The organism is Sphingobacterium ginsenosidimutans (assembly GCF_039536865.1).
In the GTDB taxonomy this organism is placed as follows: domain Bacteria; phylum Bacteroidota; class Bacteroidia; order Sphingobacteriales; family Sphingobacteriaceae; genus Sphingobacterium; species Sphingobacterium detergens.
In genome coordinates this window covers 38,850-96,520 of sequence record NZ_BAAAZK010000005.1, presented here as the reverse complement: position 1 = coordinate 96,520, position 57,671 = coordinate 38,850, and the positions used below count along the sequence as shown (strand labels likewise).

The 57,671-nt window shown below is 40.0% G+C and carries 47 protein-coding genes (1 of these 47 only partly in view); 30 read left to right on the top strand and 17 right to left on the bottom strand.

Annotation, left to right across the window (positions count from 1 at the left end; all coding sequences use genetic code 11):
• A protein-coding gene (locus tag ABFX33_RS09425; RefSeq protein ID WP_346085707.1) for a hypothetical protein crosses the window boundary here: on the bottom strand, positions 1-1,324 show its 5' portion. It extends 458 nt beyond the left edge of the window; 1,324 of the gene's 1,782 nt are visible here — the first part of the coding sequence; its start codon is at positions 1,322-1,324; its stop codon lies beyond the left edge, outside the window.
• Positions 1,325-2,146: 822 nt separating this feature from the next.
• Here ABFX33_RS09425 and ABFX33_RS09420 point away from each other — a divergent pair.
• Together ABFX33_RS09420 and ABFX33_RS09415 are read left to right on the top strand one after the other, a co-directional pair.
• Positions 2,147-3,220, top strand: a complete 1,074-nt coding sequence (locus ABFX33_RS09420; RefSeq protein WP_346085705.1) for a S41 family peptidase — start codon at positions 2,147-2,149, stop codon at positions 3,218-3,220.
• Between the two features lie 45 nt (positions 3,221-3,265).
• A complete protein-coding gene (locus ABFX33_RS09415; RefSeq protein ID WP_346085703.1) occupies positions 3,266-4,360 on the top strand; it encodes a DKNYY domain-containing protein in 1,095 nt (364 codons plus the stop codon).
• Between the two features lie 37 nt (positions 4,361-4,397).
• Here the strand turns inward: ABFX33_RS09415 and ABFX33_RS09410 are convergent, their stop codons facing one another.
• The gene (locus tag ABFX33_RS09410) at positions 4,398-4,520 is read right to left on the bottom strand and encodes a DeoR family transcriptional regulator (protein ID WP_346085702.1); all 123 of its coding nucleotides are present in this window, start codon (positions 4,518-4,520) and stop codon (positions 4,398-4,400) included.
• Between the two features lie 333 nt (positions 4,521-4,853).
• On the opposite strand from ABFX33_RS09410, the gene ABFX33_RS09405 reads away from it, so the two are divergent.
• Entirely contained in the window at positions 4,854-6,317 is a 1,464-nt protein-coding gene (locus ABFX33_RS09405) for a hypothetical protein (protein ID WP_346085700.1), read from the top strand.
• A gap of 104 nt (positions 6,318-6,421) precedes the next feature.
• Here ABFX33_RS09405 and ABFX33_RS09400 read toward each other — a convergent pair whose 3' ends face one another.
• From ABFX33_RS09400 to ABFX33_RS09390, 3 genes are all read right to left on the bottom strand, one after another.
• Positions 6,422-8,314 (bottom strand): alkaline phosphatase, encoded by a 1,893-nt coding sequence (locus ABFX33_RS09400; RefSeq protein ID WP_346085698.1) that lies wholly within the window; start codon positions 8,312-8,314, stop codon positions 6,422-6,424.
• Positions 8,308-9,861: a RagB/SusD family nutrient uptake outer membrane protein gene (locus ABFX33_RS09395; RefSeq protein ID WP_346085697.1), complete on the bottom strand. Its 1,554-nt coding sequence runs from the start codon at positions 9,859-9,861 to the stop codon at positions 8,308-8,310. Before ABFX33_RS09395 ends, ABFX33_RS09400 begins: the two co-directional genes overlap by 7 nt.
• 84 nt (positions 9,862-9,945) lie before the next feature.
• On the bottom strand, positions 9,946-13,032 hold the full coding sequence (locus ABFX33_RS09390) for a SusC/RagA family TonB-linked outer membrane protein (protein WP_346085695.1): 3,087 nt from the start codon (positions 13,030-13,032) through the stop codon (positions 9,946-9,948).
• A 226-nt stretch (positions 13,033-13,258) separates the two neighbouring features.
• On the opposite strand from ABFX33_RS09390, the gene ABFX33_RS09385 reads away from it, so the two are divergent.
• The 3 genes from ABFX33_RS09385 to ABFX33_RS09375 all read left to right on the top strand — a co-directional run bounded on the left by ABFX33_RS09385 (position 13,259) and on the right by ABFX33_RS09375 (position 17,693).
• On the top strand, positions 13,259-15,052 hold the full coding sequence (locus ABFX33_RS09385; protein WP_346085693.1) for an alpha-L-fucosidase: 1,794 nt from the start codon (positions 13,259-13,261) through the stop codon (positions 15,050-15,052).
• Between the two features lie 359 nt (positions 15,053-15,411).
• The gene (locus tag ABFX33_RS09380; RefSeq protein WP_346085691.1) at positions 15,412-17,286 is read left to right on the top strand and encodes a PAS domain S-box protein; all 1,875 of its coding nucleotides are present in this window, start codon (positions 15,412-15,414) and stop codon (positions 17,284-17,286) included.
• Positions 17,286-17,693, top strand: a complete 408-nt coding sequence (locus ABFX33_RS09375; protein WP_346085689.1) for a response regulator — start codon at positions 17,286-17,288, stop codon at positions 17,691-17,693. Before ABFX33_RS09380 ends, ABFX33_RS09375 begins: the two co-directional genes overlap by 1 nt.
• A gap of 174 nt (positions 17,694-17,867) precedes the next feature.
• Here ABFX33_RS09375 and ABFX33_RS09370 read toward each other — a convergent pair whose 3' ends face one another.
• The gene (locus ABFX33_RS09370; protein WP_346085688.1) at positions 17,868-19,643 is read right to left on the bottom strand and encodes an aminopeptidase P family protein; all 1,776 of its coding nucleotides are present in this window, start codon (positions 19,641-19,643) and stop codon (positions 17,868-17,870) included.
• A gap of 176 nt (positions 19,644-19,819) precedes the next feature.
• Here ABFX33_RS09370 and dacB point away from each other — a divergent pair, with 176 nt between their 5' ends.
• The 5 genes from dacB to ABFX33_RS09345 all read left to right on the top strand — a co-directional run bounded on the left by dacB (position 19,820) and on the right by ABFX33_RS09345 (position 27,400).
• A complete protein-coding gene (gene dacB, locus ABFX33_RS09365; RefSeq protein WP_346085686.1) occupies positions 19,820-21,244 on the top strand; it encodes a D-alanyl-D-alanine carboxypeptidase/D-alanyl-D-alanine endopeptidase in 1,425 nt (474 codons plus the stop codon).
• A gap of 93 nt (positions 21,245-21,337) precedes the next feature.
• Complete coding sequence (locus tag ABFX33_RS09360) at positions 21,338-23,620, top strand: NADP-dependent malic enzyme (protein WP_346085684.1); 2,283 nt, start codon at positions 21,338-21,340, stop codon at positions 23,618-23,620.
• Between the two features lie 33 nt (positions 23,621-23,653).
• Entirely contained in the window at positions 23,654-24,235 is a 582-nt protein-coding gene (gene ruvA / locus ABFX33_RS09355; protein WP_259186247.1) for a Holliday junction branch migration protein RuvA, read from the top strand.
• 660 nt (positions 24,236-24,895) lie between these two features.
• On the top strand, positions 24,896-26,752 hold the full coding sequence (locus ABFX33_RS09350) for a beta-N-acetylhexosaminidase (RefSeq protein ID WP_346085682.1): 1,857 nt from the start codon (positions 24,896-24,898) through the stop codon (positions 26,750-26,752).
• A gap of 171 nt (positions 26,753-26,923) precedes the next feature.
• Positions 26,924-27,400 carry a GAF domain-containing protein gene (locus ABFX33_RS09345; protein WP_346085680.1) on the top strand — a complete coding sequence of 159 codons (477 nt, stop codon included), beginning with the start codon at positions 26,924-26,926 and terminating at the stop codon, positions 27,398-27,400.
• Positions 27,401-27,564: 164 nt separating this feature from the next.
• Here the strand turns inward: ABFX33_RS09345 and ABFX33_RS09340 are convergent, their stop codons facing one another.
• From ABFX33_RS09340 to ABFX33_RS09290, 11 genes are all read right to left on the bottom strand, one after another.
• Positions 27,565-28,467: a WD40 repeat domain-containing protein gene (locus tag ABFX33_RS09340; protein WP_346085678.1), complete on the bottom strand. Its 903-nt coding sequence runs from the start codon at positions 28,465-28,467 to the stop codon at positions 27,565-27,567.
• A gap of 476 nt (positions 28,468-28,943) precedes the next feature.
• Positions 28,944-29,528 (bottom strand): bifunctional phosphoribosyl-AMP cyclohydrolase/phosphoribosyl-ATP diphosphatase HisIE, encoded by a 585-nt coding sequence (gene hisIE / locus ABFX33_RS09335; protein ID WP_120261425.1) that lies wholly within the window; start codon positions 29,526-29,528, stop codon positions 28,944-28,946.
• 112 nt (positions 29,529-29,640) lie between these two features.
• On the bottom strand, positions 29,641-30,393 hold the full coding sequence (gene hisF, locus ABFX33_RS09330; protein ID WP_120261424.1) for an imidazole glycerol phosphate synthase subunit HisF: 753 nt from the start codon (positions 30,391-30,393) through the stop codon (positions 29,641-29,643).
• A 1-nt stretch (position 30,394) separates the two neighbouring features.
• Entirely contained in the window at positions 30,395-31,147 is a 753-nt protein-coding gene (locus tag ABFX33_RS09325) for a 1-(5-phosphoribosyl)-5-[(5-phosphoribosylamino)methylideneamino]imidazole-4-carboxamide isomerase (RefSeq protein WP_120261423.1), read from the bottom strand.
• A 12-nt stretch (positions 31,148-31,159) separates the two neighbouring features.
• Positions 31,160-31,759, bottom strand: coding sequence for an imidazole glycerol phosphate synthase subunit HisH (gene hisH / locus ABFX33_RS09320; RefSeq protein WP_346085675.1), 600 nt, complete (start codon positions 31,757-31,759; stop codon positions 31,160-31,162).
• A gap of 123 nt (positions 31,760-31,882) precedes the next feature.
• The gene (gene hisB / locus ABFX33_RS09315; RefSeq protein ID WP_259186237.1) at positions 31,883-33,022 is read right to left on the bottom strand and encodes a bifunctional histidinol-phosphatase/imidazoleglycerol-phosphate dehydratase HisB; all 1,140 of its coding nucleotides are present in this window, start codon (positions 33,020-33,022) and stop codon (positions 31,883-31,885) included.
• Between the two features lie 4 nt (positions 33,023-33,026).
• On the bottom strand, positions 33,027-34,085 hold the full coding sequence (gene hisC, locus ABFX33_RS09310; RefSeq protein WP_120261420.1) for a histidinol-phosphate transaminase: 1,059 nt from the start codon (positions 34,083-34,085) through the stop codon (positions 33,027-33,029).
• Positions 34,086-34,195: 110 nt separating this feature from the next.
• Positions 34,196-35,107, bottom strand: a complete 912-nt coding sequence (locus tag ABFX33_RS09305; protein WP_257096967.1) for a ribonuclease Z — start codon at positions 35,105-35,107, stop codon at positions 34,196-34,198.
• Between the two features lies 1 nt (position 35,108).
• Complete coding sequence (locus ABFX33_RS09300; RefSeq protein ID WP_104385068.1) at positions 35,109-35,489, bottom strand: STAS domain-containing protein; 381 nt, start codon at positions 35,487-35,489, stop codon at positions 35,109-35,111.
• A gap of 33 nt (positions 35,490-35,522) precedes the next feature.
• Positions 35,523-36,473, bottom strand: coding sequence for a phosphoribosylaminoimidazolesuccinocarboxamide synthase (locus ABFX33_RS09295; RefSeq protein WP_346085673.1), 951 nt, complete (start codon positions 36,471-36,473; stop codon positions 35,523-35,525).
• A gap of 35 nt (positions 36,474-36,508) precedes the next feature.
• Positions 36,509-37,474 carry a PhoH family protein gene (locus ABFX33_RS09290; protein WP_257094348.1) on the bottom strand — a complete coding sequence of 322 codons (966 nt, stop codon included), beginning with the start codon at positions 37,472-37,474 and terminating at the stop codon, positions 36,509-36,511.
• A 423-nt stretch (positions 37,475-37,897) separates the two neighbouring features.
• Here ABFX33_RS09290 and ABFX33_RS09285 point away from each other — a divergent pair, with 423 nt between their 5' ends.
• The 19 genes from ABFX33_RS09285 to ABFX33_RS09195 all read left to right on the top strand — a co-directional run.
• Positions 37,898-38,686 (top strand): SAM hydrolase/SAM-dependent halogenase family protein, encoded by a 789-nt coding sequence (locus tag ABFX33_RS09285; protein WP_120261416.1) that lies wholly within the window; start codon positions 37,898-37,900, stop codon positions 38,684-38,686.
• 176 nt (positions 38,687-38,862) lie between these two features.
• The gene (locus ABFX33_RS09280; RefSeq protein ID WP_346085670.1) at positions 38,863-39,414 is read left to right on the top strand and encodes a hypothetical protein; all 552 of its coding nucleotides are present in this window, start codon (positions 38,863-38,865) and stop codon (positions 39,412-39,414) included.
• 171 nt (positions 39,415-39,585) lie between these two features.
• The gene (locus ABFX33_RS09275) at positions 39,586-41,421 is read left to right on the top strand and encodes an ABC transporter ATP-binding protein (protein WP_346085668.1); all 1,836 of its coding nucleotides are present in this window, start codon (positions 39,586-39,588) and stop codon (positions 41,419-41,421) included.
• 103 nt (positions 41,422-41,524) lie between these two features.
• Entirely contained in the window at positions 41,525-41,920 is a 396-nt protein-coding gene (locus ABFX33_RS09270) for a hypothetical protein (protein WP_120261413.1), read from the top strand.
• A 77-nt stretch (positions 41,921-41,997) separates the two neighbouring features.
• Positions 41,998-42,657, top strand: coding sequence for a heme exporter protein CcmB (locus tag ABFX33_RS09265; RefSeq protein WP_120261412.1), 660 nt, complete (start codon positions 41,998-42,000; stop codon positions 42,655-42,657).
• Positions 42,658-42,693: 36 nt separating this feature from the next.
• Entirely contained in the window at positions 42,694-43,356 is a 663-nt protein-coding gene (gene ccsA / locus ABFX33_RS09260) for a cytochrome c biogenesis protein (protein WP_120261411.1), read from the top strand.
• Positions 43,357-43,623: 267 nt separating this feature from the next.
• Positions 43,624-43,833 carry a CcmD family protein gene (locus ABFX33_RS09255; RefSeq protein WP_077437990.1) on the top strand — a complete coding sequence of 70 codons (210 nt, stop codon included), beginning with the start codon at positions 43,624-43,626 and terminating at the stop codon, positions 43,831-43,833.
• A gap of 20 nt (positions 43,834-43,853) precedes the next feature.
• Entirely contained in the window at positions 43,854-44,837 is a 984-nt protein-coding gene (locus ABFX33_RS09250) for a DUF6427 family protein (protein ID WP_346085665.1), read from the top strand.
• Positions 44,838-45,013: 176 nt separating this feature from the next.
• Positions 45,014-46,342, top strand: coding sequence for a BamG family beta-barrel-assembly machinery protein (gene bamG / locus ABFX33_RS09245; RefSeq protein ID WP_346085664.1), 1,329 nt, complete (start codon positions 45,014-45,016; stop codon positions 46,340-46,342).
• A gap of 4 nt (positions 46,343-46,346) precedes the next feature.
• Positions 46,347-46,970: an LPS export ABC transporter periplasmic protein LptC gene (gene lptC, locus ABFX33_RS09240; protein ID WP_346085662.1), complete on the top strand. Its 624-nt coding sequence runs from the start codon at positions 46,347-46,349 to the stop codon at positions 46,968-46,970.
• Between the two features lie 305 nt (positions 46,971-47,275).
• Complete coding sequence (locus ABFX33_RS09235; protein ID WP_346085660.1) at positions 47,276-49,381, top strand: peptidylprolyl isomerase; 2,106 nt, start codon at positions 47,276-47,278, stop codon at positions 49,379-49,381.
• A 64-nt stretch (positions 49,382-49,445) separates the two neighbouring features.
• Positions 49,446-49,991 (top strand): DUF2480 family protein, encoded by a 546-nt coding sequence (locus tag ABFX33_RS09230; protein WP_167457340.1) that lies wholly within the window; start codon positions 49,446-49,448, stop codon positions 49,989-49,991.
• A gap of 96 nt (positions 49,992-50,087) precedes the next feature.
• Positions 50,088-50,873: a DUF3108 domain-containing protein gene (locus ABFX33_RS09225; protein ID WP_223583759.1), complete on the top strand. Its 786-nt coding sequence runs from the start codon at positions 50,088-50,090 to the stop codon at positions 50,871-50,873.
• A 5-nt stretch (positions 50,874-50,878) separates the two neighbouring features.
• On the top strand, positions 50,879-51,442 hold the full coding sequence (locus tag ABFX33_RS09220) for a DUF3109 family protein (RefSeq protein WP_120261404.1): 564 nt from the start codon (positions 50,879-50,881) through the stop codon (positions 51,440-51,442).
• Positions 51,443-51,491: 49 nt separating this feature from the next.
• Positions 51,492-52,463 (top strand): polyprenyl synthetase family protein, encoded by a 972-nt coding sequence (locus tag ABFX33_RS09215; RefSeq protein WP_346085658.1) that lies wholly within the window; start codon positions 51,492-51,494, stop codon positions 52,461-52,463.
• Positions 52,463-53,515: a TerC family protein gene (locus tag ABFX33_RS09210; RefSeq protein ID WP_346085656.1), complete on the top strand. Its 1,053-nt coding sequence runs from the start codon at positions 52,463-52,465 to the stop codon at positions 53,513-53,515. Before ABFX33_RS09215 ends, ABFX33_RS09210 begins: the two co-directional genes overlap by 1 nt.
• Before the next feature lie 197 nt (positions 53,516-53,712).
• Positions 53,713-54,900: a C1 family peptidase gene (locus ABFX33_RS09205; RefSeq protein ID WP_346085654.1), complete on the top strand. Its 1,188-nt coding sequence runs from the start codon at positions 53,713-53,715 to the stop codon at positions 54,898-54,900.
• Between the two features lie 113 nt (positions 54,901-55,013).
• Entirely contained in the window at positions 55,014-56,252 is a 1,239-nt protein-coding gene (locus ABFX33_RS09200; RefSeq protein WP_346085652.1) for a thioredoxin family protein, read from the top strand.
• Between the two features lie 235 nt (positions 56,253-56,487).
• Positions 56,488-57,671: thioredoxin family protein (locus tag ABFX33_RS09195; RefSeq protein ID WP_346085650.1), on the top strand; the 1,184-nt coding region annotated here is incomplete at its 3' end.

Genomic DNA, 57,671 nt, shown 5'->3' with positions numbered 1-57,671 from the left:
CAGACCAAGCTATCGGCTTGACAAAGTAGCAAGGTTTATAATTTGGATCACGGAAGAGGACGATAGAGTCATTCCAGATTGTATTCGAGAAGCGGCTCCCCTTGTTCAGTTTTGTTTCAATAAAACTGGTGTTTAAAAATGAAATAACGGCTGTAACCCGACCAAAAGAAACTTTACGAAAATGAGTCGATCCAATCCGTTTTTTAATGACAACCAAATAGAGTGTTGCGCTACCAATATCTTTTGGCGGATAGTCGAACAATCCGTTTCCATTGGCATTGCTCACATAATAGTTAAGCAACATAATTTGCTCAGGCTGATTGTCCCTATAAATTTTATTAAGCAGCTGTTGTATATCGGATTGATACCGCTCCGGCCAAGGGAAAGATTGGAAAATAGGATTATTTGAAACAGCCAGCTGTGCTGTGGTTACAGTCTTCTTGTCAGCGGGCGGAGTTGCCATCTTTTTGATTGTTTCCGGGCCGGTGGTAACTGCTGGCTCCTTCTCTGCTTGCGGAATATCGATCTGTGTGGCCGTGATCTGCTCATATTCAGCACGAAGAGCCCCTATAAAATAGTGAAATAATTGATCGATCGCATCCAACATTAACCTACTATGATCATATAGGCAGGAGGCATCAAAAGCCGAAATTTCCAATTCCTTATTTTGCTTTACTGCATCAAAGGCTCCATCTAACAATTTAAAGCGCTCTCTTGCCAGTTCATTATCGCCTATAAAATGCGCATCCAGTGTCGCAAAATGCTCGCTTAGATTTCTAATTCTATTATTTAACCGGTGTACATTATTCGCTCTCCCTTCGACCATAATCTGCAACAACTTTAAGTGATTTTCCAGCCCCTGATGCAGCATAAATGACGCCTTAAGGTAGTTTCCTGCAGCAGCAAAAGCTTCCGCTCCCTTTAGAAAATCGGCTGATAAAGGCAGTATTTTCTTATAATATTCCTCAGCGAGTTCCAATGCACTTCGCAATTCTTTATGTCCCTGCAGCTTATTATTTTTTCCATCAGCAAGAAAAATGATATGCTTAGGCAACGAAGCATAGGCATAATATATGCTACCGATCTTTATTTTATTCTTCAAATCCCCAATTAAAACAATCTCATAGGTAATATTCTCCTGATCCATCAGACATAACTCCACAATAGGCTTCAGCGTCTTGGTGGAAAGCCCACTCACAGGCTTAAGCGCTAAAAGTAAGTGATGGTGTTCCTGATTTAAAAACTGATATTTGAAGAAAGAAATACGATCGAGATCCATACGCAGGGATAAACGTTCAATAATCAACTGACTATTAATTTCCATAATAAATGATTTAAGGGTTATAAAATCCACAATGGATAGTCATCAGTACAACAAACAGTTAAAGACTATTATTGCAAATAATAAACAGTTATTTTGTAAAAAACATAGAAAGACAACCAAGATGATTAAAGATAAAATCAACAGGCAGCATGCATACACGTTTGCACCTTGGTTTATTAAGAAAAGGCCGGCAATGAAAACAATTGTATCGAAGTTTCAACTTGACCGCGAAAAAATACTTACCTGCTTGCCGACTAAGCTACAGGTAAGGCATCTGTGCTATATAAACAAAAACACCATTACGATACAAAAGTATAGTTTATACATACAAACGTAATAATTAATAATATAAAAAACAAATATTATTAAGAATAATAGTCTTTCAGTTATACAAAAAGATAACCACCCTTTATCACAGGTAATCATAGTAGACCAGCAGGCCAACTACAGCACCGAAATAACACTGGCTAGCTATCCAAAATCTATATTGTACAAATACTATAGCAATACTTAATCTATACTTTATCAATACTTAAACACTACTGTAAGGGTGCCTAATCCGACCTTAACAACTCTCATATTCCTTCCCCTTGGACAGGCAACTGTTTTCTAAATTATTACTAAATTTAAGTCCCAATTGCGCAGAACAAATCTGATAAATAGGATCAGTCCTTCCCGCCCAACAATCGGATGTAAACGAATTATAAATAACGCTAAGCGAATCGTAAACTTCTATCGCTTACATCGCCGATGTGTTGTATTTTTAAAATACAGTAAAATATTACTATTATTAAGAAGTACTAAAGTTTAATAAACCGACAAATGACCTTTAAAAAAATACTTTTATTCTGTTGTATTTCGTTTTTGATCTATCCGATATACGGTCAGACGAGCTGCAACTGTTCACAGGCACTCAAACAATTGATCAGTAAAATCGAAACAGAATATCCAGGCTTTCCAGAAAAAGTAAAACAGCACAACGATTTATACCAAGCCAAAAAGAGTATTCTGAATAAAAAAAGTCTCAACGCAAAAAATGAAGCATGCGTAACTCTTTTGCAGGAGTATCTCAACTTTTTTCAGGATGAGCACATTGTTTTAAGATCATTGACTGTAGCACGGAAGAAAGTCTCCGAAACTATGGCGAGTCCGGCTGAACCTGAAGAAGAAGTGATCGCCAAGGCAATTAATCCCGAGGTTTTCTATATTAAGATCGGCAGTTTTGCCTATGAAAATATCACTCCAGTAAAGGATTTAATAGTCAAACATAAGGAACAGATTGAAAATAGTAAGGGCTTGATTATTGACATCAGGAATAACGGCGGAGGAACGGATGATGTATACCAGCCCATTTTACCTTATGTCCTGACCAATCCGATACGGATTATGAGTGTTGAATTTTTTGCCACCCATACCCTGATTAATGGCCTACGGGACTATGCTCTTAAAAATATGAAACCGGGGACGGACTCTATTTCAGAAGCGAAAAAGATAGAGGACGATCTAAAAGAATACAAAGATAATATCGGAAAATTTGTGCTCTATGGTGACAAAAAAGTACTTATCGATACGATCGTACTCCATAAGAAAAGCCCGACCCAAGTTATTATTCTAGCTAACAGGAATGTAGCCAGTTCAGGTGAAAATTTCTTATTCAGCTGTCGTCAAAGCAAAAAAGTAAAGATCATGGGTACGCCCAGTATGGGTGCCCTGGATTATGGTTCCATACGGGAATTTAAATTCGGCTGCGATAATTATCAATTGCTGTTGCCAACATACAGATCAGCTCGCTTACCACAATATCCTATCGACAATATCGGTGTACAGCCCGACATCTATTTGGACGAGTCCATCCCCGACTGGATAGACTATGCTGTTCATTATATTCAAGAATAGTCACACCTAAATAATCAGAACCTAGTAGATCATTCAAAGGTAATTATGAAGCATATTTTTAAAATGGGAATTATCAGCACATGTATAGGTTTGTTCTTTTCCTGCAAAGAGCAGGTCAGTCCTTTGTCTGAAGACTACTATAAAAAAAGTGGAGCGATCTATTTTATCCCCGGAGGCAATGGTTTTGAACGTGGTTCAAGAAAGACGGATGCAGATGTAAATAGCTTTTCTGTGATCAGAGGAATCTATGCACGTGATAAAGACAATATCTATGTAATGGGCTGTCCACAACAATTCGTAGACACAAAAACTTTTCGATTGAAAGGAAATATTCCCGTTGATCAATCTCATGTATTCGTTTTCGATGGTTCGACGACTTCAACTACACGAAAATGTAGCGAGCAACAACTCATTGCTATTACGGATGCTGATCCCGAAACGTATATTACCTTGTACGATACGATCGCATCCCTAGCGAAAGATAAATCACATTATTTCTACAATTTCCAACAATTAGCGGTTGACTATGCTTCATTTAAAATTTTGAACGAAAATTTTGTAAAAGACAAAAATAGACTCTATGTGGTCACACAGAAAAGTATCAATCCGCTCAATTACACAACGGATAAGATTGATGTGCTCAACGACGAATACATCATTTTGGATGGAAAAAAATTACTTTATTACCAACCCTATAAGGGTATGGGTGTGCTCGAAACGGATTTACCTTCGACCAATAACATCAAATTACTTGATAGAAAAACGGTAATCATTGATCAACTGGTTCTCATTGAAGGAAAGAAATTTGAATTCATGGATGTCGATGCCGCCAGTTTTAAACTATTGGAAGGCATTGGTGGAAACTCTTTTTGGTCCGGTGACAAGAATCATATTTATTATAACCAACAGCTATTTGCGGAAGCGGACCCAAAAACTTTTGAAGTCCTTGAACGCGCTGTCGCCAAAGACGCCAGACATATTTTCGTCGGCAATAAAATCTTTGAAGGGCCCGATGTCAGAAGCTTCAGACCTGTAGATAAAGCAAAAGTAAACCACGATTTTGAAGATGATCTGGGCAACAAGTACTGGTACCGACCCAAAGAGGGAGGGGCAGAACTTATTCCGGTAGAGAAGAAATAAGGGTATCGCTTGAATCTATTATTTTAAAACCGGTCGTTTAACGAAGTACAAGTTCATAACGTACGGATCTTCCAAGCCCAATTTGTTCAACTATACCTTGCTCTTGCAGGTATTGCAGATCCCTTGTTGCAGTAGCTTTTGAGGTCTTCGCAATGGACATATACTTTTTTGCGGTCGTGCATTTGAGTCGTTCCTAAACTCTAATCGGCTCAAATATGAGCAAATTTTGAGCCGATTAACCAATTTAATCGGCTCATCAAAAAAATAATGCAGGGGCAAACGGGCTTAATATGGCTGTCCAGCAACCAATCAAGTCGCTTCATAATCACTGAATTCGGCTATTTTTCAAAAGGCAATTTTCGACTACTTTAGCCTCAGGATCCCTGTATTTAACATGAATCCTGTCATAAAGCGTTGCATTGGCATAATGAGTATATACGAAACTTTTCGTTGCTCTTTTAGCAGCAAACGCTTTCAATTAAAAAGAAAAAAGATGATCAAATCAATATTAGTAGGTTTAATAACCATTCTTTGTATGACAGCCTGTGCACAAGAGTCCACCATAAATTCATCGTTAAAATCTATCCATTGGATTCCGATGCAGACCCCGGACAAACAATTCGTCTATGTGGACAGTTCGCTCCGGAAGCAGCTGACACAAAAATTCTATGGAGCCGAACCTTTTACCCACACTGGCTACGCTATCGTCTCAAACGAGAAGAACCAGCAGGCTTTAATTAATTCAAAGGGCGAGTTTATCGAAAATTATTCTGATACAGACCTTGGGTTACAACCACTAGGTCAGGTCACGCTGCTCATGAAACGTCTGGAGCATGAGAAAAAACTGCCCTTCTGGAATTGGAACTGGAATATCATGGGTGGTGGCGTAAAGAAAACAGCGACCTATGTTAAGGTAGAAATCCGTGTGCTTGAAACCGACCAGATCCTGTTGGACAAAGATGTTCCCTACGACGAAAACGAATACAGTTCGGCGGCATACGATCTGGATGATAAACATTTCGTCCTAAATGGAGCCCTTTATGAACTAAAAAACCAGCATCTAAAAAAGCTTAGTCCAAAAATTGATATGATTTTGGAAAATGGCCGATATATTCCTCCTGCTGAAAATCGTTTTGAGATCTACGATATTCAACATAAGCGGCCTATTTTTTCCAATCTGGTTGGTGTAGATAAAATAGACTTGCTTTGGAATGGCCAGCTCTTACAGCTGGATTCCATCAATCAGGATCGCTACAAACCAACAGTGCCCAAATTGTTAAAAGACTACAACACAGGTGCCATCTATGTTTTCCCGCAATATGAGAAAGCGTTGCCAAAACAGATCAAACAGGCTACTGCAGCCCAGTTGGCTTTCCTGAAAGATGTTTCTCTCGTATATTCTGTCAATAATTCACCTTACTTTATTTTGGGAAGATTTAATTATGACCACGAGGTATGGGCTTATGACTGGCTCTATCTTGACAATGATGGCAACTTATTGGATGATATCAACGTTAAGGATTTCTTTATTTTGGATCAGGTAGGTTATCTGGTCTGGCCGGATAAGCATATGTTGTTTACAAAGAACACCCTTGAAAAAGATTGGAAAACGGGAAAAATAAAATACGTCTATCAAACCGAAGCATTATACCTCATTAACGTCAAAAAAGGAGAGCAGGATCCCACCATGGGCCTCTGGAATGCCGAGACTAAAACATGGGATCTACCGCCAAATTTTCAGTATATTGATATCTTGGATGGTAAACAACAGATCTTTGCCTTGCAGACGCAAAAAGACGGCCCTTTTACCTTGTTCAATAATAAAACAAAAAAGCAGATCGGGACCAAAAGCTATGACACGATCAACCCAAGTGGGCTGGTACGGGTAAAAGGCGCGGAAAATAAAGATAATTACTATTACATAGACATCTATACCGGAAAAGAGTACAAGGAGTAATCTCAGGTGGAGGAGCAGAACCGGGCTATTACTTAAGGGATAAAAATGCCCCGTTGTGATATGATGCACGAACGGGGCGAAAAGTGTAAAGGAAATTAAAATTTCTACCTCGCAGCTTCCAGTAGTTTATGGAAAATAGCTGTATTATCGTATACCCCCCGGAATAAAAACGAGCGGGCTCCGTAAGCAAATACGGGAACGAAAGCATTCGTATGATCGTTGCTGCTAAAATTAACCATCACACGTCCTGATTTACGGTCAGAATCGAGCAATGTAAGTCCGCCAGTTTCATGATCTGCAGTTACAACAACAAGCATCTCTGGATCCTGATCAGCCAACTTTAAGGCTTCTTCGATCGTTTTGTCAAAATCCAATGTTTCCATGACCGAATATTTGAGGTCATTCGCATGACCGGCATAGTCAATCTGCGCAGACTCTGCCATCAGAAAGAATGGTTTGTTGTCGCGGGACAGAAACTTTATACCATCCAGCATAGACTGTTTTAAAATTGCCGGCCGACCATCTTTTACGGGCTTTACAAGTTCGTCCGACAGGAACACAATCTGCTTACCACCGGATTGATTGATCTGATCTTTAACAATCGAAACACCGGTATATCCTTTCCAGTCATTTTTCTTCTCCAGCCATCCAGGCTTTCCGCCCAGGATAAAATCCATGGTGGAATGCTGGAATTGCCCCAGAATGGATTCACTCTCATTCCGTTCCCGTTGATGGGCATAGAAGACTGCGGGAGTAGCGTCGGTCACATCACCGATACTGATCACGCCGGTTTTCCAGCCCTGATCAGCAAGTACCGCTGCAACACTAGGTAAGGGTTTTCCAGTGGTATCGACCGCAATAGCACGATTATTTACTTTCTGCCCTACCGCAATGGCGGAACCTCCGGCAGCGGAGTCCGTATTATCCGAGTTCAAAGCCTCAGTCTGTGACAGTCCAACTGTTTTGATCTGTGTCATATTGAGCGCCCCACCATTGGCCAATGTCGCTGCTTTTACAGCGGCCAGCCCCATTCCATCTCCGATCAAAAGCAGAATCCGCTTCACCTTACGGTCCTGACCGTCATATTGAAAACTCGGTGTATAGATCGCCTGTGGTTTTGCCGACTGGAAAGATGACCGTTCACGCTGATCAAGAAATAACTCTAAGGTCTTGGGATGATCGGTATTGATCCAGTACACGCCGAGATTGATAAGCTGTTGCCAGGCATTGGGACTGTCGTGTGTTCCGTAAAAACGAAAACGGAGTCCCAGTGAATCAGCTTTGGCAACCGCCTTTTTGATGGCTGGAATATTTTCGGGTAATCCCTTACCGTTCCAATCCGTATAATCCTTTAGATCCGCACTGATCAATCCGGTCTGTACTAGGCTCGCTGCATCATAGCTCCAATTGACTTCGCCATCAAAAAACAACCATTTGGGATAATCCTTAAATCCATCTGGTTTAGGTCTCCCGCCTGTCACGATTACTTTAACAGCATTGGTATTTTTAAGCGGATTGAACAGATCACCATATTGCTCAAGCGCCTTGACAAGAACGGGCAATACCTGTTTATAGTTTTCTTTGACGTCGATAAGCAACTGTAGTTTTTTTGCTTTGTCAGCAAAGGCTGTTCCGCCATTTTTGCTGTATAGCTTAGCGACAGGATCCAGATAAAGCGCATTGAGCGTATTCTCCGTTTTGATTTCCTTTGCGTCGTGCGCAACCATCAATTTACCATTGCGCAGGAAAATATCTGCTTCAATGGATTGCATACCCGCGTAATAGGCTGTGTAGAAAGGCTGACTCTGCCAGTAATCATTATGACTATGTCCAGCATAGTTGATCGCCCCTACCTGTCCTTTTTCACGGTTGAACATCAGCTGCTCAAATTTCTCATTGAGTGTTTGTGCGGAAGACCAGATAGGTCCTCCGCACAAGCCAGCGATTATCAATAAGCCGCCCAATTTATTTCGGGAGACTTTTGGAACTTTTACCATCCTTGATTCTGTTTAATCAAACCTGCACTATTATCCACTTCCTGTTGAGGTACTGCCCAAACATGGTGAATTTTTGGGTCGAACTTACGACCGGCGAACTCTATTGGCATGCCTGAACCATTCTTCATCGCATAGGTATGAAGCGGCTTGGCATACGTTGCCTCGGCATCACCCCACCGTACTAAGTCACGATGACGGTCTGAAAATTCGCCCGCCAACTCATTACGACGTTCGCGTTTCAGATCAGCCAATGTCATACCTGTTTTTTCGATAAGGTTGGCGCGTTTACGGATCATATTCAATTCTTTATCTCCTGCACCAGCACCATTCAGCATAATCTGAGATTCGGCTTTAATTAACAGGATCTCTGCAAAACGGATCAAAGGTACATTTAGATCCGTAGCCATGTGATTTCCATTTGGACTCACATGAGTACCGATCGGAGACGGATGCGAGAAAGGCTCCATATATTTGTTGAACTGCATATCACAAGTCGCCGAACCTGCCGGTGCAAATATCCGCTCGCTACCAAAGAACATAAACTTATCCCCCGGCTTCAAGATCGTTGCTTCCCTACGGACATCACCTGCTTCATAAGAATCATAAAGTTCTTTGGTTGGCATATAGTAGCCCCAGCCATTGTATAATCCCCATGCTCCATTGGTCAACATCACACCCGGCAAAATAGATCCCCAGCCATCGGTACCAGCAGGAGTACTTGTAACAGACCAGATGTACTCTGGCCCCCAGTTATTCGCAGCTTTAAAGACATCCGTAAAAGATTTTTCTAAGCCACGTTTGCCCTGATTGATCACCATATCGGCATAGAGGGTAGCGTTTTTATAATCTTTCTTATACAGGTACATTTTGGAAAGAACTGCCCATGCGGCTACTTTATGTGCACGACCATAATCGGCCACATCTAGCTCATCAAAAAAGGGCAATTGATCAGCGGCTGACTTGAGCAACTTTTCAATATGAAGATAATTTTCTTCGACATTAGCCGCTCTTGGTGTTGCCTTTTCGTTGTCCATATTTTCAACGGTAACAATAGGGACCCCAGCGCGTTCGTCCGCATAATTCGCCGCCAATTGGAAATACATATAACCTGCATTAAAATTTGCTTCGCCCAAAATGCGGTTCTTTAGCTTCTCATCCATAGCGATGGAAGGGACATAACGTAGGATTTCATTGGCCTGTTTGATAATCGCATAGCGCATTTGCCATTGTGATTCGGTATAGCCACCACCGATATAATTGCGATTAAAGGTGCGAATATTTTCAGCTTGCGCATTATTTCTTCCAGTGACCATATCATCACTTGCGTTTAGAAACCAGGCAAATCCACGACCATAGAAATCTTCATCATCATAAAGATTGTAGAGTCCATTAGCCCCTTTTACGGCATCTTCTTTGGTTTTCCAATAGCTAGCCTTAGATGGTGCTCCTTCCGGCAGGATATCTAATTTATTCGTACAAGATTGAAAAGACACCCCCATGCCTCCTAAAAGCATGGCAAAACATATATTTCGAGTTATTTTTTTCATTGGAGTATTTTTTTACAGGATAATCAAGTTGAACCATTCGATTATAAAAACCCAAACAGTTCCCTATTTTATCCAAGTTTGAGATTAAAAAGTAACAGCCGCTCCAAACAAGAATGTACGTGATTGTGGATAACGACCCGCATCCACACCATAATTGTTCATTCCTACCTCAGGATCCATTCCCGTATATTTCGTCACAGTAAACAGGTTGGTTGCCGAAGCAAAGAATCGCAGCTTCTGTATTTTATACCTTTGTGTTAATTCCCGCGGTAGCGTATAACCAACGATCAGATTTTTTAAACGTAGATACGAACCATTTTCAATGTAGAAGTCTGACACGTTAGAGAAATTACCATTTAGATCTTTTACAGAAACACGTGGTATATCCGAATTCGGATTGGACTCTGAATATGCATTTTTTATTTCCTCAAACATATTATAAGGCTGTCCTGATGCTGCATTTAAACCTGTATATTTCAATGCATTGAACAGCTTATTACCTTGCACACCCTGAAAAAAGATATTGACGTCAAAGTTCTTATAGCTACCATTGAAAGTCACACCATAGTTAAAGTCAGGGTAAGCACTTCCTAAAAATACACGGTCCTTTGCGTCTATAATACCATCGCCATTCTGATCCACAAACTTCATATCCCCTGCCTGCGCATTTGGTTGTATTTTCGTTCCGGCACTGTTTTTATATTGCTCAGCTTCTTGATTAGATCTAAAAAGACCTGCGGTCTCCAAACCATAATATGAATAGAGTGCTTGTCCAGGTTCTGTTCGTAAAGGTTTTAGTATTCCGCGATAATCGACTTGAGAAGGAATACTTGGATACTGATCAATCAAAGATTCCACATTGTTCGTGATCTTGTTGATGGATGCTCTGACATCATATTGGAATGCCGCATCGGCTTTACTACTGTAGTTCAAGGCGATCTCTAATCCCTTATCTCTTACAAGACCACCATTTACATATTTATTTTTCACACCTGTCGTACCTGGAAGTGTGATTTGCATAATCATATTGCTTGTATTCTTAACAAAATAATCCGCATTTAAGGTTAGGCGATTGTTCAAAATACCCAGATCCAAACCAATATTGGTTTGTTTGGATTCCGCCCAGGTTAAATTCGGATTACCCATTGCCTCTTGAATATATCCAGGTAATAGAGCTGGTGTTTTTCCAAACCAAGCGTCCACACGTTTTAGTAAAGGACTAACTGCTGTAGAAGGTAATGTGGCCAAATCACCCAAAATACCATAGCTTGCCCTCAATTTTAGGGTATTAATTACTTCGGAATCCGAGAGAAATGCTTCCCGATGGATCGCCCAGGCTCCAGAAACCGACCCATAGTTTTGGAACTGATTCTCTTTAGCGACCAAGGAAGTACCATCCCGACGGCCAATCAACGTCAACATATAACGGTTGTCATAATTGTAATTTGCACGCAATAAGTAAGACAACAAGGCCGTTTTTCCCAAACCATCATCAACAGGCTGGATACGACCTGCATTGACCAAGTACCGGTAGTTTTTAGCTTCATCATCAAAGTTTTCACCAATGACATATTGATAATTCATTTTGGTCTGTTGATACATAAATCCGGCCAAGCCCTCAAGATGATGTTTGCCAAAATCCTTCTCATAAGTCAATGTTTGCTCCGCCAAGATATCTGTTGACCGCTCGGTTCTTATGGTAAGGGAATTGGACATATTAGGTTTTCCAATTTCTGGAATACGTGCTGTAAATTCTTTGAAATCGGTGAATTGCTTGGTGTAGGCAAAATTTGATCTAAATTTCAACCCCGGAAGCAATTTGAGTTCTACATATGGATTGATCAACAAGTTATGTACAGGATTATCCACGTCCAATCGACTTAAATAGGCCACCGGATTAATCACATCTCCATAAGATCCCGGACCATACTTTTCTGGAAGTCCTGAAAATTTGCCTGCGTCATCATAAACAGATACATTCCGTGGGTAATGAATTGCGGACAAAACAGCCCCTGTATAACCCGAGCTTGTATTTGCCCCCTGTCCGTTTGTAAAGGAATAGGAAATATTTTCGCCCAATTTTAACCATGGTGTCAACTGCGTTTGCGAATTTATACGGAAATTGTAGCGTTTTCCATACGTATTAATCAATATACCTTCAGCATTACGGTAGTTGAAACCTGTGTAAAAAGAAGACTTTTCATTGCCTGCACTTGCAGATAGATTATAATCCTGTGTGCGCGCTGTACGGAAAATCTCGTCTACCCAATCGGTACGTGTAATCTGCCCATCGGGATATTTTGCTGCATCAAAAGCGGGGTCGCGTGCTACACCCGCATTATCTGCCGCCAAATTGGAAATCATGGCGCGGTCTGCCGCATTCAACGATTGCAGGAGGTTATGTGCTTTTTGCAATCCATATTTCGCCTCAAAATCAATTTTTAATTCCCCTGCTTTTCCACTCTTTGTTGTCACTAAGATAATACCACCAGAAGCACGGGCTCCATAGACAGCCGCGGATGCATCTTTCAAAACACTGATATCCTGAATATCATTTGGATTCAGATCTGGTACCCCATTAAAAATTACCCCATCAATGACATAAACAGGTTGCTGACCATTCAAACCGCCCATTCCACGGATATTGATACTTGGTTTAGATGTTGGATCTCCGCCTTCAGCTGTTACTGTAACCCCAGGAGTCCTTCCCTGCAATACTTCCCCTATCCCCGCCATTGAACGGCTATTTGTACCTTTCAAATCTGTTGTAGCAACAGCACCAGAGACAGTACTCTTTCGTTGCGTACCATAACCAACCACCACTACTTCCTCCAGTTGACTGGAATCTTCTGTCAGGGTAACTGACAGGCTATTACCTGTCACCTGTTGATCCAGTGACTTGTATCCGACGGAACTAAAGCGAAGGGTTTCGCCTTGTTTGGCGGACAATTGAAATTGTCCCCTAACATCCGTTACTGTTGTTTTTCCTGTTTGAACGTTTTTAACTGTTACTCCTGCAACAGGCACGCCATTGTTCGCGACAACTGTCCCTTTAATTTGGTCCTGAAAGACACTGCTTCCGATGATGGAAGAAAAAGGCTTTTTTACGGGGAATGCTTGTCCCTGATAGGCAATCCCAAGCGCCAGTGGTAGAATTAGAAATTTATTCATATGATTGATAATGTGTGGCGAAAGTAGAAATTACGGGTTATTAAAATTTTAATATCATGTTAACAAAATGTGAACCCGCCTCCAGTTTATTTAATCGGTATATTTTTTTTGGTTTTCATAAAAATATAATTTTTTTTTATGTCTTCAAATGTATACACATAATAAAAATTCGATTTAGCAAGTCTTTTTTTTTACTTATCTTGTAATCCAAACAACAACAACCTTTATGATACCACAACTCAAAAGAATCGCGATCTTATGTTTGTTACTGATCAGCGCTTCCATACGACTTTTTGCTCAGGACAATGGAAAGGCGGACTGGTTTAAAGATGCTCGTTTTGGCATGTTTATCCACTGGGGCTTATATAGCGCTGCTGAAGGTATGTGGAAAGGTGAACCTTTACGGTATATGAATAATTATGCGGAATGGTTACGCTACCGCAACCGTGTATCAAAAGAAGAATATGGCAGCTTGGCCAAACGCTTTGACTGGAACAAGATAGATCCGGAAAAATGGGTACTCCTCGCAAAGGAGGCCGGAATGAAATATATGATCATCACGACCAAACATCATGATGGTGTGGCGCTTTGGGATACCAAAGTGGGAACGTACAGTTTACCTAAACTGAGTGGCTCCAACCGCGATGTGATCAAAGAAATCGCAGCTGCCTGTAAAAAGCATGGTATGAAACTTGGCTTCTACTACTCACACTGGATCGATTGGGAACATCCCTATGGCTGGAATCATCAGCAAGAATTATCCGGACACGTAACCGATGCCCAATACAATCAGTATTGGCAAGAGAAGGTAATACCACAGCTCCGTGAACTTATGAGTAACTACGGCGATATTTCGCTGATATGGTTCGATATGTGGATCCCTTATCAAAAATCAATCATCAAAAAAGAGCAGTTACTTCAGGTCGTAAAATTAATCCGCGAGCTGCAACCGAACTGTCTGATCAATTCACGTCTAGGTCTTCCGACAGATGCAGAAAATGTAGATTTCGAAACCCTTGGTGACAATCAATTTGGCAGCAACTATATTGCCCACCCTTGGGAGACACCGGGTACCATTGCCCACTCTTGGGGATATAATGGTCAGGAAAACGAGTGGAAATCAACAAGCCAAATCTTCCAATCATTGATTTCAAATGTCAGCCTCAATGGTGGATTCACCCTAAATATTGGCCCCCGAGCCGATGGAACCGTTCCTTACGAAAGTGTAAGCCGTTTACATGATGTAGGCTCCTGGTTAAATACCTATGGCAAAAGCATCTATGGTGCCACTGGTCTTTCTTTAAAAAACAATCATTTTGACTGGGGCTACCTGACCACAAAAACCGAACAAAATAAAACGGTGGTCTATGCGCATGTATTTAACTGGCCATTGGATCACAAACTTCGTATTACAGGTATCAAATCCAAACCGTCCAATATTGCAATGATGAAAGGTAACAGTTCGACGACTTTGAACTATGAGCAGAAACTGAGCTCAATCCACATTGACCTACCTGTGGATCAACCGGATCATTATGTTTCGGAAGTAAAATTAACTTTCGATGGTCCCCTGGAACTGGACAAAAATACCGTCCCTGAATCCACTTTTGGTGGTTTTTCCCTAAAATCAACCAATAGCCTCAACAATGACCTGAAAATCATACGTTATGACGGCAAAAATCCGACCCATGCTTTCCTCACAGGAAATACGAAGATCGACTGGGAAGTAACGGTTACAGAGGCCGGATCATATACGATAGATTTCTCTGCGCACAATCCCAATAAAGAAAATATTCCCTTCGAAATTAGCGTTGCTAGCCAACAACTGAGCGGAACTTTTGAACCTACAAATAAAATGGTTGTCGAACCAAATGAAAATAACTACACCGAAGAATTTGTAGAAAAGCGTATCGGAACATTAAAATTTGATAAACCGGGTAAATATATCTTGACCTACAAAAGTCAACAACAGCTTCCACTCTGGTTTAATTGGTTATGGCTGGAAAAAACAAAAAATTGAACTGTTTAGATCAATAACTAAAAAAAGGGCTTATGATGTTTTGTCTTCATAAGCCCTTTTTTATAATTGAAAACTGTGTTATATTTTTTCAAAGAAACCTTCCCCAACAGTTTAAATCCATATTTCCAAATCGTTTTTGAATGGATTAATTTTACAAAGGATTTATTTAAAACCTTCCAAAACCATTTGCTCTTTTCGGTGTTACACATAATAACCTACTCAGCAACCCGTTATGTAAAAATTACCTATTTTAATATTTTTTTATTATTTTGTGGTAAAAGTTACCAATTTTGTAAATCGAGACCAGACAAGTCTCATATCTTATAAATGAGTAAATTAATCCTAAACATTGTTGGATAATGCATCTGCAACGGGACTCTTTATCTACACCTTCCGCTCAAACGCAACGTTCGGGGTTAGAAGGATTGATTACAACTTCGGAAGATGGAACCATTTTACATCTCAACGCACGCGCATGCGAGCTTTTGGCCTTGGACGAGAATGGAGCTAAAGGCAAGAAATTACATGAATTAATCACATTCTATTCATCTGACGACGCATCCGCTCTCAGCCCCGAACGCCCGCCCTTCCAAATTGCTTTTAACACCAATCAAATCCATCAGGAAACAATCTTGGGAATCGCAATTGAAGGCTCCTTTAGGTGGTTTGTATTTCAAATCACGCCATTCACCGAAGAAAATAAGCCCCATCTACTACTATCTTTCATCGATGTCTCCAAACTTGTCAATCAGAATCAGGCATTAAAAGATAAACAACATGAACTTCAATTACTGGTTGCCTCACTCAATGATCTCGTTTTTGAAGTCTCCGACATGGGGGTATTTAAAAATTATTGGACAAACGATCCGAGTTTGCTATTCTATCCACCGGAGGAATTTCTGAATAAAAGCCTGATCGAACTTTTCCCGGCAGATCTAGCCATACCGACAATTCAGCTGATCCAAAATTCATTAAAGCTTGACCGTGAGTTTAAAATGGAGTTTCAGTCTCCTTCGGAAAAACATAAAGACAGGTGGTATAGTTTGCAGATAAAACCCATTCACCGAACACAAAACCGAGTTGCCTTGGTTATTTCAGATATAACCAAACAGGTAGAATCAACAGAAAAAATAAGATTTAACGAGCATAAATTCAATCAGGCATTCCATTTCTCAGGTTTGGGTATTGCATTGACAAACCTCGATGGCTCTTGTATTGAGTCAAACAATACATTGACAAAAATCGTGGGCTATACACAGGAGGAAATGTCGAAAATGAAATTCACCCAAAAAACACACCCAGATGACATAGAACGCGATACTGAGCTTCGTAAAAAGCTTATTCAGGGTGAAATTGATAGCTTTACCGTACAAAAACGTTTTCGACATAAACTAGGCCATTTTGTATGGTGCTCTGTCACCATGGCGGCTGTCTTCGACAGCACCAATACGCCATTGTTTCTGATCAGCCAGATCCAGGATATTTCCGAATCCAAAAAAAATATCGAGATATTAAAGCAACAGAAAATAGAATCCGATCTAGTTAAAATTGATCTCGAGACCAAAGTCAGGCAGCTGGAAGAGTTTGCCAATATCTTGGCACATAACCTAAAGGGCCCCTTGAGCAATATGCCAATGCTCATCGATGAACTCAAAATTTCGAAAGATGAAAAGGTGAAGGCTGATTTTTTAGATCTTTTAAAAATTAGTAGTGAGCAACTCACCGAAACCTTACACGACTTAGGCGATATCCTTGAATTACGTTCAAATAAATCGCTCGTATTCGAGAACTGCAATTTCCTCGATGTATATCTGAAAGTAAAACAACAGTATATTCAGGAAATACAATTGAAAAATGCGATGATTTCAGTAGAATTCAATGTAAAACATATTCATTACCCCAAAATCTATCTGGAGAGCATTCTGAGTAATCTCATCAGCAACTCCCTTCGGTTTACAGCGCCAGGCAAAGCACCACATATTGAAATCAGCACTTCCATGGTAGAGGACGGCACATTGCTAACTGTAAAGGACAATGGACTAGGCATCAATCTACCTAAATATAAATCGCAGCTTTTCATGTTCAAGAAAGTTTTCCATCGTGGTTTTGAGAGTAAGGGTATTGGATTATTTCTCACACGCTATCAGGTGGAGTCACTGGGGGGCAAAATAGATGTACAAAGTGAACCGAACGAAGGCAGTGTCTTTTCAGTCAAATTTTTAGAAAGAACGTAATGAATCAGGAAAATAAAAGAAAAATCATCCTCATAGACGACAATGCGATATTACGCACTATTTTCGGCTATATGCTTCAGGGATTTTCAGACTACCCCATTGAATTTCACCCTTTTAAGAATGCATTGGATGCATTGGATTTTTTAGACACACATGATATCAGTGCATCTTTGGGGCAACCCATATTATTTGTTGATATCAATATGCCTTTTATGACGGGTTGGGAATTGATGGACGTTTTAGAAGATAAGCCCGATTTCATTAATCAAACCAAGATTTTTATCATCAGCTCTTCTACAAGTAAAAGTGATCAGGAACAACTGGCAAACTATCCTTTTATAAGTGATTTTATCTTGAAGCCTTTTGGTAAGGAGTTGTTATATGAAATTCTGAGACAGGGCAATTAAAAGATTCTCATACTCAACAGATGCTTTGCCTTCAGAGGTCTGTTAGGAACATTATTACTTACCCAAATATGCTATTAAACCCTTAATATGAGCAACTCATCTTAGTTGAATAAAAAATAGGAACCAGCAAGATACAGGTTCCTATTTTTATTTAAATTATTAGATTTTAAATTGTTATATCGCCTTGCATTTGTCGGCAAGCCAATTCTTTTCTTCACTTGAAAGATGCGTTGATAACTGATCAAATACCCATTGATTATAATTATTCAACCATGAAAGATGTCTTTTTTCCAATAGGGATTTCTCAATCAAGTCTGTCGCAATATAACATATTGTCAATGTCTCAAAATCCAAGAAGTCGCCGAATTCCGAGGAACCCGCTTTACGAGTCAACACCAAATTCTCGATACGGATACCATGCTTACCAACACGGTATAGACCAGGTTCAATGGAGGTAATCATGCCCGGTTCAACAGCAACATCTATCGCAGCAGCATTAAATGTCTGTGGTCCTTCATGTACATTTAAGAAAAATCCAACGCCATGGCCTGTACCGTGACCATAATTACGCAAAGTCTCCCACAATGGGCGGCGGGTAATCGCATCGATTTGATACCCACGGGTGCCTACAGGAAAAATTGCCTGCGAGCCCTCTATTGTGCCCTTCAGCACCAAGGTATAGTCCTCTTTTTCCTCCTGGGTAAGTCCGCCGAGCGAAACAACTCGTGTAATATCCGTTGTACCTGTTTTATATTGGCCACCAGAGTCCACTAACAACAAGCCCTTTGGACGTAAGGTATAATTGGATTTCTCATTCGCCGAATAATGTGGCAATGCACCATGGTCCAGGTAGCCTGCGATTGTTGTGAAAGAAACATCAACAAATCCCTCTTGGCTCTCACGAAATCCACGCAATTTATCTGCAATAGAAAGTTCAGACAGCTCTTCGCTGGCAACGTTTTCTTCCAACCATTTAAAAAACCTAGTAAGCGCAACACCGTCTTTTACAAAAGTATGCCTGTTATTTTCAACTTCTACTTTATTCTTAATTGCTTTTAAAGTCGTAGAAGGATTTATTTTTTCGACTATTTTAACGCTTTCTGGAACGCTATCAAACATCGCAAAGCAGGTGCGTTTTGGGTCAATTAAGATAGCCTTTGCCTGCAATGTCTGGATCGTCTGATAGATATTGTCGTACGCAGCGATTTCAACACCATAGCTTCCTAACTCAGCAACGGTTTCGGCGCTCAATTTCGACGGTTCGATGTAAAGTGTCGCGGTATCAGGAGTGATCAATACGAATCCCAAAACAACTGGGTTGCAAGGTACATCCTGACCACGGATATTAAGTAACCAAGCAAGATCATCCAACGAAGATATTAAATGTGCATCGGTCCGATTTTTCTTCATTTCAGCCCGTACAGCTTCAATCTTCGCCACGGTAGATTGTCCTGTTGTACTTTCAGGCAACAAGTAGGCCTGCGCTTTTGGCAACTCTGGTCTACCCGCCCATAAATCAGCTAGTAAATCAACATGACCATCCACCTGAATATCCAAGGGTTCCAAGACTCCTTTGACAGATTGAGCCACCAAGAGTGACGCCAGATTTCCGTCAAAAGCAACTTTCGCTCCTGCATTCAATTTTTCTCCTAACCAATCCGCATACTCCGCCGCTGCCTGGACTTTCAGTTTAACCAATTCAAAACCGGTTCCTTCCAATTGCTCCACTGCCTGGACAAAATAACGGGAATCTGTCCAAAGACCCGCAAAATCTTGTGTGATTGCCAAAGTACCCGCAGATCCTGTAAACCCTGATGCCCAAGCAATACATTTGTAACGTTCTGGTAAATATTCACTGATATGAGGATCTGATGATGGGATAATATATCCATCGATTCCTTGAATCTTCATAGCCTCACGAATAGCAGCTAATTTTTCGATATGCTTCATGTCGTATATACAATTTTATGCAAGTTAGGATTTTTTAGGGTCGAATGCCTAACTTTAAGCCAAATAAAACAAACAAGTCAACGCGTATATGCATACATTAAAATTGTACGCCCATCGCACCAAATGTAGAATATCAAATAACGGGACCGTATAAGGTCCGACGAAATTACATGTTAATGAAGAAAATTGCATTATATTCCATTGCACTATCGACCTATGCACTGACCGGCATGACAAGTTCTTTATTTGCACAGGATATCCGAGTTAAAATCCAAGACGCATTTAATCAGTTTCAAAATCAGGAAAATGTAAAAAACGGCATCAGTTCTTTAACGGTATTTGACGGAAAGACAGGACAGACGATCTATGCTGTCAATGAAAATATTGGGCTGGCCACAGCTTCCACCATGAAAGTGATTACTGCGGCTACGGCATTGGATTTTCTGGGCAAGAATTATCAATTTAAAACCACCCTATACTATACCGGTACCATAGATGAAACCGGTGTGCTGAATGGCAACATCATTGTAACGGGGACTGGAGACCCTACCTTGGGCAGCGACCGTTACCCGGAGACTAAAGCGGATGTCGTGTTGAACAAATGGATCGCAGCTATTCAAAAAGCTGGGATACGAAGTATCAATGGAGCAGTTATTGCCGATGACCGCCTCTATAATGGCAATCAACTCCCCGGGGGATGGATCTGGACAGATATGGGTAATTATTACGGTGCCGGCATTTCATCACTCAACTGGCATGAAAATGCTTTTGGAATTGATTTTAGTCCAGCAGCCAAAGTTGGTGCAAAAGCTGAAATTATCCAAGACACGACACGAGCTCCTTACCTGAACATTATCAATGAAACCACAACAGGTCGAGCAGGCAGCGGGGACAATGTTTATGCCTATGCTGCCCCCTATTCTACCAAGATATTTGTCCGCGGTACTTATGGCCAGGATTTAAAGAAAACCATCGAGCTCGCTTCCCCCGACCCTGCATACGATCTGGCTTTTCAGCTGAATGAAGGTCTCAAGAAACAGGGCATCCTTGCAATCCAATCTCCCGCAACAGGGGCGAAGATGGATTCAATAGACGTATCCCAAAAGCAAACACTGGATGTGCACCTATCCCCTACCATGGATAAAATTGTCTATTGGTTTAACCAAAAAAGCATCAACCTCTATGGGGAAGCCCTATTAAAAACTATTGCCTATACCACTGCGGGAAAAACAGGAACGGATGATGGAGCCAATTACATACAGAAGTATTGGAACGCCAAATTAGGGATCAGGCCAAGCGAACTCAACAGTATGGACGGTTCAGGGCTTGCGCCGCAAAATAGGGTCACCACACTTGCCATGAACAAAATCATGCAATATGCACAAAAGCAAAATTGGTATCCTGTATTCTACGAAAGTCTGCCGACCTACAACGACATGAAGATGAAGAGTGGAACAATCGGTGGCGTACTGGGGTATACGGGCGTTCATACCAATAAAAATGGGCAATCATTTACCTATACGCTATTGGTCAATAATTATTCGGGATCAGGGTCCAATATGCGCAAGCAAATGTTTAAATTGCTGGACGTTTTGAAGTAACATATTATTGTCTATTTATAATAAGATATTGGCAAATATTTCCAAATATCAAAAAGAATGATAGATTTGTAGCCTTAAATTAATAAAATCGTAATGAGTAACACTAATCGTAAACAGGCAGCGTTAAATTACCACTCAATGGGTAGACCTGGAAAAATAGCTGTTGTTCCGACAAAACCAACAAATTCGCAAAGAGACTTATCATTAGCATATTCTCCTGGCGTAGCGGAGCCATGTTTGGCTATTGCCGAGAATAAAGAAGATGCTTATAAATATACCGCAAAAGGGAACCTTGTTGCTGTTATCAGTAACGGTACAGCTGTATTGGGCCTAGGTGATATCGGCGCCCAAGCAGGTAAACCTGTCATGGAAGGAAAAGGTTTATTGTTCAAAATTTTCGCCGACATCGATGTATTTGACATTGAAGTGGACACCAAAAATGTTGACGAGTTCGTGAAAATTGTAAAAGCATTGGAACCTACTTTCGGAGGTATCAACCTGGAAGATATCAAGGCTCCTGAATGTTTTGAAATTGAGCGTCGCCTGAAAGAGGAAATGACGATTCCCGTTATGCACGATGATCAACACGGTACAGCGATCATTTCGGGTGCAGCCTTGATCAATGCCTGTGAAATTATTGGAAAAGATATCTCCAAAGTAAAAATCGTCGTTAATGGTGCTGGTGCTGCTGCGATGTCCTGTACAGCAATGTATATTTCTGTGGGCGCAAGCAAAGAAAACATTGTGATGCTAGACAGTAAAGGTGTTATCCGTACAGATAGAGAAAATCTGGATAGCATGAAAGCACAATACGCTACTGATCGCGATATCCATACCCTAGCGGATGCCGTAAAAGACTCTGATGTATTTATCGGATTATCGGCTGCGGATGTCATGTCTCCTGAGATGCTGTTATCAATGGCTCCTAATCCAATTGTTTTGGCGATGGCCAATCCAAATCCGGAGATTGCTTACGATTTAGCGATGGCTACCCGTAGTGATATTATCATGGGTACTGGCCGTTCGGATTATCCAAATCAGGTAAACAACGTATTGGGTTTCCCTTACATTTTCCGTGGTGCTTTGGATGTGCGCGCAACAGCAATTAATGAGGAGATGAAAATTGCGGCTGTACGTGCGATTGCTGATCTCGCGAAACAACCAGTTCCGGAAGAAGTCAATCAAGCTTACAATACCAACAATTTAAAATTCTCTGAAGAATATATTATTCCTAAACCTACCGATCCACGTTTGATCACAGAGGTTTCTATGGCTGTGGCAAAAGCAGCGATCGAATCTGGTGTAGCGAAAACAGCAATCGAAGATTGGGATAAATACCGCGATGCATTGCGTAAACGTCTGGGTAAAGATGATGCGATCATGCGCAATTTAACGATGGCAGCTAAAAGAGATCCAAAACGTGTTGTCTTTGCTGAAGCAGATAATTACAAAACATTACGTGCTGCTCAAATCGTAAAAGAAGAAGGCATTGCGCTTCCAATTCTTTTAGGTAAGAAAGAGAAAATCCAACGTCTGATCCAAGAGTATGCTTTTGAATTAGATGGTGTAGAAATTATCGACCCAGTTGCTGAGGTTGATGGTGAAACAGAGCGTTCAAAAAAATTCATCGAGCACCTTTATACCAAAAGACAACGTAGAGGAATCTCTCGTTACGACGCGCGCAAGCTGATGTTTGACCGCAACTATTTCGGTGCTTCTTTGGTTGAATTTGGCGAAGCAGATACATTGATTTCTGGTATGACCAAAAATTATGCAAACACCATCCGTCCAGCATTGCACGTTATCGGTGCTAAGCCGGGCAGCCGTGTAGCAGGTATGTATATGATGCTAACCAAAAAAGGGCCTATTTTCATGGGCGATACGACCGTGAATGAAGATCCTACTGCGCAAGAATTGGCTGATATCACCTTGCTTTTGGACAAAGCTGTTAAACGCATGAATATCCAACCGCGGATTGCATTATTGTCTTACTCTAATTTTGGCTCCAGTGAAGGAAAAACACCGACCAAGGTAAGAGCAGCAGCACAGATTATTCACGACCAACATCCTGACATCATTGCTGATGGTGATCTACAAGCTAACTTCGCCTTAAACAGCGATATGTTGACTGACAATTTCCCATTCAGTTGTTTAAACGGACAATCGGCAAATACGCTTGTTTTCCCTAACCTAGAGTCAGGTAATATCGCCTATAAATTATTGCAGGAAGTCGGTGAAGCGGAAGCTGTAGGTCCTATTCTTTTGGGTATGAACAAACCGATCCATGTACTACAATTGGATAGCTCTGTACGTGAAATCGTCAACATGGTGACCATTGCCGTAGTTGATGTTCAAGCTCATCTTAAAAATTTATAGAATCGCTTAAAATCTTCCTATATTCGTATTACTATGTACGAATATTTCAATGGAAAATTAGCATATAAAGCCCCCACTCATGTTATTATCGACGTGAGTGGGATTGGCTACTATGTTCACATCTCTCTTTATACCTTTTCCCAAATCAAGGATCAGGAAAACTGCAAATTATTTATTTCGCTGCAAGTCAGGGAGGATTCCCACACACTGTATGGCTTTGCCACAGAAGGCGAAAAGAAGCTGTTCGAGAATCTGATTTCGGTTTCAGGCATCGGCCCCAATACGGGTCGAATGATACTTTCATCCAATACACCTGATGAAATACAGTCCGCCATTGTCAATGGTCAGGTTGCCTTAATTCAGAAAATTAAAGGAATCGGCCCTAAAACAGCACAGCGTCTGATCCTGGAACTTCAGGATAAATTGAAAAAACAAGGTGTGGAAACGCTCTCGACAACAATTCAATCGCAATCCGTCCCAGACGAAGCTTTGTCTGCATTGGTTATGCTAGGTTTCAACAAAGTGGCAGCTGAAAAGGTATTGAACACCATTTTAAAAACAGAAAGCAACCTTTCTGTAGAGGATATGATCAAATTAGCACTAAAGAGGCTATAAAATGGGATATCATGGTTTGTTTGTTGATCCGCTGACGAACACTCTGTTGATCTGATACATCGCTAGACACACAGAACAAAATATATAGCTCATACTATAAAAGGAACTTTCGGGTTCCTTTTTTTATTTTCTCAACAGCCGTCTTCATTCGAATGCCGCATAACGATACTGTGTTTCGTACAACGAACTCCTAGGTAACAATGTATGAACTAAAAGTAGACTAACAGGGACTTCATAGGGATCTTATACGGACCTCATTCGGATAAACACGCATGAAGTCCGTTTTATCCCCGTCTAAAATTAGTGTTAAAAGCATAGAAAAAACGAAGAAGAATTAAACTTGCCCCCTCCTTAACACGAACTTATCTGCTTCGATAATTAAGTGATCCGCTTATATCTATGTAGAACCGTGGGATAATAGCAATTGAAATAGAGTTTATCGGATTACAAGTACGGTTATGAGCTTAATAATTACAGTACATCTTCGAGAGATAACACAAACGATTGCCCTATCAAAAACAAACATATAATCAGTTAGTTACAAAAATACACAAGAACCTTCCTCTACCTTGCTACAGCCTATTTGTTACAATCTGGCGTTGCTAAAACGTATTTATTACCTTATTTTTAGCACTTCGTATTTCAGTTATAATCGCACACATGAAAAAATTATTTTCACTTGCGCTCGCTTTAAGTTTAGGAGCAGCAGTATTTGCGCAAGAAAAGAAAGACATCACGTTGAACATTGTTCCTCTACCGCAACATGTTCAGATCAAAAACGGGTCATTTAAAGTCAATACAAACACTAAAATTGCATTTGACAGCGATGAGGATAAAAAAGTTGCCACTTTATTCCAGGATTTTCTAAAAAGCAACTACAACCTCAATCTATCTTTAGTTAAGTCACCGGCTAAGAATAGCATCTATTTTTCGTCCAAAAATGCAAAATCCGCAAACACAGAAGCATACGAACTTAACATTGCTGCGGATCAAATTACGGTCAGTGGAAAAGCATCAGGTCTGTTTTATGGCATGCAATCGCTGATCCAGTTACTACCTGTCGACAAAAGAGCAAGCATCGAAATTCCACAGGCATCCATTCAGGATGAGCCACGTTTTGCTTACCGTGGACTGCATCTGGATGTTTCCCGTCACTTTTTTCCTGTAGAATTTGTTAAGAAGTACATTGACATTCTAGCTTCTTACAAATTGAATACTTTTCACTGGCACCTGACGGATGATCAAGGATGGCGCATTGAAATTAAATCACACCCGAAGCTAACACAGATCGGTGGCTATCGCAATCAAACGCTTTTAGGTAACTATAAAACTGATGGTGACTATGATAACACGCCTTATGGCGGTTTCTACACCCAGGACCAGATCAAAGAAGTCGTGGCTTACGCTAAATCTAAGTATGTTACCGTCATCCCTGAAATCGAGATGCCCGGCCATGCTTTGGCAGCACTTTCAGCTTACCCAGAGCTAGGTTGTGGGGATAAACCGGGACCGTATACCGCAGCACAGACCTGGGGAGTATTTGATGATGTATTCTGTGCCGGAAAGGAAGAAACATTTAAGCTATTGGAAGATGTAATCGACGAAGTAATCCCATTATTCCCTAGCGAATATATTCATATCGGTGGCGATGAATGTCCTAAAACAAGATGGAAGACATGTCCGCATTGTCAAAAAAGAATCAAGGATAACAATCTTAAAGATGAGCATGAATTACAGAGCTATTTTATTCAACGTATGGAAAAATACATCAATAGTAAAGGTAAACGTATCATCGGATGGGATGAGATCTTAGAGGGCGGTTTAGCACCAAATGCGACTGTTATGAGCTGGAGAGGTGACCAAGGAGCTATCGATGCTGCAAACCAAGGCCATGACGTCATCATCACGGCAAATAGCTATGGTCTATACTTTGATCACAAACAAGGAGCTGATCAAAATAGGGAGCCATTGAGTATCGGAGGTCTTTCGACATTGGCTAAGGTATACTCTTCTGATCCTATGCCTAGCAAAATCTCTGAAAACAACAAGAAACATGTCTTGGGTGTTCAAGCAAATATCTGGACGGAATATATCGGTTCTTCCAACAAAGTAGAGTTTACCATCTTACCGCGTGTGTTGGCTTTATCTGAGATTGCCTGGACACAACCGGAAAAGAAAAACTGGAAGAATTTCTCCGAGCAACGTGCGGCACGTCAACTGGCAAAGCTAGATCAGACCAATACATTCTACCGCGTACCTGAGGCTTATGGTATCTCCGATACAACGGTATACGCTTCAGAATATACCATCCGTGGTTTGAAACCATCAGTGGAAGGTGCCAAAATCTATTATACACTAGATAACTACGATCCTTCGGAATTAGATCTAGAGTATACAGGTCCGGTTAAAGTGACTGTTCCAAATAGTAAAGAACGTGTATTCAAAGCGGTCGTTATTACTCCTTCTGGAAAAAGAAGCAATTACATCCGGGTAAACATTATCAATACAAAGAAATAAAATAATATACCCCATGCGAAAGCGCTAATATTCTGTTAACTTTGAGCAGATATTAGCGCTTTTTTCTGAACCACCTGTTCTTTCGGGGGGGCAGAAAGCACCTTCAGTTGATTTTCTTTGCTGTGGGTGTTGTGAAAGCGTCTATTTCTACAAGAATTTAAAAGAATTTTTATGGCTGAGGATTTACAAATTGCCAAAGGCAGCAAAGAGGAACAATATCAGAATTTACTTCCGCAGATAGGTGGATTGTTACAGGGAGAAAATAATCAGGTTGCAAACCTTGCCAATATCGCAGCAGCGTTAAAGGAGCAGTTTAATTTCTTTTGGGTGGGTTTTTATCTTGTAGACAGTACTGAAGAGCTTGTTCTCGGCCCCTTCCAAGGTCCTGTTGCCTGTACACGCATAAAAAAAGGGCGTGGTGTATGCGGTGGAGCCTGGGCACAGGAGAAAACACTCATTGTACCCGATGTAGAGCTGTTTCCCGGACATATCGCCTGTAGTTCTCTGTCACGCTCTGAAATCGTATTGCCCGTATATAATCAGGGGGAAATTATAGGTGTTCTCGATGTGGACAGCAGTGAACTGGACAGCTTCGATGAAATTGACGAAAAATACCTTACCCAAATCTTGAAGTTATTGGACAATTAGTGTCTAGATAACGATAGCAATATGTCTATCGTTCAAACATACAAATCAAAGGTCAGCGTTAGTCCCTGTTAAAAAAAACAATGTGATAAAATCCTAACGTCTCAGAATTGGACACTATATCCTCATGTTTTATGGGAGCTTCCGTAGATTATTCTTCGAATATTTTACTGTTGAAATTCCCATATCTTGACTAATTTATCATCACTAACGCTAAAGAAATACCGACCATCGTCAGACCAGACTCCTGCATTGACAGATAGGTGATGACCATCTTGCATTTTGTCACGGCTCATATTCTTCAACAAAGCAAAATCCGCGTTAGACCAAAACTTCACTGACTTATCCCGGCTTACCGTGGCGAAAAATGGTTCAACTGGATGTGGATAGATTCCATATACAGTAAACAAGTGTGGGACAAATGAAAAGTTATTACTCAACTGACCAACTTCGGAAATAATGAGTTGAGCATCACGTCCACCGCTTAACAGTCTATTTTGAAGAAAAGCTAACGAAGTTGTGGGCATGGTATGGAGCTGCATACGCTCAATGACATGAAAGTCTTCACTATCCAGTAAATATACCCAGCCATCTTTATCACCCAATGCAATTCTGTTTGAGTTTTCATCAACGGCAATACTCCGAACAGTCGTTTGGGATAGCTGTAACTCATAAATACTTTTATATGTTGCGAGATCGATCACATAGAGTCGTCCTTCCTCCCCTACAGCCAGCAGCTCATTTTTTTGTTTGACAAACGCTAGAGCAAAGATGGCTTTTTTACCCAATTGTAAACTCGCGACAAGTTTTTGTTCTTGCACATCCACAAAAAGTAGTTTCCCCTCACGTAGTGCAATCGCTAAGATCGCTGTGCCTGGGATTAGTTTTAAAGCATACACAGAGGAAGTCACTGCACAAAGGATACGTTTAAAGCTATTTTTTTCGATATCCCATTCAACCACGCCCTTGTCATTGCCACCTGTAAAGAATGTATGCGGATCGTATCCTTTTTCTACACAAAAAATAGGATTTTGATGTCCGGGTAATGTCGCTCTTAATTTAATATCCATAGTAATATCTTCAAGTTCTCCAGATGACATTTGGAGAGGTCATTCTTGATCAATCTTCTTCCAATTGACCGTCCACTTCTCATTGAACTGTTCTTTGCTTCGTTTCACTCACTCACTCACTCACTCACTCACTCACTCACTCACTCACTCACTCACTCACTCACTCACAATAAAAGCGCAGAAAATAATAAAACCTTCATGCTTTCAAACAAGCACCAACAGCTATGAAAATAGTCTGAAGGTTCTTTCTCCTCAATAAACCGAATGTAGCGAGCTCATTGATACCTTATGAAAAAATACGGATCAATAAAAAACAGGCAATTCAAAAAAAGAAGTGCAGTATATCTACAAATATACTGCACTTCCAAGACTATTTTGTCATATTAGGTTAAAGCCTCGTTCCGATCCCTAGATCCAATCAAATTTATTCAAGCATATTCAGGGTCGATAGCAGAAGCTTTCTTTGAAAAACAGCGCTATTGGTGTCTGCTTTCAAGATTTTTAGCAATTGTTTCCAACGAAAAGCCTTTTTCACGCAACAATACGATCAAATGGAACAATAGATCGGAAGTCTCATTGATAAAGTCGGTCTCCGTTTCCGTTAATGCTGCGATCACGGTTTCTACTGCTTCTTCACCTACTTTTTGAGCGATCTTATTAATTCCTCTGGAACGCAGACGATTGACATAGGATTCGTCGGAAGGATTTTCGTAACGATGATTTACAATACGTTCCAGCTCCAATATGAAATTTTGATTGAATTCCGTATTGAAACAGCTCCGACTTCCTGTATGACAAGTAGGTCCCATCGGATCAGCCTTGATCAATACAGTATCTTTATCGCAGTCGATATGAATACTCTTTACATTTAAAAAGTTACCACTCTCCTCTCCTTTGGTCCAGAGACGATTTTTGCTACGTGAGAAAAAAGTCACGCGCTTTTCCGTCTGTGTTTTTTGCCAAGCCTCTTCGTTCATATAACCCAGCATCAACACTTCTAGTGTTTGGGCATCCTGCACGATCACTGGAACAAGTCCGTCACTTTTTGCGAAATCTAACATTGTATTAGTATCTAGTATTTAGTATCTAGTATTGAGACTCTGGTAGTGCAAGCCGAAGGCTTACATACTATCTATTTTCTCCTCTTTTTATTCTTTATTCCTTGATCCACGACTACCGCACAACAATATCATTATGGCGTAAGGTTTGTTTAAGATCTGGAATCAATATTTCCCCATAATGGAATACAGAAGCTGCTAAGGCAGCATCCACATTGGCCTGTTGAAAGACATCGACAAAGTGTTGTTGATTTCCAGCACCACCGGATGCAATTAAAGGGATATGAATGCGATCGTTTACAGCTTTTAAAAATCCGTTATCAAACCCATTCTTCGTACCGTCGTGATCCATTGATGTCAGGAGAATTTCTCCGGCACCCCGTTCCTGCGCTTCCAGTATCCAATCCAGGGTATTGATCTCCGTCTTGATACGTCCACCACTCAGATGAACAAAATCTTGCCCTTCAATTGATCTAGTATCTACCGCAACCACAACAAACTGGGCACCAAAAGCCGCAGCCATTTGATTGATCAGTTCAGGGTTGCGCACAGCCGCAGAGTTGATGGATATCTTATCCGCCCCAGCATTTAACAGGATGTCGGCATCTTTAATTTCATTGATACCGCCACCGATTGTAAAAGGGATATTCACCTGACGAGCTACTGCCTTTACAAGATCGATTGTCGTCTTGCGCCCTTCATGCGTAGCCGCGATATCTAAAAAAACAAGTTCATCCGCTCCTTGTTGGGAGTATTCGTAGGCTAGCTCAACAGGATCCCCAGCATCGCGCAAGTCTACAAAATTGACTCCTTTTACTGTACGTCCATCTTTAACATCCAAGCAAGGAATTATCCGTTTTGCCAGCATGTTAAAATCTGATTAATGATTTAAGGTTCCAATCCTTGACTTCATCGATGGTGATTCTATTCTCATAGATTGCCTTTCCTACGACTACTGATTCTACTCCGCCCAGTTCCTGAAGTTTTTGAATATCATCCATCGAACTGATACCACCGGAAGCAATCAGCTTAATGATCGGTGAATGGCTCAACAGTTTTTGATATAATTCTACACCTGCACCACCCAATTTACCATCTTTGCTAATATCGGTACATAGAAACCTAAAGAAACCCAGAACCAAGCATTTATCAATATACTCAATCAATTTAATCGGCGAACTCTCTAACCAACCTGAGTATTTGATCACTTCATCCAATACGTCAATTGCGATCACAATATGATCCGCATATTTCACTTTACCTTCATTTAAAGTCGCTAGTTCTTCCAAAAAAGAAGGATTTGTAATCGCTTGCGTACCCACAATAACACGGTATACACCAGCATCTACCAATTCTTTTACTTTTTCAATGCTCCTTACCCCGCCACCATATTGGATTTTCATATCTGTCTTCTGAATAATATCGAACAAATATGCTTGGTTACTAAAATCACCTTTGGCGCCATTAAGGTCTATGATATGAACCAATTCAGTACCATTCGCACGATAGTTTTCTATCTGCGCTTCCAAACTAATATCATAAGTTGTAACGTCGTTGTAGTTACCCTCTCTTAAACGGACAACTTTTTTGTCCAAAACGTCTATTGCTGGAATGATATACATAATCGAATATTTTTAGTCTATTTGAATAGTTGAAAAATTGAGCAGCAACTGCTCACCTGCTTTTCCGGACTTCTCCGGGTGAAATTGTACACCAAAGAAATTATCTCTGGAAATGGCAGCTGAAAATGGTGATCCATAGTCACATTTTGCGGCTGTAAACGTCGTATCATATTCAATATAATACGAATGCACAAAATAAAAATAAGTCTGATCTTCAATATTCGCAAATAAAGGATTATTTGCTTGTACCGAAACGCTATTCCAGCCCATATGAGGCACTTTGCCCGCTACTCCGGCATCAAAATGTAACGTTTTCAAAGGAAATAGCTCCAACATATCGGCATCCCCTTCTTCTGAATATTCAGTCAAAAGCTGCATGCCAACACAGATACCCAAAACAGGTTTACGCAGTTCTTTAATATAGGGTACTAATCCCGACTCACGCAATTTATGCATAGCTGCTCCCGCATGTCCTACTCCTGGAATAATAATACGATCGTAAAGATCGATCTCATCCGCAGTATTGATCATACCATAGGTCACCCCCACCCGATCGAGTGCAGCAGTCAGGGAAAAGATATTCCCAGCGCCATAGTTAATAATTCCTATCATTTTTGAGATTTGAGTATTGAGATTTGAGTATTGAGACTTTGGCCTCACAAGCTTACGCATCATTCGGTCATCGTTAATCTTTACTCATTTATCCCATGGATTCTCTTTATTAATTAAACAAAACTACAAAACACCTTTTGTACTTGGCAGTTGCATATGATCTGCATCTCGTCGTACTGCTTTCTTAATAGATTTAGCAAAAGCCTTAAAAATTGCCTCGATCTTATGGTGCTCGTTATCCCCCTCGGCTTTGATATTTAGATTTGATTTGGAGGCATCAGAAAATGATTTAAAGAAATGGAAGAACATCTCCGTCGGCATATCACCTATTTTCTCACGTTTAAATTCAGCATCCCAAACAATCCAATTGCGTCCACCAAAATCCAGCGCAACCTGTGCCAGGCAATCATCCATTGGTAAGGTGTACGAGTAGCGTTCAATACCACGCTTGTCTCCCAATACCTTCAAAAACACTTCGCCCAAAGCAATCCCTGTATCTTCGATGGTATGGTGCTCATCGATATGAAGATCGCCTTTAGCTTTGATCGTTAAGTCCAATGCACCATGTCGGGCTATTTGATCCAACATATGGTCAAAGAAGGGCAATCCTGTTTCGATTTCCGATTTACCAGAGCCATCCAAGTTCAATTGAATAAAAATATCCGTTTCATTCGTTTTACGATGATGTTCGGCAGTACGTGTTCCCAATTTCAGAAATTCATAAACTGTTTTCCAGTCCATTGTTTCTAAAGCTACGACTGTAGGGTCAATGTCCACATTCTCCAATGCGCCCAATTGATCATTCGCCCGCAACCAGATAGCTTTCGCCCCAAGATTTTGAGCAAGCTTAACATCATTTACGCGGTCACCAATAACAAACGACTGACTTAAATCATATTTTGAAGCGTCAAAATATTCACCGAGCATGCCTATACCGGGTTTACGTGTATCCGCATTTTCGTGTGGGAAAGTCTTGTCAATATGTTCTTTGGCAAATACTACACCCTCTGCTGCAAACGTATCAATCACAAAATGATGGACAGGCCAGAAGTTTTCTTCCGGATGGGAAGATGTCCCTAGACCATCTTGGTTGGAAACCAAGATCAATTCAAAATCCAGTTCCTTCGCGATACGTGGCAGGTACTGTAAAGCACCCGGGAAGAATTTTAATTTTGCAAAAGAATCAATTTGCTCATCTTCTGGTTCCAAAATTAATGTTCCGTCACGGTCTATAAACAGTACACGTTTTAAGTTATCAGGCATAGTATTATTTATTGATTTGATTAAGTTTTTCTAATAATGTCCGGTTCTCAGCAGGTGTCCCAACAGTAATTCGCAAGCAGCCTTCACAAAGTTCTACTTTAGAACGATCTCTGACGATGATCCCATATTGAACCAGATAATCGTAAACTTCTCTCGGCTGTTCCATCTTGACCAAGATAAAATTGGCATCAGAAGGAGTGATATACTGTACATAATCCAGTTCGAGGAGCTCGCGTACCAGTTTTTCACGCTCCGAAACAGTCTCTTTGATCCAGTCATTGACTTGATCTACATTATTCAAGGCCTCCAACACGATATCCTGTGTTGCTTGATTAATGTTATAAGGAGGTTTAATTTTATTATAAACTGCTATAATTTCTTTACTTGCAAATGCCATGCCCAACCGCAGCGCCGCAAGTCCCCATGCTTTAGATAAGGTCTGCAATACCACCAGGTTAGGATATTCAGCCAGTTCCTGTGTAAATGACTTCACAGCGGAAAAATTGATATAAGCTTCATCGACAACAACAAGTCCCTGAAAATTATTCAATACCGTTTCTATATCCTGACGACGGATAGAATTTCCCGTTGGATTATTTGGTGAACAGATAAAAATCAATTTGGTATGCGCATCTATCGCATTAGCGATACCATCCAAATCCAATTGATAGTCTGCTGTTAGGTTTACTTTCTTGAAGGCGACATCGTTGATATTTGCAGACACCTCATACATACCATAGGTAGGTGGAACTAAAATCACATTGTCCACACCGGGTGTACAAAATGCACGATATAAAATATCTATAGCCTCATCGCTTCCATTACCCAAAAAAATATTTTCTGCGGGTACACCTTTTATGTTTGAAAGTTTTGCTTTGACTTGATGTTGGAGTGGGTCTGGGTATCGGTTGTAATCATGGTTTAGTGGGGATCCAAAAGGATTTTCATTGGCATCAATCAATATGGATGCCTCCCCTTTAAATTCATCTCTAGCGGACGAATAAGGTACGAGCTTCTTGATATTTTCCCGTAGTAGGTTGTTTAAGTTGAATGGATTATCCATTATAAAAAAATTAGAGCCGTAAACTTAGATAAATTGTTTATCAAAAGCAATATAATAAGCAATTTAAAAAGCATTTGATCGTAGAAATGTGGTATAAAACGCACAAAAAACTAAACTGAAAACCATTTTCCTTCGATAGAAAGTTCGGTATCTGGGAATGCCGTTCGTGCCTCTTCCAATAAAGGGTTCAAATCCCGATAACGGGCGGAGTAATGTCCCAGCAATAATTTCTTTGCATGAGTTTCTTTTGCGATCTCCCCAGCCTCCAATGCTGTTGTATGGAAAGTTTCCTTCGCTCTGTCTACCATATCATGCAAGAACGTAGATTCATGATACATAAGATCAGCATGCTGAACATAAGGCAGATAGTCAGCTGTACGTACCGTATCCGAACAATATACGTAACTTCTGGATTTAGGCGCAGGTAAGCTCAATTGGTCGGCCGGATAAACATTCCCATTTTCGTCTACATAATCCATTCCTTTCTTTATGGCAGGATAATAGACTGTGGGAATATTGAGTGCCTGAACCACATCACCGAGTAAGGTGCGGGCTCGCGGTCCTTCATCGAAGCGAAAACCTGTACAGGCAATACGATGTGTTAAAGGGAATGTGCTTACTTTCATCGTTCGATTTTCAAAAATAACACCGGGCTCGTCGGGTGAAATCGGATGAAAAATAAGATTATAACGTAAGACTGTCTCAGAATGTAGAAATTGTATATCCAAAATCTCTTTTAAGGCAGCCGGGCCATATAGATGAAGATCACTTTTACGTCCGACCAGGTGCATCGAAGAGAGCAACCCCACCAAACCTAAGTAGTGATCTCCATGTAAGTGGCTAATAAAAATATGTCCTAAGCGATTGCTTTTAATTCCATATCGGCTGAGCTGCATCTGCGTACCCTCACCACAGTCTATTAAAAACAATTGCTCATTAAAGTTCAACACTTGGCTAGTCGGATGGCGATCAAACATCGGTGTCGCGGAACTATTTCCTAATATCAGAACTTCAAACTTCATATTAATCTTCAATTGTCCCCCGGTATTCAGATTCCAATTCGTGCGCAAAGATTAAATCTTCAGCAACCTTAAGTGATGGCGCAATCTTTATCGATTTATCCAAGTGCGACACGCGAACCATATCCATTAATTTAGGACAAAGATTGACCAAAATAAATACGCCACCAACAGATTGACATAAACGGTGTGCCAGTATCCCCAAACGAATACCCACTTCATCCGTCTTTTGGACATGAATCATATCCAAAACAATATTGCGTTGACCAATCGTATTGCGCAACAAAAACTCCCCCTTCAGTTTAGCTGCATTATCAGCATCTATCACTTCGACATGAGGCTCTATCACAATATAACGATCGTGCTTATCAATAGTGTACTTCATAAGTCTATTTCATTAGTTTGAGGATACAATGTACTAATAATTTAGCTCTTTTAGGGCTTTTGCCACATTTCTTTCTACACGTTCCAGTACATTTTCCTGATCAGGATAGACAAATTTTTCTCCAACAATATGTTCGTATAGTTCAATATAGCGTTCGGAAATTGAAGCAATAATTTCATCTGTCATCTCCGGAACCACTTGCCCATCCTTACCTTGAAAACCATTATCGATCAACCACTTCCGAACAAACTCTTTTGATAGTTGTTTTTGTGCCTCACCTTTTTCCTGACGTTCCTGATATCCATCTGCATAGAAGTAACGGGAAGAATCCGGTGTATGGATCTCATCAATCAAGACGATTTTGCCATCTTTTTTACCAAATTCATATTTGGTATCCACTAGGATCAATCCTCTTTGTGCTGCGATTTCAGTTCCGCGTTGAAACAATGCTTTGGTATATTTCTCCAATTGCACATAATCCTCTTCGCTTACAATACCTTTTTTCAAAATATCTGTTCGAGAAATGTCTTCATCGTGACCTACGGCTGCTTTGGTCGTTGGAGTGATAATTGGCTCTGGCAATTTATCATTCTCTTTCAGTCCCTCAGGAAGAGACTCGCCACAGACTTCACGTTTACCAGCGGCATATTCGCGCCAAGCATGCCCAGATAAATAGCCACGGATTACCATTTCTACTTTAAACGGCTCACACATCTGACCGATAGTTACACTAGGATCTGGTACAGATACAACCCAATTGGGGATAATATCAGCTGTAGCCTTTAAAAATTTAGCTGCAATCTGATTTAACACCTGCCCTTTGTAAGGGATAGGCCGAGGAAGTACCACGTCAAATGCCGAAATACGGTCAGAAGCTACCATCGCCAAGTAAGTATCGGCAATCGTATACACATCACGTACCTTTCCTCTGTAAAAAGCTGTCTGGTTTTCGAAATTGAAATTTGTTTCTTTTATAGCGTTCATGTTCAAAGTAAAATTCTTATGTCAGTAGTTATTGATTAAATATCGCCGTATGCTTCCAAAATACGTCGCACCAATTTATGACGAACCACATCGCCGCCACTCAGGTGAATAATATCGATACCTTCAATATTTTCCAGCAAACGGATTGATGTCGAAAGTCCGGATTGATTCTTTTTGGGAAGATCGACCTGCGTCATATCACCTGTAACAATAAATTTTGCGGTAGGTCCCATACGAGTCAAAAACATCTTCAACTGCATATCCGTTGCATTTTGGGCTTCATCCAAAATAACGAAGCAGTTATCAAGCGTACGCCCCCGCATAAATGCCAATGGCGCAACCTCGATGGTACGGTTTTCTAAATATCCTTTTAGTTTTTCTGCTGGGATCATATCGTCAAGCGCATCATATAGTGGTCTCAAATAAGGATCAACCTTTTCTTTCAGATCCCCAGGTAAAAAACCCAAGTTTTCTCCAGCTTCTACAGCCGGCCTAGTCAAGATGATCCGTTTGATTTCCTTATTGCGAAGCGCTCTGACTGCCAGTGCTACAGCTGTATATGTTTTTCCTGTTCCTGCTGGGCCAATGGCAAATAAGATATCATTTTTGGAAATACTATCAACCATCCGTCGTTGGTTGGCCGTACGGGCCCGAACAATCACACCATTAGGTCCATAAACAATGGGTTCGGAACCAAATGCCGCATTCTTGGCCGCAATTTCCTTTTCCTGCTGTGCGGCTGAGCCTGCGCTCGCCCCTAGGAGATTTTCAAAATCCAATAGGGTAATGTTGTTGAATTTCTCTAGATGAGCCATAACTTCCTTAAACGATTGCTCAAATAGTTCCAATTCCTTCGCATCTCCCAGCACTTTCATTTCACTTCCACGAGCTACAATCCGCAATTTTGGGAATTGTTTCTTCAAATAATCAAAGTGCTCATTGTCTGCTCCCCATAATATGGGTAAATTCAGACCATCTAATGCAATTAGTAATTCGTTCAAATTTTATCCTATTTTAGAAATAATTAGATTGTAGCCATTACGCAATAGCTCCTGTACGTAATACCATTCAAAATTAACGTATTCTAATGAGAAAAAAGGCCATCTAGCTGAGATTTTTGCAAAAAGAAAACCAAATTATTTTTTTAACGTTTCATACATAAGTTTCGCTTTTAAAAGTGGATCTTCAAGGTACACAGACCAATTCTTTACAGTAGAAATAAAAGCTATGTTTGTGTATATCAATTGAAAAAAGTTATATTCAAAATAAGTTCTTCAATTAACTTTACAAATCAGCTGATAAATAGTAATTTTGTCCTCTATTTGAATAGATTTTCAGGAACAGAATATGCAAACGACAGGAGATCTATTTCTATTCATTCAAAAAGGGAATTTGACAGCAATTCGGTCTACTTATAGATTATAATGGCAGTAATTACGTTAACGACAGATCTAGGACATAAAGATTTTTATCAAGCTGCGCTAAAAGGGAGCCTTTTAACGCAGTTGTCTGATGTTAATATTGTCGATATCACCCACGAGATCCCAGCATTTAATATTCCGCGCGCAGCCTTTGTACTTGGCAATGCGTATCATTATTTCCCAAAAGGAACCGTACATATCATCGGCATCAATACCCTCTTTCATGAAGAATCCAAATATATCGGCATGAAATACAGGGATCATTATTTTGTTGGTGCAGACAATGGAATTTTCAGCTTACTGTTGAATGGAAATGAACCGCAGGAATTGTACGAGCTCAATTTGATGCAGGACCTGAGATACCTCCATTTTCCCCTTGCAGATATTCTTTCGAAATCTGCCTGTCATATTGCAAAAGGAGGCAAACTGAAAGATGTCGGCACTCCCATGCACCAACTGATCGAAAAAGTCACTTTACAACCGATCTTTGACAAAGACATGATCCGTGGCAATGTTATTTATGTGGACGCTTTTGGCAATGCCATTACCAATATTTCCAAAGATCTGTTCAATAAAGTCCAAAAGGGACGGAATTTTATCTTGTATTTCAAACGCAATGAAACAATCACCAATCTTTCTTGGCATTACAACGAAGTCGGTGAGGGTGAAAAATTGTGTCTTTTTGGTATCAGTAATTACTTAGAAATTGCCATCAACAAAGGCAATGCGAGCCAACTCTTGGGGCTTCACGATGACGATTCTAATGTCATTCGTATCGAATTTAAAGATTAATTTCATAAATTCATTCCTAGAAATAGTTTATTCACTTCAATCTGTCCCTAAACTACCCAACGGGGTTTTGGCAGTTTAACACTGAATTTTGCGGATCTGTCAGCCCCACTTTGCCTTTTGACAAATAGATGCGATTTCAGTAACGTTAATTTCAGATTGATTGTTCAAATTCAAGTATGAAATCTTTAAAATACACACTACTATCTTTTCTGTTATTGTTTAGTCTTGGGCTTCTAAATGCACAGGAAAATGCAGATTCCAGTGCTTTTGAGGTACAACGCAAACGTGTCAACAGCCTACTCGATGCACGGCAACAGAAGTTTGGCGCCTATGACACGAGCCTTACCCAGAAAACAGGCCTTTTTGGCCTATTCAAATCCAAAGGCGATATGCAAAAAAGTATCGATATCCTGAAGGATGTCGTGATCACGGACAATAACATTTTTTTGGAGACACAGCAGCTGCTCAAAATAAAAGATTTCGAAAAGGACAAATTTCGACAGATGGCGACTGAATATGACAAACAGATCTCCGCTTATATGGGCACGATCAATAAGCTTCAAAACGAGAATGAGCGACTCCGGACCGAGTTGGACAAAACCGAAGGAAAGGGTCTAGCTGGTAATTTATGGTTTTACATCGCTTTGCTTGTCATTATTATCCTCGCAGTGTTATTGTACCGTAGTCATACACAAAAATCGACAGGCATCGGCAAAAATTCAGATTAGTTCGTTGGATCTCTCCGATCAATCGGTGACATGTACCAAGAAAACAGGTCAAAATATAACTTTAATTGATTAAAATAGGTAAAAAGCTAAAAAATTGACCAAAGTATGATAGCAAAATATTTTTAATCTCTTTACATTTGTCCTCGCAACAAAACATTGAAGTAGCGGATTATGGCAAGAGGTTTCAATAGTGGTAATAAACAAGAAGAAGATCTACCAAAACCAAAGTTAAATAAGGAGCTCCTATTACGGGCTTCGAAAATAATGACCTATTTAAGGCCTTATCGGGTTAAGTTTGGAATGGGCATGTTATTTCTGGCATTATCCAGTCTTTCTATGCTGACTTTCCCTGCACTATTGGGCGCTATGATTGATGCTGCTCAAGGTAAACAAACCTACACTTGGTTAACTCCGGAAGTTTATTACATCGGCGGGGTCGCTTTTGTTATCCTATCGTTCACCTCCATTGTTTCATTTTTTCGTATCCGTATCTTTGTGGAGATCGGAGAACGTGCTTTGGCAAAAATACGTAAAGACACCTATCATAAACTCATCTCTTTGCCAATCGAATTTTTCGCCAACCGCCGCGTTGGAGAATTAAACAGCAGGTTATCCGCAGATCTATCTCAGATCCAAGACACCCTGACGACCACATTGGCTGAAATTTTAAGACAATTGATCAGTCTTTGTTTTGGTGTATTTCTGTTGGTCTGGGTATCACCCAAATTGGCTTTGATGAATCTATGCATATTACCCGTTATTGTGGTTGCAGCCATTGTCTTTGGGAAATTCATTCGTGAATTATCCAGACAGGCTCAGGATAAGATGGCAGAATCAAATAGTATTGTTCAAGAAACATTATTAGGAATCAGCAATGTAAAAGCTTTCGTGAATGAATACTTTGAATTCAACCGCTACAGTAATCAGATGGACTCAGTTGTCAAATTAGCCGTCAAGGGAGCAACCTTCCGCGGGGCCTTTGCCTCCTTTATCATATTCTGTATTTTCGGAGCTGTTATAGCCGTCATCTGGTATGGCGCGGCATTGGTATCTATCCACGAGATATCTGTTGGAGATTTAACGACTTATATCTTGTATTCTATGTTTGTCGCTGGGTCAATGGGTAGTTTGCCAGAATTATACTCGAACATCCAACGCTCGCTGGGAGCGAGTGAAAGGATCCTGGAAATTCTGGATGAGCCGCAGGAAGATATCAAGGTTGAACCGAGCTGCAAAGATATTCGTAAAAAGATCAGTGGAGACCTCAGCTTCAATCACGTAGCATTTGCCTACCCTAGCAGACCGGATATTGAAATCCTCAAAGACATTAACTTTACGGCTAATGCAGGCGATAAAATTGCCATAGTCGGCCCTAGTGGGACCGGTAAATCAACCATCGCATCTTTAATACTACAATTTTATACAAACAATAAAGGTGAGGTACTTTATGATGGCAAGCCCGCCTCAGACTTTGACCTCTGTGATATACGGAACCAAGTGGCCATTGTACCACAGGACGTTTTATTATTTGGCGGAACTATACGCGAGAATATCGCTTATGGTAAATTAGATGCCACCGAAACTGAAATAACTGAGGCCGCCCAACGTGCCAATGCACATCAATTTATATTAGGTTTTCCTGAAGGTTATGATACCATCGTCGGCGAACGCGGGGTAAAACTTTCTGGCGGACAACGTCAACGCATTGCTATCGCCCGTGCGCTACTCAAAGACCCTGCTATTCTGATCTTAGATGAAGCAACATCCTCTTTAGATTCAGAATCTGAACGTCAGGTTCAAGATGCCTTAGAGGAATTAATGCGTGGCCGTACGTCCGTTATTATTGCACACCGGCTTTCTACAATCGTCGATGCGGACAAAATCATTGTGGTCGAAAATGGGGTTGTTTCGGAGAGTGGAACTCATTTCGAATTACTACAGAAAGAAACTGGCCTCTATAGACACCTGTACACCTTGCAATCCAAACAGCAAAAGGTAGATATGTAAAATTTTGTTAATTATTGATTCTTTTTAAACAAATTGTCCCAGAGATTGTTCATTTGGTATCATACTTGATTATCATTTGAATACACAATAAAATAGAAGAATTATGAAAAATAAAAATGGATTAGTGGCATTTGCTTTGGTAGGATTGGCTGCGGGAGCTGCTGCATGGTATCTTTTAGGAACCGATGACGGAAAAAAACAATTAGATCGTGCAAATGATGGCATCAAAAGCTTAACTAAATCATTGAAGGATCTTTCAAAAAAAGAAGCTAGAAAAGCACAAAAGTTAGCAAATAGAGCTTCTGCTGAGTTGGACAACTTAAAATCAAAAGCTCAAGCTGCTTTCAGTAAAGCTTCAGATGATGCCGATGCATTGAAAAACAAAGCAAAAGAAGCCGGTAGAGAGGCTTTGGACCACGCAAACAATGCAGCTCAGAATTTAGCAAGTAAAATCGACAACACAACCGATGCTGCTAAATCAAAAATTTCTAATGCATAAGTAAAAAAAACATTTTTTTAAGAATTGATGGTTTAACCACCTCCTGTGGTTAAAATACATTTGTATCTTTGCGGAATATGACTTTACTGCAACAGGTAAAAACTTTGATTCTTAAAGACATTATTCTGGAATGGCGATCAAAATACGCCATCAACGGAATCCTACTATATGTCGTATCTACTGTATTTGTTTGTTATCAAGCATTCAAATCAGTAGATACAACAGTTTGGAATGCATTGTTTTGGATTATTATGTTATTCGCTTCAATCAATGCAATCAACAAGAGTTTTGTTCAAGAAAATCCCAACCGACAGCTCTATTACTATTCACTAGTTGACCCAAGGGCGATTATTCTCGCCAAAGTTATTTACAATATGTTATTGATGACCATCTTGGCGACAATCGCGTATTTCGTTTATTCAATCATATTCAAAAATCCACTGGGGGATCCCACGCTATATTTCATTTCAGTCATTCTCGGTAGTATCAGTTTTGCCAGTGTATTTACCATGATTTCTGGCATAAGTTCCAAAGCTGGAAACAACAGTACGCTCATGGCTATTTTGAGTTTTCCGGCTATCATCCCCTTACTGATCGTATTGATCAAGCTCTCCCGCAATGCCATAGAAGGCCTGGAAAGGGCGGCAAGTACAAAAGAAATAATTGTATTACTCGCAATTAATGTAATCACGATCACTATTTCTTTATTGTTATTTCCGTACCTTTGGCGAGATTAAATTTTAGAATTGAAAACAAATTAAATTCAATTTACCATGAGAAAAAAATGGTGGAAAATATTAGCTGTCCTGATTATCTGTGCAGTCATTATCAATGGCCTTCTGGGCCCTGTTCCCCGCCTATTTATCCTTCACGAAAGTATCCGAAACGTTTATTTCCATGTGCCGATGTGGTCTGCGATGATCGTGATGTACCTGATTTCAGTCATTTATAGCATCAAATACCTCAATACAGGAAAACAAGAATATGACCTAATGGCTATTGAAGCTGTTAATACAGGTATTACTTTTTGTTTTTTTGGTTTGGCAACAGGAATGTTGTGGGCAAATATTACCTGGGGTGAACCTTGGCCAAATGACCCCAAATTAAATGGTTCAGCAATAGCGACTTTAATGTATCTGGCCTACCTCGTACTCCGCAATGCGCTCGAAGAAGAGCAAAAAAGGGCGAAAATATCTGCCGTCTACAATATCTTTGCTTTTCCGATCATTATTGTATTACTCTATATTCTGCCAAAAATGACAGATTCGCTTCACCCCGGAAGTGGTGGTAATGCTACTTTTGGCCAGCTACAAATGAGCAACGAGCTTCGTCCAACATTTTATGCCGCAATGATCGGATGGCCAATGATCGCTTTCTGGATCTGTTCACTCCGCTATAGAGTACGTTTATTGGAAAGAAAAGAACAGGAAAGCTAATCGTAATCATCAATAAGAATAAGAGGCAGGGTATTTTTCATGTCTTTGAGGATATTCACAGTCAACAACGAGCTTAGGCTCAATAAAAAAGGGGTTAAAATAGCAATCGCCAAAAAGTTCTCCAGCATAAATTAATACTGGATTTCATGCGGCGACAACATCGATAAAAAATAGAAGTCTGATAAAACCAAAGCGTAGATAATATTGGCAAACAATGCTTTTTATTTACGCAGGTCCTAATCAGCCATTAAAAGACAAATAAATAGCATGAAAAAAATAACATTGTCAATTGCATTATTAATCCTATCAACTTTAAGCACATTTGCACAGGATGACGTTGATATGGCAACGGGCTTACGTAGTGAGGGCAAAATCTATGTGGTTGTTCTCGTGATGTTGGTCATTTTTCTAGGTCTTGCCTTCTTTCTTTTCTTGCTTGACCGTCGTATAACGAAGTTGGAGAAAAAGAATAAATAGTCAAATATTTATCGCGCGCCATGATTATCAGTCAGTTCAGAAATTACACACCAATAAATATCCTATTTTTATCCCTTGTGGGTTTTGTATTATGCCTTGGCATATTCTTACACGTACCGGATAAACTTGATTCTGTAATTTTTGAACCTGCACTAGGAAATCTACTCGGAGAAAACAATTTAATCAACCTCTCCCCAGCAACCAACGTCTTTATCACACTGATCCTGACCATTTTTCAGGCAACGATACTGAATCGGATCACGAGCCATTTCAATCTGCTTGGAAAACCTAGTTTTTTGGTCGCATTGATGTATATGACACTGGCCAGTTTATTTTTACCCTTTCTAGTTCTGTCTCCCACCCTTATCTGTAACTTTATTTCGATCTGGATGTTGAGCAAATTGCTTTCTCTCTATCGTCAGACAGACGTAAAGGCGGAAATGTTCGATCTGGGGATGATTGTCGGCATAGGAAGTCTGATCTACTTTCCTTTCTTGAGCATGTTCTTCCTGCTGTGGATCGCCCTACTTATTTTTAGACCATTCAATTGGCGTGAATGGATCACACCACTATTGGGACTGGCTACAATCTATTTTATATTAGGGGTAATCTATTTATGGGTAGGAAAAATGGATTTGTTTTACACCATATGGTTGCCATTCACCTACAAATTCCCAACGGCTATCCGTATTCAATTATTTGATTACCTGGTATTGGTTCCTGTACTCTTTACACTGATCCTCTTCTTGTTGATCCTCAAAGATAATTTTTTCAAGAGCATTGTGCATATCCGAAAATCCTTTCAGTTGTTATTTTTCATGTTATGCTTGGCTGTAGCCTCCTTTTATTGGAATAAGAAATTAACTGAGGCCCACTTTTTACTCTGTGCTCCCCCGGTTGCGATTTATATGGCCTACTACTTCACCTACGCCAAAAAGAAATGGTTTTTTGAGGTCGTGTATGCAATCATCGCATTAACCATAATCTACTTTCAATTTTTCTAAACATTTGTACAACAAGTGTTTAACCTTTTTTAACAAAATCGGCTTAACAAGCTCACAAAAATTGAATAGTTTTGTATGCGAATAAAAGCAAAGAACATTTAATTACACGAGTCAAAAAACTCAAAGATTTCACAAAAACTAAATAAACATTAGTTTCTCAATTTTATAGATTGACCATGCAGAAACGCTTTATAAGCTCTCTAAGAAATAAATCACTCCAACTGTTGTTAGCAGGTGGAATTTTAGCTAGTTCTACTACCGCATTTGCCCAAAAAACGACATCCGCTTCACCTTATTCTCAATTGGGGATAGGTCAGATACGTGAAGATTTATTACCTCAGTATAGAGCGATGGGTGGTATCAGTACGGCAATCCGTACATTAGATGGCATCTATTACAATACCAACCCGAGCAATCCAGCATCTTACTCCGCTGCGCGACTTAGTGTATTTGACGCAGGGCTGTATGGCAACTACACGCAATTAAAATCAACAACCAGATCTGCAAATACTGCTGATTTTGCATTTAGCCATATTACCATGACTTTTCCAATGCAAAAGTTTGGTGGCATCAGTTTGGGGCTACTGCCGTTTTCGGATGTGGGCTATCGTACCAATTCACAGGAAAGCATTAATTCGCAAACATTTAACAAGGTTTTTACAGGTGAAGGAGGCCTCACAAAAGCTTATGCAGGTTGGGGGGTACGTGTTTATAAAGGATTGAGTATCGGTGCAAATATGTCTTACCTATTTGGTACATTAAATGACTATAGCCGTGTTGAATTTCCTTCATCCTCTGGAGCTTTAAATCCGCAACGTCAAAATAAACGTGAAATCCAAGGTATTATTTTTGATTACGGCTTACAATACGAACAGCCTATCGGCAAAGAATATGCCTTGACCTTTGGTTATTCGGGATCGCTAAACAACGATATAAAAGAGCGAACAACGATATTCGACACAAGGACTCAACCATCATCAGATCCAGACAATCAAAATATTCCAATCGATACAACCTATATGTCTGAGCGCATCAGCAGGCATTTGACACTTCCATTAAAACATAATATAGGTGTTACCCTTGCACGAAATGGCAAATGGTTGGTTGGGGCAGACTTCAAATATGCAGACTGGTCAAGATTTCAGGTCAGAAATGGTGAAGGCGAGTTGCGCAAAAATTATGGTGTATCAGTTGGTGGTCAGTTGACACCTGATAGATCTTCGCTCAACTATCTGAACCACGTAGATTATCGCCTTGGATTCAGATACAACAAAACCCAGTATTTCCTAGCCGGTCAAGATATCAATGATATGGCCGTAACAGTGGGTGTGGGCTTACCATTAGCCAGAACACAATATTCAAGTGCTTTCTCGAAGATCAATTTTTCAGCAGAATTTGGCCAAATGGGTAAAGTAGCCAATGGCCTGTTACGTGAACGTTATATCAACTTCAATATTGGCTTTACGCTAAATGACCGTTGGTTTAGAAGAAATCAATTTGACTAAGATAATGGTACGCAAAGTATCTGAACTATTCATATCACAAAATATATCGCCCCTGGTAATTCAATTTTTGCTAGGGGCGCTCTTATTGACTTCCTGCGAGCCAGATCTAAAGGAAGTCGACCGGATCGCCAACTTAAAGAAAGAAGAGGCTGTGGACATTTCACGCCATGTCGATGTTATCTATAGTGATTCAACCCGGGTTAAAGCGAACCTAACCGCACCCGAAATGCGGATCAAACACGATAGTACAGAAGTCTATGAGTTTCCAAAAAGCATAAAAATCATCTTCTATGATGAAAAGCTAAAGGAAACACAACGTATTACCTCTGACTATGCAATCAGGAAAGAAAAAGAGAAAATAACAGTCTTTACCAAAAACGTCATTGTCACCATGGCCGATGGGTCCATTATGAAAACGGAAGAAATCGTTTATGATGAAGGAGCTAAAGATCCCAATAAAACTTTTTACAATAATGTTCCTGTCCAGGCATTCTTTAAAGATCAAAGGGGAAACCTACAGGGATCATCTTTTACATCCGACAAAGACCTGCAACATGCCAATATACAGAATGCAACTGGTGTTGTTATAATCAAGGATAACAGTCTGTTTCCATCCATAGGTAGATAGAGAGATCATACTTTCATTGGCCTCCCTACTATCATGTTATTTACTAGCCTAAAGATATGTACCTGCAAGTAGATCCCGTAAGCAACTCTGTCACAGATTTCTTAAAGGATATTACAGTCACCTGATCAAGACCCTCTTCAATAAAAAATAGCGCAATACAAATACTTTTCAAATTTGTTTTATTACATTCAGGAAAATATTCCGTTTTTTTTTATAAAAATTGTATCTTGCACCGCATTTTGCTATGCTATGCATAAATTAACGAAATACAAGTATTTACACAATATAAACACAATAAGCAGACTATGGGATTAATGGGCTTTTTGCGTAACAAAGCTGGTGTCATCTTGACCGCAGCCATGGCTATCGCAATTTTAGCATTTTTACTAGGCGATGTCGTTCGAGGAGGGGCTCCTTTTTGGGCTAGACATCAAAATCGTGTAGGGGAAGTCAACGGAACTGAAATTGAATATCCTGCGTTCAACCAACAGGTGGAACAAGCAGAAGAAATGTTCAAGCAACAAATGGGTGGCGCTGTTACTCCTCAAATGAGAACATACGCCGTACAACAGGTTTGGAATCAATTCTTATCCAGAGAAATCTTGAGAAAAGAGATTGAAAAAATCGGTTTGACAGTAGGTAGTAAGGAATTAAATGATCTAGTACAAGGGCCAAATCCTTCAGCTCAGATCGTTCAGGCATTTACCGACCCACAAACTGGACAATTTAACCGTGGTCAGTTGTCAACATTTATAAGCCAAATCAACACAGCTGGCAACCAAGCCATGGCTGATCAGTGGGAAGCTTTACTTGAGGGTGTGAAAGATGAACGTCTAAGCAGCAAGTATGGCGAGTTGCTTTCGAACAGTGTATACGTAACTTCATTGGAAGCAAACGAAGAATACCAAGAACGTAATAAATTGGCGAACTTCAAATACATTCTTTTAGACTACGCTTCTGTAAAAGATGCTGAGGCTAAAGTGACTGACGCCGATTTCCAAGAATACTATAATGAACATAAAAGCATGTTCAAAACACAAGAGGAAACACGTGCGATTCAATACGTTACGGTAGATGCAAAACCTCTTGCAAAGGATTCATTGGCTGTAAAAGAAGCGATTGACAAGTTAAAACAAGACCTTATTGTTGCAAAGGATGATTCGTTATTTGCATCTATCAATTCGGACAACAAGTATCCTTTCACCTATGTGAAAAAAGGCCAATTGAGTCCTTCTTTGGATTCAGTAGTTTTCAATGTCGCTGCAGGCACTACAGTAGGTCCATTCCTAAGCAATGGTGCTTACGAAATTGCAAAAGTGGTTTCAACTGTCGTAGGTCCCGATTCTGTAAAGGCTTCGCATATCCTATTGGATGCTACTGCTGAAGGTGGTGTTGACAAAGCTTTGGCAAAAGCTGATTCAATCAAAGGGCTGATCCAAAAAGGAGATAACTTTGCAGCTTTGGCTATTCAGTTCAGTAGTGACCCTGGAAGTAAAGCAAATGGTGGTGAGCTTGGTACTTTTACAAGAGGTCGCATGGTACCAGAATTTGAAAAAGCAGTATTTGAAGGTAAAGCCGGAGACATTAAAGTTGTAAAATCTCAGTTTGGTGTGCACATTATTAAAATTGAGAAACAAATCGGTACAGCAAAATACGCTAAGGTCGCTATCATCGATAAAGTAATCAATAGTGGTAAAGAGACTTTAAATAATGCACACAGCAAGGCAACAGCTTTCTTATCTGCTGCAACTGCTCAAAACTTCGCACAAGAGGCTAAAAAACTTGGTTTAGAAGCCAAAACTGCATCACGTGTTACTGCAATGGACAATGTACTTGATGGTACTGAAGCACCTCGCGATTTGATAAAATGGGCTTTCGAAGCTAAAAAAGGTGATATCTCAGATAAGGTATTTGAAACTGAAACTTCTTATATCCTGGCGAGTTTAGTGAATGTACAACCAAAAGGGGTACTTTCGTTGGACGCTGTGAAAAAAGACATCGAGCCTGCAGTTAAAAACATGGTTAAAGCTAAAGTCCTAAAAGAAAAATTTGGCAAAGCTTTAGCTGGAGCTTCTTCAATTGACCAAGTAGCTCAAAAAGTAGGTAAATCGGCTATTCACGTAGAGAATGTGGTATTTGCCAATCCTGTTATTCCGGGTGTAGCCTTAGAAAACGCTGTAGTAGGTACAGTCTTTGGACTTCAACCAAACAAACCTTCTAAAGCAATTGAAGGAAACACAGGTGTATATGTCGTACAGGTAAATGGGTTTACAAACCCATCAGCAATCTCTGATATCAACGGACAAAAGAAACAAATGCTTGCAGCGAAAGCGCAACGTGCTTGGGGATCTATTTTCCGTGCATTACAAGACAAAGCTGAAATCATTGACAATAGAGTGAAATTCTTTTAGAAGATTTTTAAGTAAATTTGTAGCCGGACGAATTATCGTCCGGCTTTTTTTTGATAGAATAGTTATGGAAATTCAAACAAATATTGTCAATAAAGTTGCACAAAGTGGATTAGTGACAGTTGATCTGGCAGATTATCATCCAAAGACCGACAACGTCCTATATGATATCAAGGATAATTTGTTCCATGGTCTGATGTTAAGGGAAAAAGATTTCCGCGAGTTCATCAAAACACACGATTGGTCACAATATACAAATAAGCATATCGCCATAACCTGTAGCGCAGATGCTATTGTCCCAACATGGGCTTATATGCTACTGGCAAATAAGTTAGAGCCATATGCTTCGACCATTGTCTTTGGCGATTTAGATGAACTGCTACGTATACAGTATGCCGCCGCTATTGATCAAATTGACATGGAACAGTTTCGGGATCAAAGGGTAGTTGTTAAGGGCTGTGGAGATACTTATATCCCTGAATCGACATTTGTCCAATTCACGGTGAAACTCAGCAAAGTAGCGAAAAGTATTATGTATGGCGAACCCTGTTCAACGGTTCCAGTTTTTAAAAGAAGTCCTCAAGCGCCAAAAGCAGCTGACAAACAAGTATGAGCAGCGGGCTCATGTGGGTTTCATCACCTTAAAGAGACAATTTATTCTGATGAAATTAACATCTCTTTTTCAAACAATTTTCGTAAACTTACGTACATGAAACTTATATCGACATTGCTCCTTTACTTATCAGTTTTTGTAAGTACAGTTTTCGCTCAGGATTTACCCCATTTAAAAGAATCTGCATTTAAAGGTGGAGAGAAATTAAAGTATAAACTCCGCTATGGAATTATTTCAGCTGCAACGGGAACGTTGACTGTTGGTGATACGAAAGACGGATTTGGGAATCCCTCCTTTCATCTGTATGCCGCGGGTAAAACAGCAGGAGCTTTTGCCATCTATACCGTAAGAAACGAATACAACTCGTATATAAATAGCAAGACGTTTTTGCCTTACTATTATACAGAAAACATTCGTGAGGGAGGTTACAGACGGAATGACAAAGTACGTTTCAATCAGGATACACATACTGTGGTCGGTAATAAAGGAACATTTACATCCAAGGTAGATCAGACCTTTGATTTGCTATCGTCCTATTATTTTGCCCGCAATCTGGACTTAACTTCGGTCAAGCCGGGTGAATCCTTTAAACTGACTTACTTTCTGAATGATGAAATAGCCACCTTGGGCATACAGTACATTGGAATAGAAAAAATAAAAACAGAATTGGGCACATTGGAATGCCTTAAATTCAGTCCCGAAATTAAACCGGGACGTATCTTTAAAAAAAATAGCAAGCTTTATCTCTGGGTAACCAATGATGGTAACCGTATTCCAGTGAAGGCCAATGTCGATATTTTAATTGGCTCTGTTACCTTAGAACTTCTGGAAGCGAGTGGACTAAAATATAAATTGGGGCAAAAAGCAAGCTACTCAAAATAATTAGAATGATTGAAGTAGGAAATGTGTTGGTGCATGAAGATCTGATTAACAATGATTTCGTGTGCAACCTATCAAAATGTAAGGGAATATGCTGTATCGAGGGAGACTCGGGAGCACCTTTGTTAGAAAGTGAAAAGGCAATTCTGGAGGAAATATACCCTAAGGTAAAGCCCTATATGACGGAGAAAGGCATTGAGGCCATCGAAGAACAAGGGAAATACGTCATTGACGTAGATGGAGATTTAACCACGACCTGCGTTGACGGACACAAAGAATGCGCCTATGTGACTTGGGAAAACGGCATTACAAAATGTGCAATCGAAAAGGCATATGAACTGGGTGAAATCCACTGGCGGAAACCTGTTTCCTGTCACCTATATCCTATCCGTACAACGCATTATCCGGAATTTGATGTCCTTCATTATGACCGTTGGCATATCTGCAAAGACGCTTGCAGTTTTGGTAAAGAACTACAGGTGCCTGTGTATAAATTTCTAAAGGATCCCCTGATCCGTACTTATGGAGAAGAATGGTACAAAAATCTTGAGCAAGCAGTCGATGAGTTGTAACAAAATTACTATCTTTAAGCTTTAACTTTTTGGTGTTTCATTCCAATTCATGTCAAAATTAACAGAGATCCAACGCCCTATTATCCACGAACTTGAAGCTTTTGAAAAGAAATTCAAAGCATCGATGAAAAGCTCCGTTCCCTTGTTGGATCGTATCACGCAATATCTGATCAAACGTAAAGGCAAACAAATGCGGCCAATGTTTGTATTTTTTTCAGCGGGCATCTGCAATGGGATTAATGAATCTACCTATCGCGGCGCTGCTTTGGTTGAATTACTGCATACAGCTTCGCTTGTTCACGATGATGTCGTGGATAACTCTTACGAACGTAGAGGCTTCTTTTCAATCAATGCACTCTGGAAAAATAAGATTGCAGTACTGGTTGGTGACTTTTTACTGTCAAGGGGTTTGCTACTCTCTGTCAAACATCAGGACTACCATCTGTTAAAAATTGTTTCGGAAGCGGTTGACCAGATGAGTGAAGGGGAATTACTCCAGATCGAAAAAGCGCGTAAACTGGATATTGAAGAATCCATATACTTTGAGGTCATCCGAAAAAAAACAGCATCGTTAATTGCTTCCTGTTGCGCCTGTGGATCGGCGTCATCCAATGCGGATCAAGAGACGGTAGAGAAACTGCACCAATTTGGAGAGAAAATTGGTATTGCTTTTCAGATAAAGGATGATTTATTTGATTTTGGTTTGGATGACGTGGGTAAGCCCCTGGGGAATGATATCAAAGAGAAGAAAATGACATTGCCGTTGATCCATGCGTTAAATCAGACAAGCTCCAGCGAAAAGCGGCGAATCATCAATCTGGTTCGAAACCATAATGAAGACCCGAAAAAGGTTGCTGAAGTGATCGATTTTGTACGCAACAGCGGTGGACTAGCCTATGCAACAAACAAAATGCTGGAATATCAACAAGATGCATTTCGCATCCTGGAAGAGTTTCCAAATAGCGAATACAAAGAAGGATTACTTCAATTGGTAAAATATACAACAGAAAGAAAAAAATAATGAGTCACGAATTAATGTTTTTTGGAGGTTTCCTGATCTTCATTGCACTGATGCTAGCCATTGACCTTGGACTATTTTCCAAGGGCGATAAACCAGTTAGCTTAAAGACTGCCGCAATTATGAGCGCTGTATGGGTATTATTCTCATTAGGCTTCTATTGGTTGCTCCGTCAGTATGGATTTGAATTGCATAATATTCATGATCTAAACCATCTGCAAGAAGTCATCACCAAGCATCACCACGATATTAAAATTATTCCCGGTGATCTAGCGGCAAGTTTAGAAATCTACAATAAAAACCTAGGCTTGGAATATTTAACGGGATATGTTGTTGAGTACGCACTCTCTGTCGATAATATTTTCGTGATGGTACTGCTCTTCACATCATTTGGGATTCCCGAAAAATACTACCATAAAGTTTTGGTATGGGGGATTCTGGGGGCTATCGTTATGCGGTTTCTGTTTATCTTCCTTGGTGCAACCTTAATCGCTAAATTTGGCTGGATCCTATATGTTTTTGGTGCTTTCTTGGTGTTCACAGGTATCAAGATGTTTATCAATCGGAACCAGGAGGAAGAGGTCGATCCTCAAAACCATCCGGTTGTCAAATTTGCGTCCAAATATTTCAAGGTAACGCCAAAATTAGATGGCGGTCACTTTTTCCATATCGAGAATGGTGTAAAATACATGACACCCCTATTTTTGGTTTTGTTAGTGATTGAATTTACCGATCTAATTTTCGCAGTGGATTCTATTCCCGCAATTTTCTCAGTGACCAAAGATCCTTATGTGGTATTCTTCTCTAATATTTTCGCCATCCTTGGATTGCGCTCCATGTTCTTCCTATTGGTCAATATTATCCATAAGTTCCAATATTTAAAAGTCGGGTTAGCTTTTCTATTGGTCTTCATTGGTCTGAAGATGTTATTGCATCACTGGTTGGCAGAGGTTGGCTTTACAACGACGCATTCGCTGATTGTGATCATCGGTATACTTGCCTTAAGTATTATCGCTTCGCTACTCTTTCCAAAGCATAAAGAGATTGCCGAATAAAAATAAAAGCAAAGGGTCGTAAAAATTACGACCCTTTGCTTTTCAATATTTTAGCCTAGTTTTTACTCCTCCTTTATGTGACAAAAGGGCCTAAATTATACCTCATTTTTAAGAACAATTATTTTACAGAGGAATTTGCCTTACTAAATTTTATTTATTTAATTTAGCACCACTTTAAATTAACAAAATACTAACAAATGAATTGGAATAAATCGATTGTACTAGCTGCCTCTCTTTTTGCAGCTTCATTCCAAGTACAAGCACAGGACAATTTGATCAATGCCCTAAAAGCAAATCAAAATGACAATAGCAAATCTGGATTTACATTTACAGAAGTTATCAATTTAGGTAATACTTCGATCAAGAATCAAGGTTCTTCGGGTACATGTTGGTCTTATTCAGGAAACTCTTTTCTAGAATCCGAAATGATCCGTATGGGTAAAAAACCTGTTGAGATTTCTCAGATATATACAGCACGTAATACGTACTTAGATAAAGCACGTACTTATGTACGTCTTCACGGTGGATTATCATTGGGTGAAGGTGGTCAATTTCATGATGTATTGAATTCATTCCGCAAATATGGCACAATGCCACAGTCAGCCTATACAGGCCTTCACTATGGTACCACGCTGAACAACTTTGGTGAAATGACATCAATGCTTGACGCGATGTTAGGCTCAATTGTTAAAGGAAAAGCATTGACTCCAAACTGGGAAAAAGCCTACACCGCAGCAATGGACTCTTACTTAGGGGAAGTTCCTGAAAAATTTGATTACAATGGCAAATCCTATACACCACGTACTTTTGCTGATCAGGTAGTTGGTATCAATCCGGATGATTATGTTGGGATTGCTTCAGTTACTGACCACCCTTATTATAGCCAATTCGTTCTCTTAATCCCAGATAACTGGTCATTTGATCGTTTCTACAATGTTCAGATGAATGATTTAACAGATATCATTGACAACGCGCTGCAAAAAGGTTATACTGTCGCTTGGGCAACTGACGTTTCAGAAAAAGGATTCTCCTGGAAAAACGGTGTTGCTTATGTTCCAGAAAAACCATTCGAACAAATGAGCGATCAAGAAAAATCAAGCATGTTCGTTGGTCCTAAACCAGAAATGAAGATCACACCTGAAGAGAGACAAAAAGCTTTCGACAATTGGCAAACAACAGACGATCATGGTATGCACATCGTCGGTCTTGTAAAAGATCAAAATGGTAAAGAGTATTATATTGTCAAAAACTCTTGGGGAACATCCAACGACTACAAAGGATATTTATACGCTACAAAAGAATTTGTGCGTTATAAAACAACTTCTTTGCTGTTACATAAAGATGGTCTGACAAAAGATTTGAAATCGAAGATAAATATCAAATAAGCGATTTACCCATCGTTTAAAACACCTCTGAAATTAATATTTCAGAGGTGTTTTTGTTTTCAGATTAATTTGATAACTTAAACCTAATTATAAATCTAGTTGTTCAGTGAGATATGAGAAGTATAATCGCATTATGCCTTGCAATTTTATTTGGGAATTTAGCACATTGCCAGACCAAAGGGGTGAAATTTGTAGAAGGATTAAGTTGGAAACAGGTCAAAGAAAGAGCGAAGGCAGAAAACAAGTTTATCTTCGTTGAACTTTTTGCGACATGGTGTGGCCCCTGCCAGTATATGAGTAATGAAGTGTTCCCCCTGGAACAGGTTGGCCAGCCCATCAATCAAAATTTCATTAGCATCAGAGTCCAAATGGACTCCACCGAAGCGGACAATGCTGCTGTCAAAAGTTGGTATGCTGATGCCCGTGCTATTTCTAATGAGTACAATATCCAATCTTTTCCAACTTTTTTGATTTTCAATCCGAACGGAGAAGCTGTACACCGGATTGTTGGCGCAAGCGATGCACCTGAATTTGTCAACCATGTGTCGGATGGGCTCTATCCCGAGACACAGTATTATACCCTGCTAAAAAAGTTTGAAAAAAGACCTCAGGACATCTACACTGCCAAACAGATGTTAAAAGCGGCAAATATCGCTTATGACGAAAGCACTGCACGTAAAGCTGAAAATACCTTAGCCAATTCCTTGGGGACCGATGAACTTTTTAAAAAGGAAAACGTACATATTCTTTTAGCAGCAGCTAAATTTACAAATTCGAAAGCCTTTAACCTGATCCGCAACAATAAGGAAAAAATAGATATTTTGCTGGAATCACCGGGGATCGCCAATCGTACGCTCGCGAATGTGGTTGTCAATGAGCTTTTCCTGATTAAAATAGATGCCAAGCATGAACCCAACTGGGATAGTTACCAGAGTGAGCTGTCAGCAAAATATCCGGACATAGATTTCGTTCCTATGTTTAAAAAGATCAAAGCACACTACTATCTTCAGGTCAAGAATTATGTGGCTATGAAAAACACCATCAATGATTACCTATCATCAGAGGATTTCACAGCACATCAATTGAACACCTTTGCCTGGACGATTTTTAATAACAGCAGTGACCCCGAATGTATCGACGCAGCCATCAGCTGGAGCAAAAAATCTATCATAGAAGATCCCAGCTCTGCATTCTTAGATACATACGCCAACTTACTTTATAAAAAAGGTGAAAAAGATAAGGCGATCAAGTGGCAAAATAAAGCCATAGAGATGGCCAGTGACGACGATCGACCAATCTATCAGGAAACATTGGACAAAATGACCAAAGGGATAAAAACCTGGGAAAATTAACTAAATCAGCGATCCCGTATCTGAACTTTTGAAGCATATCTTTATGCAGGAAATCGTCGTTCAGCAGTTGGGCGATAAAAGTCCATGAAGCCATCTATTTTGTGGGTCGGGCTTTCATTCAATGGAATCACCATTGATTTTTTCAAGATAGTAAACTCCCTGATTAATTTTTCTCGTAATATTTTTTTTGATAAGGTTTTATTTCAGTAAATTAACACCTAAATATCAACGGATTATGAGAAAATTAATTTTAATGCTATTCTTGGTTCCAACATTACTATTCGCTCAGAGCGAGGGTGTAAAATTTGAGCATGGTCTCAATTGGAATCAAATCAAAGAAAAGGCAGCCAAGGAAAACAAATTTATTTTTGTTGATTGTTTCACCACTTGGTGCGGCCCCTGCAAGTACATGACAAGCACAATCTTCCCACAGGCGAAGGTCGGTGATTTCTTCAATGCAAAATTTGTCAATGCCAAAATCCAAATGGATAAGACCAAAGAGGACAATGAAGAAGTAAAATCTTGGTACACCGAAGCAGATCGTTTTGCCAAAGACTATAAGGTAGTAGCCTATCCTACTTTCTTGATCTTTGATTCAAAAGGCAATCTTGTACACCGCATTGTAGGCGGTGGAGATGCGGATGGCTTTATTGCCAAAGCCCAAAAAGCACTGGATCCGAACAGCCAATATGAAACCCTATTGGCAAAATTCAATGCTGATCCACAAAATACAACAATTGCAAAAGCTATGGCTGCGGCTGCAAAAGATGCTTATGATAAAGAAACACAGGCAAAGGCTGAGGGCGTTGTATTATCTTCGTTATCAACAGACCAGATCTTTACAAAAGACAATGTGGAATTATTGCTTTCTTCGGCGAGCATCAAGGATTCGAAAGCATTTAACTTAATAAAAGACAACCCAGCCAAGTTTGATGCCATCAGTGAGAAGGTTAAAGCAAATGATTTCTTAGCGAAACTATTGATCGGTGAAGCTGTCAACACCAAAATCCAGGCTAAAGAAGCCGTAGATTTTGCTGCTATCGAAAAAGAACTGGCACAGAAATATCCGACGGTCAATACCGAAAAAGCGAGCTTGGAAATGCAACCGCGTTATTTCTCTTATACCAAAAACTATCCTGGACTGAGAGACAGTTTTAACAAGTATATTGCCAAATACGGTTCGACCATCACTGCAATGGAACTAAACAATATGGCGTGGTCTATCTTTGAAAACTGTGATGATCCTGCTTGTTTAAAAGCAGCTTCGGAATGGAGCAAATTATCGCTGGAGAAAGAAAAAGATACACCAATGTTCTTGGATACCTTTGCCAACCTGCTTTATCGTCTAGGTGACAAAGATCAAGCAATCAAAACACAAGAGAAAGCGATCTCATTGTTGACTGCAAATGATAAAAAAGA

Excerpts from the sequence above, each read along its gene's own strand:
- ABFX33_RS09325 (WP_120261423.1), bottom strand. The coding sequence starts at position 31,147 with ATGTATATCATTCCAGCAATAGACGTTTTGGACAAAAAAGTTGTCCGT.
- hisH (WP_346085675.1), bottom strand. The coding sequence starts at position 31,759 with ATGATAGGAATTATTAACTATGGCGCTGGGAATATCTTTTCCCTGACT.
- ABFX33_RS09225 (WP_223583759.1), top strand. The coding sequence starts at position 50,088 with ATGAAACTTATATCGACATTGCTCCTTTACTTATCAGTTTTTGTAAGT.
- ABFX33_RS09230 (WP_167457340.1), top strand. The coding sequence starts at position 49,446 with ATGGAAATTCAAACAAATATTGTCAATAAAGTTGCACAAAGTGGATTA.
- hisB (WP_259186237.1), bottom strand. The coding sequence starts at position 33,022 with ATGCCTGATAACTTAAAACGTGTACTGTTTATAGACCGTGACGGAACA.
- ABFX33_RS09415 (WP_346085703.1), top strand. The coding sequence starts at position 3,266 with ATGAAGCATATTTTTAAAATGGGAATTATCAGCACATGTATAGGTTTG.
- ABFX33_RS09235 (WP_346085660.1), top strand. The coding sequence starts at position 47,276 with ATGGGATTAATGGGCTTTTTGCGTAACAAAGCTGGTGTCATCTTGACC.
- ABFX33_RS09420 (WP_346085705.1), top strand. The coding sequence starts at position 2,147 with ATGACCTTTAAAAAAATACTTTTATTCTGTTGTATTTCGTTTTTGATC.
- ABFX33_RS09255 (WP_077437990.1), top strand. The coding sequence starts at position 43,624 with ATGAAAAAAATAACATTGTCAATTGCATTATTAATCCTATCAACTTTA.
- ABFX33_RS09265 (WP_120261412.1), top strand. The coding sequence starts at position 41,998 with ATGACTTTACTGCAACAGGTAAAAACTTTGATTCTTAAAGACATTATT.
- ABFX33_RS09275 (WP_346085668.1), top strand. The coding sequence starts at position 39,586 with ATGGCAAGAGGTTTCAATAGTGGTAATAAACAAGAAGAAGATCTACCA.
- ABFX33_RS09270 (WP_120261413.1), top strand. The coding sequence starts at position 41,525 with ATGAAAAATAAAAATGGATTAGTGGCATTTGCTTTGGTAGGATTGGCT.
- bamG (WP_346085664.1), top strand. The coding sequence starts at position 45,014 with ATGCAGAAACGCTTTATAAGCTCTCTAAGAAATAAATCACTCCAACTG.
- ABFX33_RS09345 (WP_346085680.1), top strand. The coding sequence starts at position 26,924 with ATGGCTGAGGATTTACAAATTGCCAAAGGCAGCAAAGAGGAACAATAT.
- lptC (WP_346085662.1), top strand. The coding sequence starts at position 46,347 with ATGGTACGCAAAGTATCTGAACTATTCATATCACAAAATATATCGCCC.
- ABFX33_RS09380 (WP_346085691.1), top strand. The coding sequence starts at position 15,412 with ATGCATCTGCAACGGGACTCTTTATCTACACCTTCCGCTCAAACGCAA.
- hisC (WP_120261420.1), bottom strand. The coding sequence starts at position 34,085 with ATGGATAATCCATTCAACTTAAACAACCTACTACGGGAAAATATCAAG.
- ABFX33_RS09400 (WP_346085698.1), bottom strand. The coding sequence starts at position 8,314 with ATGGTAAAAGTTCCAAAAGTCTCCCGAAATAAATTGGGCGGCTTATTG.
- ccsA (WP_120261411.1), top strand. The coding sequence starts at position 42,694 with ATGAGAAAAAAATGGTGGAAAATATTAGCTGTCCTGATTATCTGTGCA.
- ABFX33_RS09385 (WP_346085693.1), top strand. The coding sequence starts at position 13,259 with ATGATACCACAACTCAAAAGAATCGCGATCTTATGTTTGTTACTGATC.
- ABFX33_RS09250 (WP_346085665.1), top strand. The coding sequence starts at position 43,854 with ATGATTATCAGTCAGTTCAGAAATTACACACCAATAAATATCCTATTT.
- ABFX33_RS09375 (WP_346085689.1), top strand. The coding sequence starts at position 17,286 with ATGAATCAGGAAAATAAAAGAAAAATCATCCTCATAGACGACAATGCG.
- hisIE (WP_120261425.1), bottom strand. The coding sequence starts at position 29,528 with ATGTTAGATTTCGCAAAAAGTGACGGACTTGTTCCAGTGATCGTGCAG.
- ABFX33_RS09295 (WP_346085673.1), bottom strand. The coding sequence starts at position 36,473 with ATGAACGCTATAAAAGAAACAAATTTCAATTTCGAAAACCAGACAGCT.
- ABFX33_RS09215 (WP_346085658.1), top strand. The coding sequence starts at position 51,492 with ATGTCAAAATTAACAGAGATCCAACGCCCTATTATCCACGAACTTGAA.
- ABFX33_RS09410 (WP_346085702.1), bottom strand. The coding sequence starts at position 4,520 with ATGTCCATTGCGAAGACCTCAAAAGCTACTGCAACAAGGGATCTGCAA.
- ABFX33_RS09340 (WP_346085678.1), bottom strand. The coding sequence starts at position 28,467 with ATGGATATTAAATTAAGAGCGACATTACCCGGACATCAAAATCCTATT.
- ABFX33_RS09200 (WP_346085652.1), top strand. The coding sequence starts at position 55,014 with ATGAGAAGTATAATCGCATTATGCCTTGCAATTTTATTTGGGAATTTA.
- ABFX33_RS09220 (WP_120261404.1), top strand. The coding sequence starts at position 50,879 with ATGATTGAAGTAGGAAATGTGTTGGTGCATGAAGATCTGATTAACAAT.
- ABFX33_RS09280 (WP_346085670.1), top strand. The coding sequence starts at position 38,863 with ATGAAATCTTTAAAATACACACTACTATCTTTTCTGTTATTGTTTAGT.
- dacB (WP_346085686.1), top strand. The coding sequence starts at position 19,820 with ATGAAGAAAATTGCATTATATTCCATTGCACTATCGACCTATGCACTG.
- ABFX33_RS09285 (WP_120261416.1), top strand. The coding sequence starts at position 37,898 with ATGGCAGTAATTACGTTAACGACAGATCTAGGACATAAAGATTTTTAT.
- ABFX33_RS09370 (WP_346085688.1), bottom strand. The coding sequence starts at position 19,643 with ATGAAGCATATCGAAAAATTAGCTGCTATTCGTGAGGCTATGAAGATT.
- hisF (WP_120261424.1), bottom strand. The coding sequence starts at position 30,393 with ATGCTGGCAAAACGGATAATTCCTTGCTTGGATGTTAAAGATGGACGT.
- ABFX33_RS09305 (WP_257096967.1), bottom strand. The coding sequence starts at position 35,107 with ATGAAGTTTGAAGTTCTGATATTAGGAAATAGTTCCGCGACACCGATG.
- ABFX33_RS09390 (WP_346085695.1), bottom strand. The coding sequence starts at position 13,032 with ATGAATAAATTTCTAATTCTACCACTGGCGCTTGGGATTGCCTATCAG.
- ABFX33_RS09205 (WP_346085654.1), top strand. The coding sequence starts at position 53,713 with ATGAATTGGAATAAATCGATTGTACTAGCTGCCTCTCTTTTTGCAGCT.
- ABFX33_RS09350 (WP_346085682.1), top strand. The coding sequence starts at position 24,896 with ATGAAAAAATTATTTTCACTTGCGCTCGCTTTAAGTTTAGGAGCAGCA.
- ABFX33_RS09405 (WP_346085700.1), top strand. The coding sequence starts at position 4,854 with ATGATCAAATCAATATTAGTAGGTTTAATAACCATTCTTTGTATGACA.
- ABFX33_RS09210 (WP_346085656.1), top strand. The coding sequence starts at position 52,463 with ATGAGTCACGAATTAATGTTTTTTGGAGGTTTCCTGATCTTCATTGCA.
- ABFX33_RS09300 (WP_104385068.1), bottom strand. The coding sequence starts at position 35,489 with ATGAAGTACACTATTGATAAGCACGATCGTTATATTGTGATAGAGCCT.
- ruvA (WP_259186247.1), top strand. The coding sequence starts at position 23,654 with ATGTACGAATATTTCAATGGAAAATTAGCATATAAAGCCCCCACTCAT.
- ABFX33_RS09395 (WP_346085697.1), bottom strand. The coding sequence starts at position 9,861 with ATGAAAAAAATAACTCGAAATATATGTTTTGCCATGCTTTTAGGAGGC.
- ABFX33_RS09360 (WP_346085684.1), top strand. The coding sequence starts at position 21,338 with ATGAGTAACACTAATCGTAAACAGGCAGCGTTAAATTACCACTCAATG.